General features: G+C 67.2%; 51 protein-coding genes and 1 riboswitch (2 of these 52 only partly in view). Of the genes, 27 read left to right on the top strand and 24 right to left on the bottom strand.

Annotation, left to right across the window (positions count from 1 at the left end; all coding sequences use genetic code 11):
• Positions 1-163: the beginning of a LuxR C-terminal-related transcriptional regulator gene (locus EAX62_RS03385; RefSeq protein ID WP_121900232.1), read on the bottom strand. 530 nt of this gene lie to the left of the window's left edge; the window shows 163 of its 693 coding nt (coding positions 1-163); the start codon lies at positions 161-163; its stop codon lies off the left edge, out of view.
• Entirely contained in the window at positions 160-1,068 is a 909-nt protein-coding gene (locus EAX62_RS03380; protein WP_121900983.1) for a sensor histidine kinase, read from the bottom strand. Before EAX62_RS03380 ends, EAX62_RS03385 begins: the two co-directional genes overlap by 4 nt.
• Before the next feature lie 134 nt (positions 1,069-1,202).
• Here EAX62_RS03380 and EAX62_RS03375 point away from each other — a divergent pair, with 134 nt between their 5' ends.
• Both EAX62_RS03375 and EAX62_RS03370 read left to right on the top strand, forming a co-directional pair.
• Positions 1,203-1,907, top strand: a complete 705-nt coding sequence (locus EAX62_RS03375) for an ABC transporter ATP-binding protein (RefSeq protein ID WP_121900231.1) — start codon at positions 1,203-1,205, stop codon at positions 1,905-1,907.
• Positions 1,904-3,274 carry an FtsX-like permease family protein gene (locus tag EAX62_RS03370; RefSeq protein ID WP_121900230.1) on the top strand — a complete coding sequence of 457 codons (1,371 nt, stop codon included), beginning with the start codon at positions 1,904-1,906 and terminating at the stop codon, positions 3,272-3,274. The genes EAX62_RS03375 and EAX62_RS03370 overlap by 4 nt, the downstream gene beginning before the upstream one ends.
• 45 nt (positions 3,275-3,319) lie before the next feature.
• Here EAX62_RS03370 and EAX62_RS03365 read toward each other — a convergent pair whose 3' ends face one another.
• Genes EAX62_RS03365 through EAX62_RS03340 form a run of 6 tightly spaced genes read right to left on the bottom strand, consistent with a single transcriptional unit; the run spans position 3,320 to position 10,123 of the window.
• Complete coding sequence (locus EAX62_RS03365) at positions 3,320-4,222, bottom strand: phosphodiesterase (protein ID WP_121900229.1); 903 nt, start codon at positions 4,220-4,222, stop codon at positions 3,320-3,322.
• Positions 4,222-5,280 (bottom strand): LacI family DNA-binding transcriptional regulator, encoded by a 1,059-nt coding sequence (locus tag EAX62_RS03360; protein WP_121900228.1) that lies wholly within the window; start codon positions 5,278-5,280, stop codon positions 4,222-4,224. The genes EAX62_RS03365 and EAX62_RS03360 overlap by 1 nt, the downstream gene beginning before the upstream one ends.
• Complete coding sequence (locus EAX62_RS03355) at positions 5,277-6,149, bottom strand: glycerophosphodiester phosphodiesterase family protein (RefSeq protein WP_121900227.1); 873 nt, start codon at positions 6,147-6,149, stop codon at positions 5,277-5,279. The genes EAX62_RS03360 and EAX62_RS03355 overlap by 4 nt, the downstream gene beginning before the upstream one ends.
• The gene (locus EAX62_RS03350) at positions 6,149-7,894 is read right to left on the bottom strand and encodes an ABC transporter permease (RefSeq protein ID WP_199711092.1); all 1,746 of its coding nucleotides are present in this window, start codon (positions 7,892-7,894) and stop codon (positions 6,149-6,151) included. Before EAX62_RS03350 ends, EAX62_RS03355 begins: the two co-directional genes overlap by 1 nt.
• Positions 7,895-7,914: 20 nt before the next feature.
• Positions 7,915-8,985: an ABC transporter ATP-binding protein gene (locus EAX62_RS03345; RefSeq protein ID WP_121900225.1), complete on the bottom strand. Its 1,071-nt coding sequence runs from the start codon at positions 8,983-8,985 to the stop codon at positions 7,915-7,917.
• A gap of 58 nt (positions 8,986-9,043) precedes the next feature.
• Positions 9,044-10,123, bottom strand: coding sequence for an extracellular solute-binding protein (locus EAX62_RS03340; protein WP_121900224.1), 1,080 nt, complete (start codon positions 10,121-10,123; stop codon positions 9,044-9,046).
• A 412-nt stretch (positions 10,124-10,535) separates the two neighbouring features.
• Here EAX62_RS03340 and EAX62_RS03335 point away from each other — a divergent pair, with 412 nt between their 5' ends.
• Positions 10,536-11,624 carry a PPK2 family polyphosphate kinase gene (locus EAX62_RS03335; protein ID WP_121900223.1) on the top strand — a complete coding sequence of 363 codons (1,089 nt, stop codon included), beginning with the start codon at positions 10,536-10,538 and terminating at the stop codon, positions 11,622-11,624.
• A gap of 110 nt (positions 11,625-11,734) precedes the next feature.
• Here the strand turns inward: EAX62_RS03335 and EAX62_RS03330 are convergent, their stop codons facing one another.
• The gene (locus EAX62_RS03330; protein WP_158600490.1) at positions 11,735-12,097 is read right to left on the bottom strand and encodes a BlaI/MecI/CopY family transcriptional regulator; all 363 of its coding nucleotides are present in this window, start codon (positions 12,095-12,097) and stop codon (positions 11,735-11,737) included.
• Positions 12,098-12,176: 79 nt separating this feature from the next.
• On the opposite strand from EAX62_RS03330, the gene EAX62_RS03325 reads away from it, so the two are divergent.
• The 6 genes from EAX62_RS03325 to EAX62_RS03300 all read left to right on the top strand — a co-directional run bounded on the left by EAX62_RS03325 (position 12,177) and on the right by EAX62_RS03300 (position 20,435).
• Positions 12,177-13,682: a cytochrome ubiquinol oxidase subunit I gene (locus EAX62_RS03325; RefSeq protein ID WP_121900222.1), complete on the top strand. Its 1,506-nt coding sequence runs from the start codon at positions 12,177-12,179 to the stop codon at positions 13,680-13,682.
• A gap of 17 nt (positions 13,683-13,699) precedes the next feature.
• Complete coding sequence (cydB, locus tag EAX62_RS03320) at positions 13,700-14,764, top strand: cytochrome d ubiquinol oxidase subunit II (RefSeq protein ID WP_121900221.1); 1,065 nt, start codon at positions 13,700-13,702, stop codon at positions 14,762-14,764.
• 5 nt (positions 14,765-14,769) lie between these two features.
• Positions 14,770-16,389: a thiol reductant ABC exporter subunit CydD gene (gene cydD / locus EAX62_RS03315; RefSeq protein ID WP_121900220.1), complete on the top strand. Its 1,620-nt coding sequence runs from the start codon at positions 14,770-14,772 to the stop codon at positions 16,387-16,389.
• Complete coding sequence (cydC, locus tag EAX62_RS03310; RefSeq protein ID WP_121900981.1) at positions 16,389-17,981, top strand: thiol reductant ABC exporter subunit CydC; 1,593 nt, start codon at positions 16,389-16,391, stop codon at positions 17,979-17,981. Before cydD ends, cydC begins: the two co-directional genes overlap by 1 nt.
• Before the next feature lie 106 nt (positions 17,982-18,087).
• On the top strand, positions 18,088-19,377 hold the full coding sequence (locus tag EAX62_RS03305; RefSeq protein ID WP_147453992.1) for a glycosyltransferase: 1,290 nt from the start codon (positions 18,088-18,090) through the stop codon (positions 19,375-19,377).
• Between the two features lie 41 nt (positions 19,378-19,418).
• Positions 19,419-20,435 (top strand): Gfo/Idh/MocA family protein, encoded by a 1,017-nt coding sequence (locus tag EAX62_RS03300; protein WP_199711091.1) that lies wholly within the window; start codon positions 19,419-19,421, stop codon positions 20,433-20,435.
• 80 nt (positions 20,436-20,515) lie between these two features.
• Here EAX62_RS03300 and EAX62_RS17365 read toward each other — a convergent pair whose 3' ends face one another.
• The 4 genes from EAX62_RS17365 to EAX62_RS03280 form a co-directional block, all read right to left on the bottom strand.
• Complete coding sequence (locus EAX62_RS17365) at positions 20,516-21,673, bottom strand: transglycosylase family protein (RefSeq protein ID WP_158600488.1); 1,158 nt, start codon at positions 21,671-21,673, stop codon at positions 20,516-20,518.
• Between the two features lie 104 nt (positions 21,674-21,777).
• Positions 21,778-24,027 carry a heavy metal translocating P-type ATPase gene (locus tag EAX62_RS03290; RefSeq protein WP_121900217.1) on the bottom strand — a complete coding sequence of 750 codons (2,250 nt, stop codon included), beginning with the start codon at positions 24,025-24,027 and terminating at the stop codon, positions 21,778-21,780.
• A 60-nt stretch (positions 24,028-24,087) separates the two neighbouring features.
• A complete protein-coding gene (locus EAX62_RS03285; protein ID WP_121900216.1) occupies positions 24,088-24,297 on the bottom strand; it encodes a heavy-metal-associated domain-containing protein in 210 nt (69 codons plus the stop codon).
• Positions 24,298-24,334: 37 nt separating this feature from the next.
• A complete protein-coding gene (locus EAX62_RS03280) occupies positions 24,335-24,661 on the bottom strand; it encodes a metal-sensitive transcriptional regulator (RefSeq protein ID WP_121900215.1) in 327 nt (108 codons plus the stop codon).
• Positions 24,662-25,228: 567 nt separating this feature from the next.
• Here EAX62_RS03280 and dnaB point away from each other — a divergent pair.
• Positions 25,229-26,587 carry a replicative DNA helicase gene (gene dnaB, locus EAX62_RS03275; protein WP_121900214.1) on the top strand — a complete coding sequence of 453 codons (1,359 nt, stop codon included), beginning with the start codon at positions 25,229-25,231 and terminating at the stop codon, positions 26,585-26,587.
• A gap of 65 nt (positions 26,588-26,652) precedes the next feature.
• The gene (locus tag EAX62_RS03270) at positions 26,653-27,387 is read left to right on the top strand and encodes an ankyrin repeat domain-containing protein (RefSeq protein ID WP_121900213.1); all 735 of its coding nucleotides are present in this window, start codon (positions 26,653-26,655) and stop codon (positions 27,385-27,387) included.
• A 113-nt stretch (positions 27,388-27,500) separates the two neighbouring features.
• Here EAX62_RS03270 and EAX62_RS03265 read toward each other — a convergent pair whose 3' ends face one another.
• Genes EAX62_RS03265 through EAX62_RS03255 form a run of 3 tightly spaced genes read right to left on the bottom strand, consistent with a single transcriptional unit; the run spans position 27,501 to position 29,709 of the window.
• Entirely contained in the window at positions 27,501-28,184 is a 684-nt protein-coding gene (locus EAX62_RS03265) for a DUF3618 domain-containing protein (protein WP_121900212.1), read from the bottom strand.
• Positions 28,181-28,666 carry a phage holin family protein gene (locus EAX62_RS03260; protein ID WP_199711090.1) on the bottom strand — a complete coding sequence of 162 codons (486 nt, stop codon included), beginning with the start codon at positions 28,664-28,666 and terminating at the stop codon, positions 28,181-28,183. The genes EAX62_RS03265 and EAX62_RS03260 overlap by 4 nt, the downstream gene beginning before the upstream one ends.
• Complete coding sequence (locus tag EAX62_RS03255) at positions 28,666-29,709, bottom strand: hypothetical protein (protein WP_121900211.1); 1,044 nt, start codon at positions 29,707-29,709, stop codon at positions 28,666-28,668. Before EAX62_RS03255 ends, EAX62_RS03260 begins: the two co-directional genes overlap by 1 nt.
• A gap of 190 nt (positions 29,710-29,899) precedes the next feature.
• On the opposite strand from EAX62_RS03255, the gene EAX62_RS03250 reads away from it, so the two are divergent.
• From EAX62_RS03250 to EAX62_RS03240, 3 genes are read left to right on the top strand one after another with little or no spacing between them, the layout of a single operon-like run.
• Positions 29,900-30,691 (top strand): TspO/MBR family protein, encoded by a 792-nt coding sequence (locus EAX62_RS03250; protein ID WP_199711089.1) that lies wholly within the window; start codon positions 29,900-29,902, stop codon positions 30,689-30,691.
• Positions 30,688-31,368, top strand: coding sequence for a CPBP family intramembrane glutamic endopeptidase (locus EAX62_RS03245; protein WP_121900209.1), 681 nt, complete (start codon positions 30,688-30,690; stop codon positions 31,366-31,368). Before EAX62_RS03250 ends, EAX62_RS03245 begins: the two co-directional genes overlap by 4 nt.
• Positions 31,365-32,366: an NAD(P)H-binding protein gene (locus EAX62_RS03240; protein WP_121900208.1), complete on the top strand. Its 1,002-nt coding sequence runs from the start codon at positions 31,365-31,367 to the stop codon at positions 32,364-32,366. The genes EAX62_RS03245 and EAX62_RS03240 overlap by 4 nt, the downstream gene beginning before the upstream one ends.
• 66 nt (positions 32,367-32,432) lie before the next feature.
• Here the strand turns inward: EAX62_RS03240 and mshB are convergent, their stop codons facing one another.
• Entirely contained in the window at positions 32,433-33,332 is a 900-nt protein-coding gene (mshB, locus tag EAX62_RS03235) for an N-acetyl-1-D-myo-inositol-2-amino-2-deoxy-alpha-D-glucopyranoside deacetylase (protein ID WP_199711088.1), read from the bottom strand.
• An 83-nt stretch (positions 33,333-33,415) separates the two neighbouring features.
• Here mshB and EAX62_RS03230 point away from each other — a divergent pair, with 83 nt between their 5' ends.
• The 7 genes from EAX62_RS03230 (at position 33,416) to EAX62_RS03205 (ending at position 42,763) form a co-directional block, all read left to right on the top strand.
• On the top strand, positions 33,416-35,782 hold the full coding sequence (locus EAX62_RS03230; protein ID WP_121900206.1) for an alpha-amylase family glycosyl hydrolase: 2,367 nt from the start codon (positions 33,416-33,418) through the stop codon (positions 35,780-35,782).
• Between the two features lie 173 nt (positions 35,783-35,955).
• A complete protein-coding gene (locus tag EAX62_RS03225) occupies positions 35,956-37,536 on the top strand; it encodes a MutS-related protein (protein ID WP_233557847.1) in 1,581 nt (526 codons plus the stop codon).
• The gene (locus EAX62_RS03220; protein WP_121900204.1) at positions 37,533-39,131 is read left to right on the top strand and encodes a MutS-related protein; all 1,599 of its coding nucleotides are present in this window, start codon (positions 37,533-37,535) and stop codon (positions 39,129-39,131) included. The genes EAX62_RS03225 and EAX62_RS03220 overlap by 4 nt, the downstream gene beginning before the upstream one ends.
• 219 nt (positions 39,132-39,350) lie before the next feature.
• Complete coding sequence (locus EAX62_RS16525) at positions 39,351-39,536, top strand: hypothetical protein (RefSeq protein WP_147453991.1); 186 nt, start codon at positions 39,351-39,353, stop codon at positions 39,534-39,536.
• A gap of 32 nt (positions 39,537-39,568) precedes the next feature.
• On the top strand, positions 39,569-40,264 hold the full coding sequence (locus EAX62_RS17290; protein WP_147453990.1) for a TetR/AcrR family transcriptional regulator: 696 nt from the start codon (positions 39,569-39,571) through the stop codon (positions 40,262-40,264).
• On the top strand, positions 40,261-41,148 hold the full coding sequence (locus tag EAX62_RS03210; protein ID WP_121900202.1) for an ABC transporter ATP-binding protein: 888 nt from the start codon (positions 40,261-40,263) through the stop codon (positions 41,146-41,148). The genes EAX62_RS17290 and EAX62_RS03210 overlap by 4 nt, the downstream gene beginning before the upstream one ends.
• Before the next feature lies 1 nt (position 41,149).
• Positions 41,150-42,763, top strand: coding sequence for an ABC transporter permease (locus EAX62_RS03205; RefSeq protein ID WP_121900201.1), 1,614 nt, complete (start codon positions 41,150-41,152; stop codon positions 42,761-42,763).
• 57 nt (positions 42,764-42,820) lie between these two features.
• On the opposite strand, the gene EAX62_RS03200 is transcribed toward EAX62_RS03205, so the two are convergent.
• Positions 42,821-43,393, bottom strand: a complete 573-nt coding sequence (locus EAX62_RS03200) for a hypothetical protein (protein ID WP_147453989.1) — start codon at positions 43,391-43,393, stop codon at positions 42,821-42,823.
• A 105-nt stretch (positions 43,394-43,498) separates the two neighbouring features.
• Positions 43,499-44,014: an NUDIX hydrolase gene (locus tag EAX62_RS03195; protein WP_121900199.1), complete on the bottom strand. Its 516-nt coding sequence runs from the start codon at positions 44,012-44,014 to the stop codon at positions 43,499-43,501.
• An 11-nt stretch (positions 44,015-44,025) separates the two neighbouring features.
• Between EAX62_RS03195 and EAX62_RS03190 the strand changes: the two genes are divergently transcribed.
• Together EAX62_RS03190 and EAX62_RS03185 are read left to right on the top strand one after the other, a co-directional pair.
• Positions 44,026-44,538: a hypothetical protein gene (locus tag EAX62_RS03190; RefSeq protein WP_121900198.1), complete on the top strand. Its 513-nt coding sequence runs from the start codon at positions 44,026-44,028 to the stop codon at positions 44,536-44,538.
• Positions 44,539-44,623: 85 nt separating this feature from the next.
• The gene (locus EAX62_RS03185; RefSeq protein ID WP_121900197.1) at positions 44,624-45,292 is read left to right on the top strand and encodes a dienelactone hydrolase family protein; all 669 of its coding nucleotides are present in this window, start codon (positions 44,624-44,626) and stop codon (positions 45,290-45,292) included.
• 60 nt (positions 45,293-45,352) lie between these two features.
• Here EAX62_RS03185 and EAX62_RS03180 read toward each other — a convergent pair whose 3' ends face one another.
• Positions 45,353-46,429 carry a branched-chain amino acid aminotransferase gene (locus EAX62_RS03180; RefSeq protein ID WP_121900196.1) on the bottom strand — a complete coding sequence of 359 codons (1,077 nt, stop codon included), beginning with the start codon at positions 46,427-46,429 and terminating at the stop codon, positions 45,353-45,355.
• Between the two features lie 466 nt (positions 46,430-46,895).
• On the bottom strand, positions 46,896-48,395 hold the full coding sequence (locus tag EAX62_RS03175) for a CoA-acylating methylmalonate-semialdehyde dehydrogenase (protein WP_121900195.1): 1,500 nt from the start codon (positions 48,393-48,395) through the stop codon (positions 46,896-46,898).
• 243 nt (positions 48,396-48,638) lie between these two features.
• Here EAX62_RS03175 and EAX62_RS03170 point away from each other — a divergent pair, with 243 nt between their 5' ends.
• Positions 48,639-49,667: a Gfo/Idh/MocA family protein gene (locus EAX62_RS03170; RefSeq protein WP_121900194.1), complete on the top strand. Its 1,029-nt coding sequence runs from the start codon at positions 48,639-48,641 to the stop codon at positions 49,665-49,667.
• Between the two features lie 124 nt (positions 49,668-49,791).
• Here EAX62_RS03170 and EAX62_RS03165 read toward each other — a convergent pair whose 3' ends face one another.
• From EAX62_RS03165 to EAX62_RS03155, 3 genes are all read right to left on the bottom strand, one after another.
• Positions 49,792-50,760, bottom strand: a complete 969-nt coding sequence (locus EAX62_RS03165; protein WP_233557845.1) for a substrate-binding domain-containing protein — start codon at positions 50,758-50,760, stop codon at positions 49,792-49,794.
• Between the two features lie 81 nt (positions 50,761-50,841).
• Positions 50,842-51,861, bottom strand: coding sequence for an ABC transporter permease (locus EAX62_RS03160; protein WP_121900192.1), 1,020 nt, complete (start codon positions 51,859-51,861; stop codon positions 50,842-50,844).
• Positions 51,845-53,419, bottom strand: coding sequence for a sugar ABC transporter ATP-binding protein (locus EAX62_RS03155; protein ID WP_121900191.1), 1,575 nt, complete (start codon positions 53,417-53,419; stop codon positions 51,845-51,847). Before EAX62_RS03155 ends, EAX62_RS03160 begins: the two co-directional genes overlap by 17 nt.
• 378 nt (positions 53,420-53,797) lie before the next feature.
• Here EAX62_RS03155 and EAX62_RS03150 point away from each other — a divergent pair, with 378 nt between their 5' ends.
• The 3 genes from EAX62_RS03150 to cobI all read left to right on the top strand — a co-directional run.
• The gene (locus tag EAX62_RS03150) at positions 53,798-54,757 is read left to right on the top strand and encodes a cobalamin biosynthesis protein (RefSeq protein WP_199711086.1); all 960 of its coding nucleotides are present in this window, start codon (positions 53,798-53,800) and stop codon (positions 54,755-54,757) included.
• A complete protein-coding gene (locus tag EAX62_RS03145; RefSeq protein WP_121900189.1) occupies positions 54,754-56,214 on the top strand; it encodes a cobyric acid synthase in 1,461 nt (486 codons plus the stop codon). Before EAX62_RS03150 ends, EAX62_RS03145 begins: the two co-directional genes overlap by 4 nt.
• Positions 56,215-56,306: 92 nt before the next feature.
• Positions 56,307-56,423, top strand: a riboswitch (cobalamin riboswitch).
• Positions 56,420-56,658: the 5' end (the start) of a precorrin-2 C(20)-methyltransferase gene (cobI, locus tag EAX62_RS03140; protein ID WP_121900188.1), read on the top strand. The gene runs 574 nt beyond the window's last position; only the first 239 of its 813 coding nucleotides appear in the window; its start codon is at positions 56,420-56,422; its stop codon lies off the right edge, out of view. Its footprint overlaps the riboswitch before it by 4 nt.

The following is a 56,658-nucleotide window of genomic DNA, read 5'->3' as shown; positions in this document are numbered from 1 at the left end:
TGACGACGTCGGGCTCGCGGTCATCGCGCTGGGCCCCCGCGAGGGCGGTGAGAAGTTCGGGGGCGCTGGCAGCCTGGGCCACCACGTCGTGGCCCTGACGCTCCAGCAGCCCGATGAGTCCCTCACGCAGCAGCGCCGAGTCGTCGGCGACGATCAGTTTCATGCGGTCCCCGTGTTCTCGTGGGCGGGTGTGAGGAGCAGCGGGATGCGCGCGGACAGCGTCGTGGGGCCACCGACGGGCGAGGCCAGTTGCATGGCGCCACCGAAAGCCGCCAACCGCTCGCGCATCCCCACGAGACCACCGCCGTCACGCAGCCAGGCGCCACCGGGGCCGTTGTCCATGACCGACACGTGCAGGTCACGGTCGGCACCCAGCAGCAGCGTCACACTGGCGCCGGGCGCGTGTTTGACGACGTTGGTGAGCGCCTCGGAGCAGAAGAACCACGCGACGGCAGCCACCTCCTCGGGCATGTCCGGCAGCAGGTGGGGACAGCGAACGGTCACGTCGACGCCGCTCCGCTCGGCCATGTCGGACACTGCCGCCGCCAGTCCCAGGTCGCTGAGCACCTGCGGATGGATGCCGGACACGGTGGCGCGCAGGGTGCGCAACGCCTCCTCGGCGTCACGGTGCGCACCCTCCAGGATGGGAACCAACTGCCCCGCCGATGGTGCGTTGGGGCCCTGCTCCACCAGGAGCGCGGCCTCCCCGAGCTTCATGGTGGCCGACACCAGGTACTGCTGGGCGCCGTCGTGCAGGTCGCGTTCGATACGTCGCCGCTCGATCTCGAAGGCGCCGACGATGACCCGCCGGGAGTCGCGCACCTCACGCAGTTCGCGGGCGTAGTCAACATCGGCAGGGACGTCTGCGGCCACCCACTTGCGTCGTTCGAGTCGCACCAGAAGCCACCCGAGGAGGGCGACGGCGCCCGCCGCGACGACGGCCGAAGCGGCCGGGCCGAAGGGCGAACCCAGCGCCAGAAGTACCCAGATGACCAGCGCGCCGAGCCCACCCACGACACACTGCACCCGCAACAGGGTGCGCCGGCGCCGATCGGGGTCCTGGGACATGTGATCACTGTAGGAGGGCGTCGGACCCAGTGGAGCGTCGCCGGTCCCCATGGAGGAAAAGGTGGAGCTGGCTCCACCCCCTCTGGGAAGCTGGGGCCATGGCCCCGCCCGCATCACCATGGTCGACTGGAGGCATGACCACCACTGATGCCCCCACCACCCTTGCTGCCCGAGGGATCTCGAAGTCCTACGGCGACGTCCGGGCGCTCGCCGACGTCAGCATCGACATTCCCCGCGGCCAGTCCGTCGCCATCATGGGGCCCTCCGGCTCCGGAAAGTCGACGCTGCTGCACTGCCTGTCGGGGATCCTTGTTCCCGACGCCGGTGTGGTGTCGCTCGGCGAGGATGCCGTGTCGGCTCTTCGCGACAAACAGCGTTCGCTGCTCCGCCGACGCCGCTTCGGCTTCGTGTTCCAGGACGGCCAACTTCTGCCGGAACTGCCAGCCAGGGAGAACGTGGCGCTTCCCCTCCTGCTCGGCGGGAAGTCACGCATGGAGGCGCTGGCGGCCGCCGACCAGTGGCTTGCACGCCTGGGGCTCGCAGGTATGGAGGCGCGGCGGCCGGGTGAACTGTCCGGTGGGCAGGCCCAGCGTGTGGCCATCGCCCGCGCCCTGGTGCATGGCCCCGACGTGGTGTTTGCCGACGAACCAACGGGCGCGCTCGACCAGGCCACCGGACATGAGGTGATGCAGGTGCTGACCACCACCACCGCGATGGCCGGCTCCACGCTCGTCCTCGTCACCCACGACGACGAGGTCGCCGGCTGGTGCCAGCGACTCGTCGAGATCCGCGACGCCATGATCCACGCCGACCAGCCGATCACCGGGGGAACCCGATGAGCGTCGCCGTGAACCTCGCCCCCCGGCTCGCCATCGCACGCATCCGCGCCACACGCGGCGCCGGAGTCCTGGACGCCATGGCCGTCCTCGCCTTCACCATCTCCTCCTGGCTCGCGTTGACCGTGGCCGGCGGCACGTGGATGTTCTACCGGCGGTGGAGCGTCGACGGCGCCCTGTCCGACGCCCAGTGGGCCGACGTGGCGCCCGCCTACGTCGGCCTGGCCGGGTTCGCCTGCGCACTGCTCGTGGTCCCGATCCTCGGCCTCGGCGGAGGTGCGGCCCGGCTCGGAGCCCGTGGACGTGCCCGTCGACTCGCCTCACTCCGCCTCATCGGCATGACCAGTGGGGAGGTGGTGCGGATGTCGGTCATCGAGACCATCGTCCAGGCGGTTGCCGGTGTGGTCCTCGGCTCGGTGGTGTTCGCCGCCAGCCTTCCCGCCTGGCAACTCGTGGCCTTCCAGCAGCAGCACATCAGGGCAGGCGAGATGCTGCTCCCGTGGTGGCTGTGGCTGGCCGTGGTCGGCGCCCTCCTTCTTCTGTCGGTGGCGTCCACCGTGGTCGGGCTGCAGCGCGTCTCCATTTCGCCGCTGGGTGTGGCACGCGACCAGTCCCCCAGCAAGCTCAAGGCGTGGCGGCTCGCAGCGGTCGTGGTGCTGGTGGCCGGCTTCCTGATCTACTCCCGCTTCTCCAGCGTGGCCTCGCTGGTGGGTCTCGTCACCACCGTCGGATTCCTTGCCGTTGTCATAGGTTCCATCAACCTGGTGGGCCCGTGGCTGCTGCAACTCGTGTCACGGCCCCGCACACGTACCGCCAGCGTGCCGCGCCTCCTGGCCGCACGTCGCATCCTCGATGACCCCCGCGGAGCCTGGCGCAACGTCTCGTCCCTTGCGCTGCTCGGCTTCGTGGCCGGCTTCGTCGTCACGATGCCCGTCACCACCACGGGCGCACCCTCCGACGTGTACTCGGTCTCCTTCGTCCGTGACGTCCAGACCGGCGTGGCCATCACCCTGGGGGTGGGCCTGGTGCTGGCCGCCATGGCAACCCTCATGGCGCAGGCGTCACAGGTGTTCGACCGGGCGCAGGAGTCCGTGGCGCTGGAGCGCATGGGTGTGCCGTCCGCGGTTCACGCCCGCGTCCGGCGCAGCCTCGTGCTGGTCCCCCTCGCAGTGGCGCTCGGCACGTCGGTTCCGCTCGGCTTACTGCTGTCCACCGTGGTTGCCACGGAGATGGACAGCTTCCCCGTGGTCGGTGTGGTCATGCTGGCCGTCACCATCGCGCTCGGTTTCCTCCTCTCGCTGGGTGCCGCGGAGGCCTGTCGCCCGCTCCAGGCGGGCGTGCTGAGTCAGCAGCAGCGCCGCAACGACTGAGGGTGGGGGCGGACCGGATCCGGTCCAGAAGAAGCCGGGCCGACGTCAGCTTCCGCCCCGCTCACCCGGCTCGGGGATGTAGTGGCCCGCCTGGGCCAGGAGTACGGCCGTCTCCTCTGCGTCCACGTGGCGCCCCACCGTTGGGTATGTCCCGATCGGTACCACCGAGTGCATCACCGTGTCCTCGTAGACGTGCACAAGGTTGAACCCCTGTGCTCCGTCGCGGCCACGGGTTCCACGCTCGGGTGTCAGGAGGTCCTGGGTGTAACAGGTGGAGGCGGCCACGGACACCGGAATGCCCGCGAACGTTGCGGCCGTGGAGTAGTGCAGGTGACCACCGATGATCGCTCGGACATCGGAACCGCGCAGGACATCCGCCAGCGCAGCCTGATCGCGCAACTCCACAGTGACGGCAAGGTCCTGCACACACGGCACGGGCGGATGGTGCAGGGCCAGGATGCTTCCCTCCGGCGCCGGCACCGCCAGCACACCGCGGAGCCACTCCAACTGGGCGGGCTCGATCTCGCCGTGGTGCCAGCCCGGAACGCTGGTGTCGAGGACGACGATGCGCAGCCCGTCGAGCAGGACCACGTGGTCGTAGGGCTCCATGGAGCTTGGCACCCCCAGCAGTGCAGTGCGCATCCGCGTGCGGTCATCGTGGTTCCCGACCGCCCAGATGACCTGCGCACCCAAGCGCGCAGCCACCGGTTCGACGACGTCGCGCAGGCTTCTGTAGGCATCAGCATCACCGCGGTCAGCAAGGTCGCCGGTGAAAATGATGGCCGACGGATGGACGCTGGCGGCCTCCAACCCGTCCAGCAGCTCGGCGAGATGCCCGCGGGCGTCCACGACGTCACCCAGGAGCCGCCCGGGTGCGACGAAATGGGTGTCCGAGATGTGCACGAGGAAGTGGCGCGGACGTGGATGCTCGGAAGCACGAAGTACCATCACGATGCCTTTCGGGGGGACGGCGGGCCGACGGTGCGCCCTCGAACGAGGGCCCCGCGCAGCCGTTCAGCGACGACGCCGGGGGTGGGTTCCTGGCTGAGCAGATCCGACATCCTGGCCACCGTCCGCACTGCCAACTCCTCGACGGGGATGCGGTAGGTGGTCAGTCCGAGCAGGTCCGCGCCCGGCAGCACCCCGTCGCAGCCGGACACCGAGACGTCGGCGGGTGCCGTGAGACCCACCGCTGCGAGCGCGCGCAGCACCTGGAGTTGGCGCAGGTCACTGGGACACATGATGGCCCCGACGCGGCCGTCACGTGCCAGCGCCACCGCTGCCCCGACACCGTCATGCGCATCGTCGCCCAGGGGCACGGAGATGACTTCCACCCCGCGGCCCACCAGCGTGGCCGCCATGGTGGTGCTGCGCACGTACTCCGGAAAGGACACGTCCTCGGCAGTGGCAAGAACCGCCACCTCGCGGTGTCCCGCGTCGGCCACGCAATGCGCCAGCGAGCGGCCGGCATGGACCTCGTCGTAGGAGACGGCGTGGATGAGACTCGTCGTCTCCGGACGCCCCGCCCGGATGATGGGGATCTGGGAGTGGAACGGCTCGAGTTGATGGCTGGTCACGCCACCGGTGGCGACGATGAGCCCCGCCACCCGCAGACCCATGAGCCGGTGCAGCCCGGCCACCTGGCGGCGGCCCTGGTCGTCGGCATTGATGGTCATCGTGACCAGGGTGAGATCGGCGGCGTGTGCGGCCTCCTGCAGCCGGGTGAAGAGCAGCCCGTAGGCCGGATTGGAGGCGTCCCTCAGGAGCAGCCCGACCGTGGAGGTGCCGCGTGAGGCGAGTTCCGAGGCGAGGACGTTCGGCACGTACCCGAGATGCTCGGCCGCAGCAAAGACTCGACGTCGGGTTTCCTCGGAGACCTTCTTCTGCCCGAGCATGACCCGGGAAACGGACGTGCGCGAGACGCCGGCCGCCGCTGCGACGTCCTCCATGGTGGAGCTGACGTGCACATGGGGCGTCCTCGGCTCACGGACGCCGTCGTCACTCATGCGGGCACGCCCACATCTCGCAGGGAATTGCGGTAGTCACGCAGAAGCCAGGGCCAGTCCGTCTGGATTGCATCGACCCCCAGATCGAACAGCGGCCCCCAGCCCTCCGCCGGTGAGTGCAGCACGGCGCGCTCGTCGTCATGTCCGGCGAACAGGTCTGTGGCGGTCGCGAGGACCTCCGCGTTGACCATGATGAGGGCATCGCGAGCCCGCAGGCGGGAAAGCACCGCCGGATCGAGGAATGGGCTTTCCGGGGTGGCAGCGAGCAATTCGACCCCCACCGTGTTCAGTTCCGGATCCTCGAGGTGGCGGTGGGCCTGCTCCTCCGTTGAGCAGATGGCAATGAACGGGTACTTCACAGGGTGGGCACGCAGAACATTGATGCGCTCCACGTGGGAGGCGGAACATTTGAGGAGCAACTGGTTGCTCATCCGAAGCGTGTCGAGTGCCGGCAGAAGACGTTCCCACCAGCGCCAGGAGCGGTCCACATTGACGAGTGTGCCGGCCGGGACACCGTCGAGGAGTTCCACCAGGCCGACGATGTGCGCGGGACGCCCGGGCCTGTCGTTGTGGATGTAGCGACGTTCCCGGATTTCCGCAGCCGTACAGAGACGAAGATTGGTGGCCTCGCCCAACAACCGGGCCTCCTCGCCGTCATGAAAGGCGAAGAATTCGCCGTCGCGTGAGGCCACGGCGTCGATCTCGATGACATCCCCACCCGAGGCCAGGGCCGCACGCACGGCCTCCGGTGTGTTCTCCACGACGGAGCCCGCGGAGGTACCGCGGTGCACGACGATGAGCGTGCCGACCTTGTGCGCGCGTTCGCTGAGCAGCGCGTTGGTGTCAGCGAACCGTGCCTGTCCGAACATCAGCTTGTTGCTTCGTCTGCCGGGAGGGAGACGGGCACCGGGACCCGAAGCCGTGCCCGGCGCTTCCCCGTAGCGGTGGCACGGCCATAGACGAGGTACATCGTCAGCCCGGTGATCACCATGAGGAGCACTGTGTAGACGAACGTGTTCGCCCGCGCGTCCAGGCTCGCTGCGCCATCAGTGTTGGCCTTGATCACCAGCCCCAGTGGCTGGAAGAGCGGATGCGCAAGAAATACGGCGGTGTCGTAGTCGTCGAGCAGGGAGTTGAAGTTCAGGGCGAGTACAGCGGCCGCAACCGGCAGCACCGCCGGGAACAGGATGCGGCGAAACGTGTAGAGCGAACTGGCCCCCATCAGTGTTGCTGCCTCTTCGAGCGAGGCGTTGACCGACGCAAAGGACGCCTTCAGAAGCCGCAGCGTGAATGGAATTTTCACCACGACGAACGCGATGAGCAGGATCACCGTTGTGCCGGTGAGGACGAACGTCCCGACGAGAGGGTTGGGATGGTCGTAGCTCATGATGAGCCCCAGTGCGATCATCGCGGCGGGAAGAATCCAGGGGATGTGCAGGAGGTACTCGAAGACGGTCGTGAGCCAGTTTCGATATTTGCTGAGGATGCGCGTGACGAAGAGCAGCCCGCCCACCACGATGACCGCCGCAGCGGCGGAGTAGACGACGGAGACCAGGAACGGCCGCAAGGATGCGCCATGTCCCAGCACCCTGCCGTAGTTGGCCAATGACATCTTGTCGATGCTGAACGTTCCGGACTGGATGGTCCTGGAGTCCACGAACGAATAGAGAATGATCAGAACCACCGGCACCAGGTAGATCACGAACAACACATAGGCCACACCGTGCACAACGGCGTTGGCCAGCGGATTGGTGATCTTCTGCCGTGCCAGGGAGGTCGACACGCGGGAGAGCGAAAAGTATGTTCCCCCCTTCTCGAGCTTCCCCATGATTGCCAGCATGAGGATGGTTGCCACTCCCAGAACAACGGCCAGCAGCGCCGCGAGATCGCGAGAGGTTGGCGACCCGGCAAACGTGAGGATCATGGGAGTGATGGTCTGGAAATCGCGACCGCCGAGCACCTGGGGAGCCGACAGCGCTCCGAGCCCTGTGAGGAAGGACAGGATCGTGGTGGCGAACAGCATGGGGCGCAGCATCGGAAGGACCACGCGGAACAGGATCGTGAAGGTACCGGCACCCATGTTCTGGGCCGCCTCGATCGTCTGATGGTCGACCTTCGCAAGGGATGAGGACAAGAACAACATGTGGTTGGTCGTTGTTGCGAACGTCATGACCGTCAGCACAGCGAAGTACCCGGTGAACCAGTTGGGGTCCAGGCCCGGAAATACTCCCAGGAGTGCGCCGGTGACGATGCCGCTTTCGCCGTACACAAACTTGTAACCGGCCGCCAGCACGATACCGCCGTAGATGAAGGTGGTCGCATATCCGAACCAGAGGATGCGAGCACCCCGGATGTCAAAGTACTTCGTCACCAACACGATGAAGACGCCCACGATGTTGGTGGTGATCGCGAGGGTGACGGCCAACAGAAAGCTGTTGAACAGCGACTTCATGGCCCTGTCGGACGACGTCAGCTTCTCCACGGCTCGTCCGGAGAACTTCCCGCCGGGGAAGAACGTCTCGATGAGCAGGTTGGCGTTGGGCCACACGAGGAAGGCCGCGACGAACCATGTGAGGATCACACCGACGACGAGGACGAATGGGGATCGCACCATTGTGCGCACCGGGGTGCGGCTCATCGCTGTGCCGCCACTGGATGATGGCCCCCCGGGACGGGGGCGTCATCGCGTTCGTACTGGAGAACGTGGCGGGGGTCCAGCGCGAGGACGGCCCGCTCCCCCACCTCGGGGCGCTCCTGGCCATCCTCCTTGAAGAGCACCTGCACACGCGCGCCGTGCGCCGTGATCGTGAAGATCGTGTGCAGCCCGTGATAACTCGCCGATTCCACGATGCCCTCGACGGCACGGTACCCCGGCGCCATCTGCACTCCAGGTGTCAGGAGCGCCACCTTTTCAAGACGGAGGTAGGAGGAGCGACGCGTGTCCAACCCGCACGTGGCGGGATCCAGCGCGACGATGAATTCGGGCGTGAGTGGGGAGGCCTCCCCGATGAAGGTGCAGACGAACTCAGAGGCGGAGGAGTCATAGATTTCCTGCGGTGTTCCCACCTGCTCGATCCGGCCCTTGTTGAATACGGCGATACGGTCTGACATTGTCAGCGCTTCGTCCTGATCATGGGTCACATACACCGTCGTGATGCCAAACTCGCTCTGAAGTTCCTTGAGCTGCCCCCGCAACTGGTGCCGCAATTTCGCGTCGAGGTTGGACAGCGGCTCGTCCAGCAGCAAGATCTTGGGCTGCAGAACCAGCGCTCTCGCAATGGCCACCCGCTGTTGCTGACCGCCCGAGAGTTCGGCGAGGTTCTTCTCAAGTTGTTCTTCGCTCAGGTCCACCCGTCGTGCAATCTCCCGCACCAGACGTTCCCGTTCCGTCTTGTTCTCCTTGCGGACCTTCAGCCCAAAGGCGATGTTCTCCCACACGTTCATTGACGGAAACAGGGCGTAGTTCTGAAACACCATCCCCACTCGCCGCTGGTCGCTGCGCAACCGTGTGACGACCCGCCCATCGACGTGGATGTCTCCCCTGCTGGGCTCTATGAATCCCGCCAGTGTGCGAAGCGCAGTTGTCTTTCCGCACCCTGAAGGGCCCAGCAGGGTGAAGAACTCTCCTTCTGCCACCTCGAGGTTGAGTTGTGGAATGGCGACGAAGTCCCCGAACGTCACCTCGATGTTCTCGTAGCGGATCACGGCATTTCTCCTCGATCTGTCCAACGGGGTGGGTGTGGGCGACAGTCAGTCCGGGGTGTCACGGGACGTATTCGAGCTCAACCTTTTCGATCCAGGAGGCGATGTGCTCGGCGGCGAAGCTCCAGTCGATCTCCTGCTGTTTGAGCTCCTCGTGGAACTTCACGATGGCCGGGTCGGCATTGGCGATCGCACCCTTGTTGACGGGCATGGAGTCGAACTCTGCAGACCATGCCGTCTGGGTCTCAGCACTGCCGAACCAGTCAATGAACTCATGCGCACGCTCGGCCTGATCCGTTCCCTTCACCACGGCGATCTGCTCGACGGCGAACGGGATGCCGTGCTCGGGGCGCATGATTTCTGAGTCCACGCCAAACTCGGTTTCGCGTGAAGGGATACCCGAGGTGAACATCTGCCCCATGTCCACTTCGCCCTCGGCGATACGGAGATAGAGGTCCTTCTCGGGCACAACGGTGCTGCCGTGTTCGAAGTAGCCCTCGATCTGCGCCCAGCCCTCATCAGAGATTCCCAGGTCGCCTTCCGGGTCCTTGTAGTCGTCAAGGATTCCAGCAAAGATCAGCTGGGTGGTGGCACCGCCGAGGCCCTCGACGCTCTCGTAGCGTCCGTCGAAGCGCTCGTCGTTCCACAGGTCTGTCCAGTTCTGCGGAGCCTCCTCGGGGGAGAACACCTCTGCGTTGTAGGCCAGCACGATGCCTTGCTGGACCAGTGGCCAGAAATTGCCGTCGCCTGAGGGATCAGCCAGATCGGCATCCACGTCCCCTGACCATGAGGGCTCGTACGGCTCCAGTGCGTCACCGGCCACCAGCGTTGAGAAGTACATGTGGTTGAGGCCGAAGACGACATCTGCCACCGGGTTGCCGCGCTCGGCCATGATCTTGTTGGTGGTGTCGCCACCTCCCTGCCCCACAACCTCGATGGCGAACCCCGCCTTGGCGGCTTCGTCGTGGAGCCACTCGGCGCGGCCGTCCGCGTTGGAGTTGGTGTAGACGATGAGCGTGTCACCCGACGCGCCCTTGCTCGGGGGGGACGTGCTGGGATCCTCGGCGCCTCCAGCGGCACCGCAGGCAGACATGAGGACGGAGGACACGGCAACAGCCACGATGGTGGACAGCTTGTGCATGGGGATCCTTCTCTAGATATCAGCGATGAATATCGGCGCAACCGCTCCCGCGGGTGCCCAGCATGTTTGGTGCGGGCCGAGGGGGGAGCGCTCCCCCTTTGCCTGACTCTAGCTTTCACGGAGGTCGCGGGGGCGGAAAATCGTCAACTATTTGGCGCGGGCGCCGAGATCTTGCTGCACTGCCCTGGTTTCCCCGTGGGCTCGCAGTCCGCCTCCATGACCATGCCCGGCGTCCGTGCTCACACACCGCCGGGGGCCCCAGCAGTGGTGCCCACCCACAGGACCCGATCGTCGCTTCTTTCTGCGTCGTCGACCAGGGCGTGGCACGATGACTTCGTCCGGCCCGACGGCCCGACATCCGGGCTTTGCCTTCCGACTGGAAGGACCTGCATCCATCGAGGGGACCTGTTTCATGGGCAAGAAGACCAAGGACCTGTGGACCGCCGACCCCCGCGATGTGTTGCGCGCCGGCGAGGGATTCGACCTCGCGGCCCTCGACCGGAGCGACTCCCCCGGCTGGGAGGGCGGCAAGAAGAAGGCCAAGAAACTCATGGCCACCCGCGCGTCGTTGCTGTCAGAGTTGCAGGAGCGACTGTTCGCGGAGGGTCGCACGGGCGGTGAGCGTGCGGTGCTCTGCATCATCCAGGGTCTCGATACCGCCGGCAAGGGCGGCATCGTCCGCCACGTGATGGGCCTCGTCGATCCCCAGGGCGTCGCCCTGCGCTCGTTCGGGGTGCCCACGGAGGAGGAGCGGAAGCACCACTACCTGTGGCGGATCCGCAAGGCACTGCCACCTGCCGGCCGCATCGGGGTGTTCGACCGCTCGCACTACGAGGACGTCCTGGTGGTCCGCGTGGACCGTCTCGTCCCCGAGGAGGAGTGGCAGAAGCGCTACGAGGAGATCAACAAGTTCGAGGCTGATCTGGTGAACAACGGCATCATCGTGTTGAAGTTTGCCCTCATGGTGTCGCACGCAGAGCAGGGGCTTCGCCTCATGGAGCGCCTGGACAGGTCCGACAAGCACTGGAAGTACACCACCTCCGATCTCGAAACCCGCAGCAAGTGGCCCGAGTTCCAGACGGCCTACCAGGCGGTGTTCGAGAAAACGAGCACCGAGCACGCCCCCTGGTACGTGCTGCCCGCCGACCACAAATGGTACGCACGCCTTGCCGTCACGGAGATCCTGACCCGCACCCTCAGCGAGATGAAGCTCGCCTTCCCCAAGGCGGAGTGGGACGTCACCGAGCAGCGGCGGATGCTGGCAGAGACCATGTCCACCGAGACACTGGCGAAGTCGCTGGAGGAGACCCGCGACAACGTCGAATCCGCCATGGCCGAGAGCATTGAGGTCCGGCATGAGGTGGCTGCCATGCCGGGGGTGGATCCGCAGACCGCACAGCGCATGGCGATCGCCAGCAAGGCAGCCTGGACGGCCGAACTCGACTCTGCCATCGCGCAGAAGCGGCAGCTCCTCGCGGATCGACCCGACTACACGGGCTGATGGCGCCCGTCTGCGGGAACGCAGACGCGAATCGCGCAACGGTGTTGAGCCTGCGCACTGTCGGCAGTGGGCACGTTGCGGGAACGAGCGTCAGATACTGACCCGGCCGGTCAGGGTCGGACGCGGTCGGTCATGGTGCCCAGCGCGTCGCGTTCCTCTGCCGGCAGGGCTGCGAAGAAGCGACGCAGTGCCTCGATCCGGACGTTCCCCGGCACCCCGTCGAGGGCCTCGGCAAGGTCCCGGGCCGCGACCACGTCCTGCGGGTCGGCAGGCAGGTACTGCCACGCCCGGTCCACACGGTCACGGGTCACCATGTTCTTCTTGGCCAGCCTGTCGAGCACGGTCATGACGGTGGTGTAGGCAAGGTCGCGGTCCTTGTTCATTTCCTCCAGCACCTCGGCCACGGTGCGGGGGACGTCACGTGCCCACAGCAGTTCCATCACTGCCTGCTCAAGAGCTCCCCGAATTGCCATGAGCGACATCATAGGACCCCGGGTGCGACAGGGTGTTGCCAAGTTGGTGTCAACGACCTCCGGTAGTAGAATCCGGTTCATGGACCCAGTCGCTCTCGGTAGGTGGCAGTTCGGCATCACCACCGTCTACCACTTCCTCTTCGTGCCCATCACGATCGCCATGGCAATGATGGTGGCCGTCCTTCAGACAATCTGGTACAAAACGGGCCACGCGCGCTACCTGCAACTCACCAAGTTCTTCGGCAAGCTGCTGCTCATCAACTTTGCCCTCGGCGTGGTCACGGGCATCGTGCAGGAGTTCCAGTTCGGCATGAACTGGTCCGAGTACTCGCGCTTCGTGGGAGACGTCTTCGGTGCGCCGCTGGCGCTCGAGGCACTCCTGGCGTTCTTCCTGGAGTCCACGTTCCTGGGGCTGTGGATCTTCGGCTGGCACAGGCTGCCCAAGCTGCTGCACCTCATGACCATCTACGCGGTGGCCGTCGGCACCATGCTCTCGGCGGTGTTCATCCTCGCCGCGAACTCGTGGATGCAGAACCCCGTGGGCACCACCTTCAACAACGGTCGCGCCGAACTCGCGGGCATCCAGGGATTCCTCGACGTCCTCACCAACCCGGTGTTCCTCGTGACGTTCCCCCACGTCCTCACCGCCGCCTACATGGTGGCCGGCGGGCTGATGGCGGGCATCTGCGGCTGGTGGCTCATGAAGCTCCGCCGCGACGGCGAGGATCGCGACCCCGAAGCCGTGGCCGCGCACCGGTTCGGCGCCAAAATGGGTGCGTGGGTGCTCATCGTCGCCTCGGTCCTGACCATCGTGTCCGGTGACCTGCAGGGCAAGATCATGACGCAGGTGCAGCCCATGAAGATGGCCGCCGCCGAGGCGCTCTACAACACCGAGGACAACGCCCCGCTGGCCCTGTTTACCATCGGCAACCTTGACGGCACCGAGGAGATCTTCTCCATCAAGATCCCCGGTGTGCTGTCGTTCATGGCCGGCAACAAGACAGTCCAGGGAGTCAACGACCTGCGCGAGCAGTACGCCGCCGACGGCTTCCACAAGAACGACGGCACGAGGACGCAGATCCAGCAGGAGTACGCCGCCGAGTTGGCAGCTAACTACCCCGGCGTGGACCCGGTGCCCAACATCTTCATGTCCTTCTGGACGTTCCGGCTCATGATCGGACTTGGCATGGCCGGCGCCGCCATGGGTGCGGTGATGCTGTGGCTGCTCCGCAAGGACAAGCTGCCGCCGCAGGGCAAGTTCTGGGACACCGTCTGGACGCCCGCCATGTTCGCACTGCCGCTGCTGCCGCTGTTCGCCATCTCCTTCGGCTGGATCTTCACCGAGATGGGCCGCCAGCCCTGGCTCGTCGCGGGCGTCATGCCCACGGCCGCCGGCGTCTCCACGAGCGTCTCCGCCATGTCCGTCCTGATCTCCATGATCGTCTACACACTCCTGTACGGGGTGCTCGCCGTCATCGAGGTGGGGCTGTTCCTGCGCTACGTCAAGAAGGGCCTCCCCGATGACACCGAGGTGGAACTCGACGACCACACGGACGCGGACGCTCCCATGTCCTTCGCGTACTGACAGGGAAGTGAACATTCATGATGCTGCTTGAAACCGTGCCCACGCTGGCCATCGTCTGGTACATGCTGATCGTCGTCCTGTGGTTGGGGTTCTTCTTCTTGGAGGGCTTCGACTTCGGCGTCGGCATGCTCATGCCCATCCTCGGCCGCACCGAGAAGAAGCGCCGCGTGCTCATCAACACCATCGGCCCCGTCTGGGACGGCAACGAGGTGTGGCTCCTGACCGCTGGCGGCGCCATGTTCGCCGCCTTCCCCGGCTGGTACGCGTCCCTCTTCTCCGCCCTCTACCTGCCGCTGCTCCTGATGCTGGTGGGCCTCATCCTGCGTGGCGTCGCCTTCGAGTACCGGGCGAAGCGACCCGACGCCGCGTGGCGCACCATGCTCGACCGGTTCGCCATCGTCGGCTCCTTCCTGCCCACGCTCGTGCTGGGCGTCGGATTCGCGAACTTCGTCATCGGCCTGCCGAATGACGGACTCCTTTTCAACGGCACCCTGCTCGGACTCTTCAACCCCTTCGCCCTGCTGGGCGGCGTCATGCTGCTGGCCCTGTTCCTGAACCACGGCGCCACGTTCATCACCCTGAAGACTGCTGGACCCATCCACGACAACGCCCGCAAACTCGTCGGCACGATCGGGTGGGCCGCCGTCGCACTGGTCGCAGGCTTCGTCGTGATCCAGAACATCGTCTGGCCGGCAGCCTCCAACTTCGGCGACTTCACGGTCTTCGGGTGGGTGGCAGCCATCCTGGCCGTGGCCACCCTCGCGGGGTCCGTGATGATGACGAGCCGCGGCCGCGAGGGGTGGGGCTTCGTCCTGAACGGTGTCGCCATCCTGGCGCTGTTCGGCGGCATCTTCCTGCGGATGTATGGCAACCTCGGCTTCGCCCAGAACGCCGGGGTGGCGGTCGCCGACCACCTCAACATCATCACAGCTGCCTCCTCCCCCACCACCCTCACGATCATGACGTGGGCAGCCGTCATCTTCGTGCCCATCGTCATCGCCTACCAGGCCTGGAGTTACTGGGTGTTCCGCAAGCGGATCAGCACCAAGAACATCCCCGACGAGGTCGAGGCGGTGGCCTGAGCTCAATGGCGGGACCCATTGATCCCAGACTGTTGAAGCGTGCGGGGGCGACCGGTCAATACCTGGTCGCCTCTGTCGTCGTGGGCCTACTGACCGCCGTCCTGCTGATCGTGCAGGCCGGCCTCCTGGCGCGGGGCATCAGCCACGTGTTCCTCGAGCACTCTCTCCCCGACAACTGGGCGGTGCTGCTCGGCGGCCTGGCCGCGGTGTTCGCGGGGCGCGCACTGCTGTCGTGGCTGAATGAGACCATCGCCCACCGATCCGCCGCCAGCGTGAAATCGACCCTGCGTCGAGACATCCTGACGGCCCGGCTCTCCCGACCCCGGGACTCAGCCACCTCATCGGCCTCCATGGTGACCATGGTCACGTCCGGACTCGACGCGCTCGACGGCTACTTCTCCAAATACCTTCCACAGCTCGGCCTCGCGGCCACGGTGCCGTTCCTCGTGGGTGGGGCAATCCTCCTGACCGACTGGCAGTCGGCCATCATCGTGGCGTTCACGCTCCCGCTGATCCCGGTGTTCATGGCGCTGATCGGATGGACGACGCAGACCGCGACGGCGAAAAGCTTCACCGTGGCGGACCGGCTCGCCAACCACTTCGCCGACCTCATCGAAGGCCTGCCCACCCTCCAGGCGTTCGCCCGCGCGCGCGCCCAGCGCCGGGGCGTCGCACTGGGCGAGGAGCAGTACCGCGACGCCACCATGCGCGTGCTGTACGTGTCGTTCCTGTCCGCCCTCGCGCTGGAGTTGCTGGCCAGCCTCTCGGTGGCCGTGGTGGCCGTCACCGTCGGTTTCCGGCTCGTCTACGGCGACGTTGGCCTGGAAGCCGCCCTGTTCGTGCTGGTTCTGGCACCGGAGGCGTTCCTTCCGGTCCGGCAGGTGGGCGTCCACTTCCACGACTCCGCCGACGGCGTCGCCGCCGCCGACGCGGCGTTCCGGTTCATCGACGGCGCACGCGCCACGTCCGGCACCTCCCCCGTCCCCTCCGACCTGCGGATCCGCTTCGAGGACGTCACCTACACCTACCCCGGCACCGACTCACCCGCTCTGGATGGTGTGGACCTCACCATCGAACCCGGCGAGGTCCTGGCGATCCGCGGCACCTCCGGCGGCGGCAAGTCCACAGCCCTGGCGATGCTCATGGGTTTCCTGCAGCCCGATACCGGCCGCGTGTCCGTGGGCGGGCAGGATCTGGCTGCACTCGACGAACGGGAGTGGCGGGAGCACCTGGCCTGGGTGGCCCAGGAGCCGGGCATGATCAACGGCACAGTGGCCCACAACGTGCTCCTCGGTCACCCGGGCGCCTCCTCAGTCGACGTCGCCGCGGCCCTGCGTGATGCCGGCGCAGACTTCGACGGCGAGAAGTTCGTCGGCGATGACGGCGAGGGACTGTCCTCCGGAGAGCGACGCCGCGTGGCGCTGGCCCGCGCCCTGCTGAGGATCCGGTTCGGCGGCGCACGCCTCCTGGTCCTCGACGAGCCGACGGCGGGACTGGACTCCAGCACCGAGGCGGCCGCGGTCCACGCCGTTCGCGCCTCCGGCGTGGGCGCCGTCATCGTGACCCACCGTTCCGCTGTGATGGCCGCGGCGGACCGCGTCGTCGAGTTGGGGGCGACGGCATGATGAGCCGACGCACTGACCCCAGGGACCCGACCCTGCGGTTGGTCACCGAACTCCTCTCAGCGGTCCCCCACGGCAAGCGGCGGTTCAGCCTCGCGGTGCTCCTGGCCTCCATGGCCTCCGGCGCCTCCGTGGCGCTCCTGGGTCTGGCTGCCTGGCTCATCAGCCGCGCCGCCGAGATGCCGCCGGTGTTGTTCCTGCAGTCCGCCGCGGTCGGCGTCCGGTTCTTCGGCATCTCGCGCGGTGTCTTCCGCTATGTCGAGCGTCTCGTGGGGCATGACGTGGCCCTGCGGATGCAATCGGCCCTACGGATCCGCGTCTACGACAAACTGGCCGCCACGACGCTGATCGGGCGCCGCCGCGGTGATCTGCTGACCCGTGTGGTGGCCGACGTCTCAGCCATCCAGGACCTCGTGGTCCGCGTCATCATCCCGGCGCTGGCCGCCTCACTGGTCATCGTTGGCACCACCGCAATGCTGGCCCGGTTCGCTCCGGCCGCCGCCCTGGTGCTGCTGGTCACGGCCGTGCTCGCCGGCGTGGTGCTTCCCCTCCTCGCGCAGCGCGCCTCCCGCGCCGCCGACCTGGCTGCCCTCCCCACCCGCGGCGCCCTGGCCGACGGGGTCCGTGAACTGTCACGCACCACGGGCGACCTGGTGGCCTACGGCGCACAGGACAGGGTTCTGGTGGACCTGCTGGCCATCGATGACACCCTGCGCCGCCAGGAGGCCCGCGCCGCGTGGGTGCGCGGCATCGCCACCGCCGCTCAGGTGGTGGCTGCCGGTGTCGCCGTGGTGGCGGCCCTGGCGATCGGCGGACCCGCCGTCGTCTCAGGGGACCTGCATCCACGGCTGCTGGCTGTCATCGTCCTCACGCCGCTGGCCCTGCATGAGGTGTTCGGCGCCTTCGCCGCGGCCGCGCAGACATGGACTCGTTCACGCGCAGCGCTGGCGCGGATCGCCGACGTGCTGGATGCCGACCCCGTCGGCACGGGCGACGTCACCTCGTCCGAGGACCCCGCCCCGGGGCTGGAGTTCGACGGCGTCAGCGTCGGGTGGCCCGGCAGTGTCGTGATCCAGCAGGGCCTGGACTTCCGGGTGGACCCCGGGGAGCGGGTCGCCCTCGTCGGCCCCTCCGGCGTCGGGAAGACGACCGTGGCGGCAACGGCCATGGGCCTCATTCCTCCGCTGGCCGGGACCCTGCGTCGCGCCAACCGCGTCGGCTACCTGGCGCAGGACGCCCACATCTTCACCACGACCGTGGCCGAGAACGTGCGCATCGGCAACAGGGACGCCACCGACGAGCAGGTGGCAGCGGCCCTCCATGGCGCTGGACTGCATCTGTCCCCTGATCGGTGCATCGGTGAGGCCGGCACCACCCTCTCCGGCGGTGAGAGGCGACGACTGGCGCTGGCGCGCGTGCTGGCTGACGAGCGGGAACTGCTGATCCTCGATGAGCCCACGGAACATCTGGACACGGCAACCGCCCGCGCCCTCATGCACGACGTGTGGCGCGCTGGTGAGGGCCGGGCGGTGCTGGTGATCACGCACGATCCGGAGCTCGTCGCACAATGCGACCGGGTGGTCCGTCTCAGCTGAGCACGGACCACGCGGCGGCGCCCAGCCGCAGCGGAGGCGATGTTGTTTGGACAACCCGTCGGCCGAGTCACGTCCACTCCGATGCAGGGCCGATAGAGTGACCACCGTGACCGAGCAACCGATCCGGAGCGCCGCCACGCGGCCGTTGACGGTTGCGCAGTTCACCGACAACTACGGGCCGGGCAGCAACGGCCTCATGTTCGCGGTCCAGCAACTGGAGGGCAACCTCCTGGACGCCGGCCACAAGGTGGTCGTCGTGGCACCCCGGGCCAAGGGCCCCAACCCACATTTCGGGCGAGAGTGCCGCCGGGAGATCCGACTGCCGTCGGTGAAGGTGCCGAACATGCCCACCCGCGTGGCCAATGGCCGTCACTTTGACAGGACCATTGACGAGATCGGCAGAATCAACCCGGATGTCATCCACGTGCACGGGTTCGGCACGGTCGGGGCGCTGGGCGTCTGGGCGGCACGTCGGCTGCACATCCCGCTGATGCTCACGTGGCACACCGACTTCGATGCCTACGCCGACCACTACTCCGCGGTCCTGCCTCTCCTCACCGGTGTGTTGCACGCCTTCACGCGCATCTCCAAGGGGCAGCTCGTGGACTCCCATGACCTCAAGGAGGCGGTGATCCGCTACGAGGATCGTGGCCGCTCCACGGCGTCCCTCCTGGGGGTGTGCCAGAAGATGCTGGAGACCGCGACGCTGGTGACGACGCCGTCGCCGAAGACTGCCGTGCGGTGCCGGGAGATCGCACCCACGGCCAACGTCGTCGTGGTGCCCAATGGGGTCAACGCGCTGCCACCGGGGCCTCCCCCGGTGGAGCGCGGCCCCGGCCCGTTGATTCTCTACGCCGGCCGCATCGCCCCCGAGAAGGGGATCCCGCTGCTGGTCGACGCCTTTGAGCTCGTGGCCGCGCAACGCCCCGATGCCCGGCTCATGGTGGTGGGTGACTGGGAGCGCTACCCGCGCATCAAGCGTGTGTTGGCCCATGGCGCCGCGCGCGGCAACGTCATCCTGCCCGGCGAGCAGAAGCGCGAAGCACTCGGAGCGTTCTACGGCATGGCCGACATCTTCGCGTTCCCCAGCCAGACAGACACCCAGGCGCTGGTGCTGCACGAGGCCGCCCTGGCCGGCCTGCCGATCGTGTCGGTCGACCCCGGCCTGCAGTTGGTGCTGGAGCCTGGCGTCAACGCCGAACTGACCCGCCCGACGGCCGCGTCGATGGCCGCGGGACTGATGAGGATCATCAACAAGCTCGACGACCCGCTGTGGCGTGCCCGCGCAGCCGAGACGTCCAAACGACTGGCCGGCCAGTGGACCATCGAGTCCCAGGCCATCGAGATGCTGGGCCTGTACGAGAAGGTGGCGCGCGAGGCGAAGGTCTTGGTCTGATCACCGCCGCAGCCGGGGACGGCGGCCACTAGGGTTGGGCCATGAACCTGCCGATCTCCCGCATCCCAGAGCCCCACGAAGCACCCACCCTGCGCTGGGGAATCCTGGCCCCCGGCGGAATCGCCCACACCTTCGCCGACGCCGTCCGCAAGCACACGCGCCAGCAGGTGGTGGCGGTGGGCTCACGCTCCGCCGAACGCGCCGCAGCGTTCGCCGACGAGTTCAGTGTTGAACGCCGCCACGACAGCTACGAGGCGCTCGTGGCCGACGAGGACGTGGACGCCATCTACGTTGCCTCCCCGCACAGCCATCACGCCGAGCACGCCCTGCTGGCCATCAACGCCGGAAAGCACGTCCTCATCGAGAAGGCGTTCACGCAGACCGCCGACCAGGCCCGCCAGGTGGTGGCAGCAGCCCGCGCCGCCGGCGTCACCTGCATGGAGGCCATGTGGACGCGGTTCCTCCCGAACATCGACGTGGTCCGCCAAATGCTCGAGGGTGGCGCACTCGGCGACCTGGAGATGATGCAGGCGGATCACGGCCAGTACTTCGATTTCGACCCGCAGTTCCGCCTCTTCAACCCCGACCTTGCAGGCGGGGCGATGCTGGACCTGGGTGTCTACCCCGTGTCGTTCGCCTCGTTCGTGATGGGCACCCCCGGCCGCGTGAACGCCGTCGGCACACGGGCCGCAACGGGTGTGGACCGGCAGGTGAGCATGGTGCTCGACGGGTTCGCCCGCCATCCCAACGCGCACGCCGTCCTGAACACCACCCTGGCCGCCAAGACCGCAACGACGGCCACCATCGCCGGCTCACGCGGGCGAATCGACATCCCGGGCGACTTCTACGGTCCCCAGCGGGTGACGTTCACGCCACTGGAGGGCGATGCCGTGCAATCACCCCAGCCGGTCATCCCCGGGCACGAGGGATTGGCCTACGAGGCTGCCCACTTCGCGCAACTGGTGGCCGACGGCGAGCAGGAGTCCCCGCTCATCACGCTGGACGAGACGATCGCCATCGTGGAAACCATGGAGAAGGCGCTGCAGCAGATGGCCTGACCGCGCGTCACGTTCCTCCAGAAATAGGTCACCCCCAGCACGGGGGGTTGCTGGGGGCGACGTTCTGGGGGGCCTGCAGGTCAGGCGCAGCTCCAGGGCTGCGTGCCACGCTCTGCGTAGAGCCGGTTTGCCACGGTGATCTGCTCGGCGCGGCTGGCCTGGTGCGGGTAGGCCGCGAAGTCGGTGCCACCGACGGAGCGCCACGTCTGCAGGTTGAACTGCAGGCCGCCGTAGTAGCCGTTGCCGGTGTTGATGCTCCAGTTGTTGGTGGACTCGCAGCGGGCGATGCGGTCCCACATGGAGGCGCGGGCCAGGTTGAGGGCCTTGCCTGACGACGAGGTGGTGCTGGAGGTGTCCGCGGGGACGGCCTCCTCAACAGGGGAAGGCGCCGGGGTCGGCGTGGGCGCGACGAAGGTGCCGACGGTGGTCACCTGGTGGACCGGCTGCCGCGAGATGACGGACTCGGCCAGCGTGGAACTGATGAGGGCGCCGTCGTGGTAGACGTCGGTGTAGGTCTCACGTGTGAGCCCCTCGGCACCTTTGGTGGTGACCTTCGTTGTGCCCTTGGCGAGCTCATCAGAGGTGGTTTCCGTCTTCTTGTACGGCATCGCCACCTCCTTGACGCTCTCCTTGACTTCGACGGCCACGAAGGAGATGGCCAGTCCGTCGGTGAGGACGGTGTCGGGGGCCGGCGTGACGATGTCGTCGGCGTCGGGTGTCGCGCCGACCGAGGTGAGCGCATCGGCGACGGTGCCGGCGACGGTGAGCGCCGACGGAGTGCCCGCGACGGTGAGAGTGACGTCCTTGGCCGTGGCAATTTCCATGGCCAGACCAATGCGTCCGATCGAGGTGGAGCGCGACGCGGACAGCTTGGAGTCAGCCTCGTCCAGGTTCAGGAAGGCCAGGGCCTCCCCGACGCTCTGGGCGGTGGTCCAGACCTGACGCGGCTTCCCGTCGACCGAGATCTCCAGTGGACGGCCGTAGGCGACGGTGATCTCCATGCCGGCGGTGATGCGCGTGTCCACGGCGGGCAGGACCACGTCGTGTTCGTCCAGGGAAATGCCCTGAAGCTCCAGGACCTCACCGACGGTGTTCTCACGCACGGCAATGGACGAGGCTGCGCCGTCGACGACGATTTCAATGTCGTTCTTGTGCATCGCCGTCGCAATCCCCGTCGTGGCGACGAGCGCGAGGGCTGCGCCACCTGCGGCTGCGGGGATCCAGAGCTTTTTGCCCATGTGTGTGACGTCTCCAAGGAGTCGGGGACCCGGGAGGTCCGCACCGGGTCCCACAAGGATACCTCTTTTCTGAGGAAATCCCCAGAAAACCTGTGAGACCCCCATTACTGACGCTTTTCCTCGCGGAATCCCTTGAGTCGCAGGCTGTTGAGCATCACGAACACGCTGGAGAAGGCCATGGCCGCACCGGCGATCATGGGGGTCAACATCCCGAGTGCGGCGATGGGGATGGCCAGCACGTTGTACCCGAACGCCCATGCGAGGTTGGACTTGATGGTGGAGTCCGTGGCACGGGACAGGCGCACCGCGTCCACCACGGAGAGCAGGTCGTCGCGCATCAGCGTGATGTCGCTGGCCGCGATGGCCGCGTCGGTGCCCGCCCCCATGGCGATGCCGAGGTCGGCACTCGCCAGTGCGGCGGCGTCGTTGACACCGTCGCCCACCATGGCCACGCGGTGGCCGCCGGAGCGCAGTTCCTCAATGGCGTCGGCCTTGCCCTGCGGCAGGACTCCTGCGCGCACCTGCTCGATGCCCACCTCTGCGGCCACACGCTGCGCGGCCGCCAGGTTGTCCCCCGTCAGAAGCACCGGCTCCAGGCCGAGTTCGCGGAGCCGTACGACGGCGTGCAGTGCCGACGGCTTGAGCTGGTCACCCACCACGATGCGGCCCAGGAACTGCCCGGAACGGGCCACGTAGACCTCGCTGCCGATGACGTCGGACTCCACGCCAGCCGTGGCGTCCACTGGGACTCCCATGTCGTCCAGAAGCACGCGGGACCCCACTGCCACCTCCGTGGACGCCCTTCCGTGGAGGACGACGTCGGCCGTCACTCCCTTACCCGGCACCGCGACGAAGCCAGCCGCCGTGGCGTCGGCGCCGTAGCCCGACTCACCTGCCTGCGTGACCACCGCCTGCGCGATGGGATGCTCCGACCCGGCCTCCACTGCGGCAGCGACAGCCAGCAGTTCGCGCTCGTCGACCCCCATGGCTGGTTCCACACTGAGCACCGACATCGAGCCGGTGGTCAGGGTGCCCGTCTTGTCGAGCACGATGGTGGTGATGCTGCGAGCCTTCTCCAGCGCCTGCGGCCCGCGGATGATGATGCCGAGCTGGGCACCGCGGCCGGTACCGACCAGCAGCGCCGAGGGCGTGGCCAGCCCCAGTGCGCACGGGCAGGCGATGATCAACACGGCGATGCCGGCCGTGAGTGCGAAGGTGAGCCCTGAGCCGAACGCCCAGTGCAGCAGGAAGGTGACTGCGGCAATGCCGATGACGGCGGGCACGAAGAATGTGGTGACACGGTCGGCCAGGCGCTGCGCGTTGGCCTTGCCGGTCTGCGCCTCCTCCACAAGTCGCGCGATCTGCGCAACCTGCGTGGCGGAGCCGACGGCGGTCGCACGCACCACAAGACGCCCCGTGGCGTTGACGGAACCACCCACCAGCGTGCTGCCGGGTGAGACCTCGACGGGCAGGGACTCCCCCGTGATGATGGAGGCATCCACTGCAGAGGTGCCCTCGACGACCTCGCCGTCAGCCGCCACTTTCTCCCCGGGCCGGACGACAATGTTGTCGTTCAGCGACAACTCACCGGCGGGTATCCGGACCTCGACACCGTCGCGCAGGACGACGGCCTCCTTGGCCCCCACCTCCATGAGGGCGCGAACTGCGGCGCCGGCCTCCTTCTTGGAGCGGGCCTCGATCCACCGCCCCAGCAGGAGGAACGCGATGATGGCGGCGGCGGCCTCGAAGTAGACGTTGCCCATGGGGTCCGATCGCCCCAGGGCGAAGGTGAACTCGTGGCGCATGCCGATCATGCCGGCGTGACCGAAGAAGAGTGCCACCACGGACCAGCCGAAGGCGGCGACGGTACCCATCGTGACGAGGGTGTCCATGGTGGTGGTGCCGTGCCGGAGGTTGGCCCACGTGGCGGCGTGGAACGACCGCCCGCACCAGAAGACGATGACCGCCGTCAGGACGAGCGCCGCCCACTGCCACCCCGGAAACTGCAACGCCGGGGCCATCGAAACGGCGACCACAGGGACGGCAAGGGCGAACGCCAGCAACATGCGCGGCTTGAGCACATCGGCCCTGTCCGCCCTCGGGGTCTCCGGGGCAGTGCGTCGCGCGCCGTACCCGGCCTGCTCCACGACGGCGATGAGGGCCTCGGCACTCATCCCGCGCGGCGCCTGGACGGCTGCTTTCTCCGTGGCGTAGTTCACCGTCGCGACGACGCCGTCCACCTTGTTGAGTTTCTTCTGGATCCGGTTGGCGCAGGACGCGCAGGTCATCCCCTCAATGTCGAGAGAGATGTCGACACCGGCCGTCTTCCGGAGGTCCTGCTGGGTGCTGGTCATGCGTTGTTCCCTGATTTCACTGTGGGTGGGTGGGTGGCCGACCGATCGGTCGGAGATGACCTAGGCCTCGACGACGGAGTACTCGCCTGCCTCTGCAACGGCCTCGATGATGGCGTCGAACGGGAGCCGTTCCTCGGACTCCACAAGCATGCTGGCGCTGTCGTAGCTGACATTGACGCCGGTCACGCCGTCGAGTTCGGAGACCTCCTCGGTGATGTGCGCGGCGCAGCGGCCGCAGGTCATACCCGTGATGATGTACCTGGAAATCATTGCTCTTCCTCTTTCGTCGGGCCCCTGGTGGGACTGTTCACTTGGCAAGCCGTCTGATGGCCTGCATGGCTTCGTGCATCTTCTCCTCGGCCACGTCCCCGCCCTCGCGGGCAGCGTTGACCACGCAGTGTTCGAGGTGGTCCTCCAGGAGTCCCAGGGACACCGCCTTCAGGGCACTGGTGACAGCGGAAATCTGGGTGAGGACGTCGATGCAGTACTCGTCGTTCTCCACCATGCGGGCAATGCCGCGGGCCTGGCCCTCGATGAGCCGCAGCCTCCTCAGGTAGGCCTGCTTCTGGGGTGTGTAGCCGTGCTGCGCCGGGGTGGCCACCGCCGGGGCGACAGCTGCCAGTTCGTTGTCCATGCGTCCCTCACTTCCACTGTGCACTATACCCCTGGGGGGTACTTTCGACAAGCATCGGGAGTCACTTGTCCACAGATGAGGGCATTTTTCTGTGGACAGATCGGTGGACGAGGGCTGGCGTGCGCGCCCCTCACGCCCACCGCACGGGCCCTTCGATACACCACGGACGGCACGCCCCCCAGCGGGGGCCCACAAAGGCCGGGCCAACGGGCATTGCCACTAGTCATGCCCTATTCGCGGAGCAATCTGCACGAGATTTCCACCCCGGTGCCTTCTCCGCGATCCGCTTGTTGCCTGGCTGTCCAACGTGTTCCGGCTCCTGTGGAGAACGCCATCCACAGGGGGTCAGCAAGGAGAAAAACGAGTTGTGATCGTCATGCCGGACAGCTCATGGGACTTCTTCCACAGGCCGTGAGGCAGGCTGCTGAATCTGTCCACAGGTCGTCCACAGTGTTGTCCACACATCGTCACGAGCGACCGGCCGGGGAGGTCAAAATGTCAGTGCGTCTGGGCTAACCTTGCCTTCGATCGCCCGTCAGGTGCGGTCGTGGAGAAGGGGGGCGTTTCGTGGCTGCGGAGACGTACAGCGAGGCGAGTATCAGCGAACTGGACCGCACACCCCCCCAGGACCTTGCTGCCGAGCAGAGCGTGCTCGGCGCCATGATGATGAGCAAGGACGCCATCTCCGACGTCGTCGAAACCTTGCGTGGCCACGACTTCTACCGCCCCAACCACGAGACCATTTTCGACGCCATTGTCACGCTCTACGGTCGCGGTGAGCCCGCCGACCCCATCACGGTCTCGGGCGAGCTCGGGAAGACGGGTGACCTGGGCAAGATCGGTGGCCCTGTCTACCTGCACGACCTGCTGGCCAGTGTCTCCATCGCCGCCAACGCCATCTACTACGCCGAACTCGTCCGCGAGAAGGCAGTGCTGCGACGCCTCGTCAACGCTTCCATCCGCATCGCACAGCTCGGCTACATGGGCCAGGGCGAGGTGGACAAGATCGTCGACGAGGCCCAGCAGACCCTCTACGAGGTGACGGAGAACAAGTCGTCGGAGGACTACAAGTCACTGGCCGAGCTCATCCAGCCCACGTGGGACGAGATGGAGGCCATCAGCAACTCCGGCGACGCCCTCTCCGGTGTCCCCACGGGCTTCACGGAACTGGACCGGATCACCAACGGCCTGCACGCCGGTCAGATGATCATCGTGGCCGCTCGCCCCGGCGTGGGCAAGTCCACGTTCGCGCTCGACATCTGCCGCGCCGCAGCCCTTCACCATGACCTGTGCTCCGCCTTCTTCTCGCTGGAGATGAGCCGGACGGAGATCGTCATGAAGGTCCTGAGCGCCGAAGCTTCCATCCCGCTCAACAAGATCCGCGGCGGCAAGATGGACGAGTCCGACTGGCAGCGCATCACGGACAAGTCCGTGATGATGGAGAAGAAGCCGCTGTTCATCGACGACTCCCCCAACCTCACCATGATGGAGATCCGGGCCAAGGCCCGCCGGCTGAAGCAGCGCCACGACCTGCAGCTCATCGCCATCGACTACATCCAGCTGATGAGCTCCGGCAAGAAGGTCGAATCCCGCCAACTCGAGGTCTCCGAGTTCTCGCGACAGATCAAGCTGTTGGCCAAGGAGCTCGAGATTCCCGTGCTCGCACTCAGCCAGCTCAGCCGAAACACCGAGCAGCGCAAGGACGGAATCCCGCAGCTCTCCGACCTGCGCGAGTCCGGCTCCCTGGAACAGGACGCCGACATCGTCCTCATGATCCACCGACCGGAGATGTACACGCAGAGCCCCACCGACGAAGAACGCGGCCAGGCGGCCTTCCACATCGCCAAGCACCGCAACGGCGAGACCGGAAAGATCGACTCCCTCTTCCAGGGTCACTACAGCCGCTTCACCAACCCGCCTTTCTGAGCAGTCCCTCGAAGGGTTCTCGCCGTTTCGACAGACGAGGTCGTGTCCGTGCTTGACTACGCGGCATGCCCCGAATGGTGATCGCGCTGTTGACCGTCGTCCTGACCCTGACCGCATGCGGTTCGGTGACAGGGTCCGCCGGTGGAGCGAAGTGGTTCAGCGAGCCACATGCCCGCAAGCTCGCCACCGCTGTTGCCCGTGGGGACAAGACCACGATCGCCACCCTGGTGGCGGACGGCGCCGACCCGGATGCGCGTGGCACCGAGGACCTCACCATGCTGCAGTGGTCGATCATGTCCAGCAGTGCCGACGGCATGGCCGGCCTCCTCGAAGCGGGGGCAGATCCGGACCTGGTGGGCCGGGACGGGGCGGCGCCACTGAGCAACGCAGCCTTCAACCGCGGTGTGCGCTTCGTGGAACTGCTGTTGTCCGCGGGGGCGGATCCGGACGTGCGGGAGACGATGACGGGCGACACGCCGCTGAAGATCGCCTGCCTTCAGCGGGACGCGCCCGTCTTCATGATGCTGCTCGAGGCAGGCGCTGACCCCGATGGGGCAGACGAGAACTCCGACGCGGTCATCCACACCTGTGCCCGGGTCAATGCCGGAGACCTGGTACTCCTCCTTCTCCAGTCCGGGGCCGATCCCGAGGCGACGACCAGCTCCGGCGCCTCCTTCCAGGACTACTACTTCTCGTATCCGAAGAACGTGCTGAACGAGGCGTCACTGGCTCAACGCGCGACGCTCATCCAGTGGCTCGAGGATCACGCCATTCCCGTGGTCCCGCAGGCCTTCAGCTGAGCGGACACCACGACGAGGCCCCAGCATCGTCCTGAGGAAGCGGTGACGGGGGCCGCGACGCGACGAGAGGGCCGACCCCACTCTGCGGGGACGGCCCTCTCGGCAACGCTGCGTCAGCTCGTGACACCCTGTGCGGCCTGGCGGGCATCATCCTTTGTCTGCTCAACGGCGACGCCCGCGTCACCCCTGACGGTGTCGGCCGAGGACTGCGCCTGGCCAACAACCTGGTCGGTGGCGGCTGCGGCATCCTGCTTGACCTGGCCACCCGCCTCCCTGGCCACGTCGCCGAGCGCCCCGGCGGCCTCCTGCGCCAACGGCTGGAGGTTGTCCTTCGCCTCCATGGCCATCGCTCGAGCCTCTTCGATCAGGGGTTCGGCGGCCTCTTTCAGCTGGTGGGCGGCGTCCCTCTCGCGCTGGGTGGTGGGGATGAGGCCACCGATCAGGGCGCCGACGCCCAACGCGATCAGCCCTGCAGCCAGCGGATTGCCACGAGTCCGGGACTTCACCATCTGCGGGGCGTCGCCGACCGCACCTCGGGCGTCGGCCACCACACCCGCGGCGCTTTCGCGCGCCTGGTCCACGGCGGCGCGGGCTTCCCCGGTCAGGCCGTCGTCGTACGGGTCCTCCGGTTCCCCGAACACACGTGCCGCCAGACTGGCAGCACCCTCCTTCACCTTGTCCACCTGCCCACGGGCGATGTTGCCGGGGCTGGTGCTGTCACCCAGCGCGTTGACGTTGTCGCTCAGTTCGGCGCGGGTGCGCTCGATGCTGCGGCGGATCTCCTCGGGATTGCTCATCGGTTCTTCTCCTCGTGGCCTGTTGCGGCATTCGGGATTTTCTTGACGGTGTCCTGGGTCTTCGGGAGACCCTTGATCTTGTCCAACTCGCTCTTGCCGAGTGCGGCCAGTACACCGGCCACCACCAGCCACAGCACGGTGACGATGAGGCCGCTCCACCCCAGCGCAGGGTCCTCTCCGCCGATCAGTACGGCGAAGGCCCACCACAGCATGAGCGTGAGGGCGATGAGCGCGAGAAGGCCGGCGATGGCGGCGCCCACGAACATGCCGACGCCCTTGCCCGCCTTGCCTGCAGCGTCCTTGGCCTCGGCCTTGGCGAGCTCCACCTCCTGGCGGATCAGCGTGCTCGCGTTCTCCAGCACCTCGGAGGCAATCTCACCCAAGGAGCGGTCCTCGGCCCGGTAGCGCTGGTAGCTCTCGTCGGTCTCACTCACGCCCATCTCCGCGGCGTGCGTGGGGCGTTCCTGGTACTCAGAGGACATCACAGGCCCCTCTGACCACCGTAGGGCGTCGGTGCGGGCGCCGTGAACGGCTGACTCTCGAACCCGGTGCCCCCCTCCGGCTCCATGGACACACCGGGCGTGGCACTGGGCTGGACCCTGTCCTGGCCGCCGTAGCGGGGGCCGCCGGCATAGGCCGGGTCCTCCACTGGAGAGATGGCCGCGGTCTGCGACCCGTAGTACTGCGACGGCACGTCGCGGGCGGGCTGCGGGGCACGTTCCTTGGTCTGCAGGCCGCGCACGATCCGCGCACCCACGAAGCCCACACCGGCGGAGATGGCCAGGAAGGTCAAGGGGTTCCGCGAGGCGTAGCGCCGCACGGAATCAAGCACGTCGGCCGGCTCATTGCGTTCCAACCAGTTGGCGGCATCGTCGAAGAGCACCTGGGCGTTGTTCGCCAGATCCGTGATGGGGCCGGAGTTCTCCGTGGCGCTCGTCATGGCCTGCAGTTCACTGCCAAATGAGCGGGAGAGCTCAGCCAGTCGTTGCTGCCCTGCGCCAGCCTGAGTCTGCAGCTCGGCGACGCCCTCATCCATCAGTCGGCGGCTCTGGTGGCCCACCTCGTGGGCCACGTTGCCAGCCTGCTGCGTCACGGAGTCGGCCACATCTGCCCCGGCCGCAAGAGCCGCGTCCTTCACGGCGCCTGCCTCCCGCTGCGCCGTACCGGCGACATCCCGTGCGCGATCCCCAGCATCGGAGGCGGCCTGTGTGGCCTCGTTCTTCAGATCCTCGGTCCTGTCCCTGTCAGTGGTGGAGCCGGACGTCGTGTCCCGCTGCTCCACGGTTTCCCATCCACTGGCTGCCACGACGTCGATCCGGTCACCGGCAACCCCGGCTGCTTGTCCGAAGTCCACGTCGGTGCCAGCCGTCGGGTCACCGAGGATGTCCGTCTCGGATTCCAGGTCGTCAGGACCCGGGCCGAACCTCTCCTCCCACGTCTCGTTGGCGTCGCCCAACTGCGATCCCGCTCCGTCGCCGGAGACCTCGAATTCGCCACTGGTGTGCTCTTGGTCTGAGTAGGCCACGATTTCCCTCCAAAGAGTTGACATGCCCGTGGGACCTGCCCTGGTCCACCCCAAAAACTGTAGGCAATGGGCGGCCCACTACGTATCACCCTTGCGGGTGGCACAACGGGAGAGCGATTGGCCCCGGCCACATGTGGGGGACCTCGCCCGGAAGGGCAGTAGTGTTTCCATGACGGAAAGAGGAGGAAGCATGGGTTCATCCAACGATCTGGCCCGCCAGATCACAGTCACGGCGAGCGAGATCTTTTGCGTCGTCGGGACACTCTTCGGTATCGGGGTCATCGGCACACGTGTCCAGGAGTCCTCCGGTGGAGCACTGGCGTCGGATGCAACACTGCTGGCACCCGACGGTCCCGCATTCTCCATCTGGTCCATCATCTACGCCGGCCTGCTGGCCTACACCATCTGGCAGTGGCTGCCCCGCAACAAGACGTCGACGAGGCACCGCGCCATCGGCTGGTTGGCGGCGGCGTCCATGATCCTGAATGCCGTGTGGCTCCTGGTGACGCAGGTGGGAGCGATCTGGGTGAGCGTCATCGTGATTCTGGCTCTCGCCGTCGTCCTGGGATCGCTGCTGGGGATCCTCCAGCGCCACCCCGCTGAGGGCACCGCCGACAAGGTGATCACCGACGGCACCTTCGGTCTGTACCTCGGGTGGGTGACTGCTGCCACCTGCGCCAACGTCACGGCGGCGGGAGTGTCCTCCGGGTGGGACCTCGGCACGGTCGGAAACCAGGTGTTGGCCGTCGTCATCCTCATCGTGGCCATCGGGTTGGGCGTCGCGTTCACGTTGCGCCTCGGCCCCCGCTTCACCGTCACCGCCGCCCTCGCCTGGGGGCTGGCATGGATCGGCATCGGCCGCAGCACCAGCGACCCCCAGTCCACTGCAGTGTCGGTGGCGGCCTTCGCCGCCGCCGCGGTCCTGCTGGTGTTCTGGTTCATTCGTTGGCAGCAACAGCGCAGGTCCACCAGCGTCGCATGAGCGTTTCGGCCGAGGGCGCGGCCACCAAGTCCGGCGCCAGGAGGAATCGGGGCATTGCAGCGGTCACGGGAGTGACGGGGGCGGTACTCCTGTTCCTCGGGGTCCAGGTGAAACCCGGCGACGCGAGTTTCTACGTCTTCACTTTCGCGCTGGCGGTCGTGTGGGTCATCGGATCCCTGCTGACCGCACGGAGCCGGACATTCGGGAGCATCCGCGAAGGCAAGTGGCTGCGGGATGTGGGCTGGGGCGTCGCGGGGGGTCTGGTACTGCTCGTGGTCTTCCTTCTGGGGGCGGGCGTCGTGGCACGCATCGACTTCCTTGCCTCACCCGTCGAGGCGCTCCTGGCGCATGCCCGCTTCGGGGCGCTGCCGGTGGTGACGGCCATCACCATCGTGAATGGAGTCACGGAGGAGATCTTCTTCCGCGGAGCCCTGCACGAGTCCATAGGCGGCTCGACCAACCGTCGCCTCATCGGCACGACAATTGTCTACACCCTCGTGACGGGCGCCTCCGGCATCCCGTTGCTGGCGCTCGCCGCCATGTCCATGGGACTGCTGGCCGGGTGGCTGCGGCAACGCACCGGCGCACTCCTGGCCCCGATCGTCGCCCACCTGACATGGTCGCTGGGCATGCTGTACCTATTGCAACCAACACTCGACATCTGGAGGGCACTATGACCACCCGCACCGCACTCGTCACCGGGGCAACAGGCTATGTGGGAGGCCTCGTCGTCGAGCAGCTCCTGAAGGACGGATGGAGCGTCCGCACGCTCACCAGGAGCCCCGAGAAACTCAAGGACCACCCGTGGCACGACAAGGTCGTGGCCATCGAGGGCGACGCCACCGAGCCGCGCGACGTGGCACAGGCCATGGAGGGCGCCAACGTGGCCTGGTACCTGCTCCACTCCATGGGTTCGGGGGAGGACTTTGCGGAGCGGGATGCCCACATGGCGCAGATCTTCGCCGACGCCGCCTCCGCGGCCGGCCTCGAGCGCCTGGTGTATCTGAGCGGACTGCACCCCGACGAAGAACTCTCCGAACACCTCGCCAGCCGTGTCGAGGTGGGCAACAAGCTGCTGGCGTCCGGTGTCCCCACCGCAGTGCTGCAGGCGGCCGTGGTGCTCGGCAACGGATCCATCTCCTTCACGATGCTGAAGCAGCTCGCGGAGCGGTTGCCCGCCGGCGTCGCACCGAAGTGGATCAACAACCGCATCCAGCCCATCGCCGCCCGCGACGTCCTGTACTACCTGGTGGCTGCCGCCGACCTGCCCGCCGACGTGAATCGCACCTTTGACATCGGGGGCCCCGACGTCATGACGTATGCCGGCATGATGCAGCGCTACGCCCGGGCGCTGGGTTTTCAGCCCGGACCCATGCTCACCGCACCCGTCACCACACCCGGCCTTGCGGCCCACTGGATAGGACTCGTGACCGACATCAAGACGGACATGGCCAAGCCACTCATTGGCAGTCTGCTCCACGACACGGTGGTGCGCGAGCACGACATCGACGACTACATCCCTCTTCCGCCCGGCGGCCTCATGGGCTTCGACGACGCCGTCCGCGAGGCGGCCAGGGGTCAGACGTCCAGCACGTGGGTCCGCACGGCCCTCTACACCGCCGGCGTCGTGGGGGTGCTGGCAGCCACCGCTTTCCTCAAGGGTCTTCGCCGCTGAGTCCGCCGTTGGTTGTGGAGACACTCAGGACACGGGCAGGGGCGGGGGGCTCTCGCCCCCGCCCGGTCAGGGGGAGACGTCCAGGCCCGCGAAGATGTCGTCTGCCGGTGCATCGCTGTGCGGGAACGGCTGGCCCCCGGCGAGGATGTAGGCCTCCCCCGCAGTGGGAAGGGCGCGCATGATGGAGAAGAACTTCCAGAAATCCTGTTCCGGATCCACCTGACTGCGGTGGGAGAGCAGGGCATCGGTGCTGCGCTGCAGATACTCCCCGTAGGGCACCACAGCAGCCACCTCGGAGGCCCCGGGGCGACGGGGGCCCGCGTTCTCATCGCGGTCTCCGAAGAGGTCGATTCCCTGCTCCTTGGCGAGCCGGTCAGCCTCCTCCCACATGGCCGGGTTGACGGTGTTCCACAGGATCCTGGAAACCTCCCACGGCTCCCCCAGATCCGGGCGGTGTGCGCGGACGGCGGCGAGCTGCGCCGCGTACATGGTGACGCGGTGTGCCTGAATGTGGTCCGGATGCCCGTAGTTGCCGTGGGGGTCGTAGCTGCTCAGGACCTGCGGCCGGCGCGACCGGATGACCTCGACGAGGTGGTTGCTGGCCTCGAGCAGGTCGGCGTTCCAGAACGCGTTCTCGGGGCTGTCGTCGGGCGGTATCACCTGCCCCCGCTCATCGGTGGCCATGCCCGTGTCGTGGAAGGTCCCGGGACCGCCCAGCCAGATGTGGTCGGTCACCCCCATGACACCGAGGGCGGTGGCGAGTTCCTCGATGCGGTGCTCGCCGAGCTCGGCCGGGGAAAAGTGCTCCCAGTCCGGGACCAGGATTTCGCCGCGTTCGCCGAGCGTGCAGGTGACGAGCGTCACCGCTGCACCCTCCGCAACATAACGGGACAGAGTTGCAGACGACTGGCTGGACTCGTCGTCGGGGTGGGCATGGACCATGAGGAGTCGTCGATCGGCGTTCACGCACCCCAGCGTAACCAATGCAACGCAGCGGGTGTATGGATGCTGATTTGGCACATCGCCCGTGGGACGTTCACTATCATCCTATGACTTTCACCTTGATGGAGCCGGCCGCACAGGACACCTGGTCCGACGCTGACTGGCCTCTGGGCGCGCACGTTGGATCCGACGGCGTCACTTTCGCCGTCCACGCACCAGCCGCCACCCGCATCCAACTCGAGTTGTTCGACGAGGCTGTGGGCGCCGAACCGGGCGCCACCTTCCTGCCCGCCAAAGGCGCCGACGGCGTCTGGCGCGCCAAGATCTCCGGCGTCCTGCTCGGTACCATGTACGCCTACCGGGCGTGGGGCGCCAACTGGCCCCACGACACGTCCTGGACGCCGGGTTCCGGCGCGGGATACATCTCCGACCGGGACGAGTTCGGCAACCGGTTCAACCCCAACAAGGCGTTGTTCGACCCGTACGCCCCCGAGATCTCCCACAACATGTACTCCGACTGCATCCGTGACCTCGGCGCCGACAACGGCGTCTTCGGCACCGGTGAGGACGACTACCACGGCCAGCTCCGCCGGGAGGTGGACTCGGCGCCATACGTCCCCAAGGGCGTGATCATCTCCGACACCACACCCCTGCTCCCGAAGCCCCGCATCCCCAGTGAGAAGTCGACGATCTACGAGGCGCAGGTGAAGCAACTCTGCGGCCACCCGTCGGTGATGCGCCTCGGCGATCTGTTGTCCAAGGAACCCGGATTCGAGGATGTGGCAAACATCCCCGAGGAGTTCGTGGGTACGTACAGGGGTGTCGGCATGATGGCGCCCTACCTGAAGGCACTCGGGTTCACAGCCCTGGAGCTGCTCCCCGTCCACGAGACGAACGCGTCCGAGTCCGACGAAGAAGGATTTACGAACGCGTGGGGGTACATGACGCTGTCGTTCTTCGCCCCGAACCGGCAGTACTCCAGCGACAAGACACTCGGCGGCCCCACCCGCGAGTTCAAGGAGATGGTCAACGCCTTCCACGAGGTGGGCCTGGAGATCTATCTCGACGTGGTCTACAACCACACGGCGGAGGGCGGGAACTGGAACGCTGACGTCGCCACCACTGGATTCACCAACCTCGGCGGCTTCGGGACTGCCGAGTACTACGCCATGACCGGCGAACACGAAATGGTCGACGGCGCCACCGGCACCTCCAACCAGATGAACTACTCCTCCACGGCGGCCAGGAACCTCGTCATGGACTCCCTCACGTACTGGACACGGGTGATGGGCGTCGACGGATTCCGCTTCGACCTGGCCACAGTCCTGGGCCGCAAGCCCGCCGAGGCCGACCCGGACGACTGGGACGCCCAGAAGCGCTTCTTCCCGGACCACCCACTGCTGGTGGACATCGCCGCCTTCGCTGAACACGAACACATTGAGGTCATCGCCGAGGCCTGGGACATGTGGGGCTATGAGGTGGGGAACTTCCCCGCGGGCTGGGCGGAATGGAACGGCCGCTACCGCGACACCGTCCGTGGCTTCCTCAAGGGCGACGGCAACACCGGCGCCTTCCTCGACATGATCAACGGGGACCACCGCCACTTCGCCGACCAGGGCGGCCCCCAGTGCACCATCAACTTCGTGGACGCCCACGATGGTTTCAACATTGCCGACCTCGTCAGCTACCAGGAGAAGAACAACGGGCAGGACTACCCCTTCGGCCCCTCCGACGGTGGCAGCGACGACAACCACTCCTGGGATTCTCGCGGCGATCAGGTCCTGCGACGCCAGCGCGCCCGCAACTTCTGGGTGACGCTGTTCTTCTCCCGAGGCGTCCCGATGGTGGTGGCCGGCGACGAGTTCGGTCGCACCCAGAACGGCAACAACAACCCGTGGGCGCTGAACAGCGTGGCCATGCGCAACAACTACGACATGGTGCCCACCAACAATCCGCAGGCTGTCCCGGTCGCGGACGGGGTGGATGCCTTCTACCACGACAACTTCGGCAGCTTCGACACCGACAGCGACGTCAACGGGCTGTTCCGGTTCGCCACATTCATCGCCAACCTGCGACTCGCCCATGAGTCTCTGCAGACGCGCCAGTACGGGGACCTCGTCGCCGACAACAAGGATGTGTCGTACCTCTACCATTCACCGTCGCTGACCGCTCACCCGGCGCAGGGCGACCGTTCGCTGTCGATCTACATCAACAGCGAGGGCGACAACTTCTGGCTCATGATCAACATGTCGGATGCCCCCGTGGATTTCCGTGTGCCGATGTCCGAGCGCGGCAGGGTGTGGCGTCGACTGATAGACACCCACAGCTGGGCCGAGCCTTCCCACAACTACTGGCCGGAGGGCGAGGGGGAGATCGTGGAGAACGGCGCCCACGTCGACGCCTGGTCCATCGTCGTGTGGCAGGACCAGGACGCACCCGAGCCCGGAACAGCGACGCCTGCATCGCAGGAGTGAGACTCCGCCGGACATCCTGAACAAGGACATGCGCCCTCTCGGGGGCGCATGTCCTTTTCCGTCGGCACAGCGGCCCCACGCATCGCCGCACGGCGTGCGGTGCTAGCGTCGAGGGCGATTGGCCGGGAACGGGGCGAGCTCTCCACCGGGACGAAAAGGAAGTGGTGACCAGCATGGTGTCCGTTGGTCCGCACGCCGTTGAGGCATCGGCTCCTGCGAGTCCCCGATTCCACAGCATCCTGTTCCGGGACCCCACGGATGAGCCGACGGGCGCGATCTCCCCTGTGGGACACTTCGCCGACCTTCGCCTCGACGACATCCTGGCCGCCCTCGCCGGAGTGGCACACTCCGACGCGCTCACGCGGCACTTCACCACACCGCTGCGGGACGCCACCGCAGTGGCCTACCGGCATGAGGTGTTCACGGACCTCGCCCACGCTGACGTGCTCGCTGCCATCAAGAAGTTCTCGGACGCCATGGACGCACGCCACCAGGTCCTGGAGCAGGTGCAGCGTGCCCGCCACCGCCTCCAGCAGCAATCACTGTCCCTGGAACTCCTCGCGACCTACGCCGACGCGGCGCGGACGCTGGCCAGTGACCTGCAGGCACTCCACCTGGGCTCCACCGCGCTCCGTTCACTGCGCGCAGCGCTGGAGGACCTGGTGCATTCCCCCACGTTCATCGCTTCCGCCGCGACACTCGCCACCCTGCAGAACGCAGGATCGGCCGTGCGCTACACGGTGCGCATTCAGGGCTCCCGCGTGATCGTGAGCCGCTACGACGGGCAGGGTGACCACGGGGCCGAGGTGCGCTCGATCTTCGCCCGGTTCCGGCACGACACCCCGGGGGCGACCCCCGGGGTGTCATCCGACTCGCTTCGAGTCGACGCCGTGGAGTCACGGATACTCGACGGCGTCGCGGTACTCCACCCCGAGCTCTTCGCGGCCCGGGACGCCTTTCTGGCCGGGCCGGACGGCCGCATGGACCCCCTCATCACGCGCCTGCACCACGAGCTCCCGTTCTACCTGTCGTGGCTGGGCCTGATCCGTCCGCTGCAGCACGCCGGCCTGACGTTCTGCCTCCCACAGGTGACCGAGAACACCTCGGAAATCTCCGTCGAGGACGGCTTCGACCTGGCACTGGCCCTGGCCACCGTCCCCACAGGTGCAGCGGTGGTCTGCAACAGCTTCCGGTTGTCGGGTCCTGAGCAGATCGTGGTGGTCACGGGTCCGAACAACGGGGGCAAGACCACGTTCGCACGCATGGTGGGCCAACTCTTCCACCTCGTGGGCCTCGGAGTCCCTGTGCCGGGCCGCTCGGCACGGCTGACCCTGCCGGACGTCGTCTTCACCCACTTCGAGCAGGAGGAGGGCGCCCCGACGCTGACGGGCCGGTTCCTCGACGAGCTCCAGCGGGTCCACACCATCCTTCGGGAAGCCACGCGCGACAGCGTGGTGATCCTGAACGAGAGCTTCAGCTCCACGAACCTCCGCGACGCTGTGACAGTCGCCACCGAGGTGATGGAGACGCTCCTGGAACGCGGCTGCGTTGGCGTGTACGTCACGTTCATGGACGAGTTGGCCGCGCTGGATGACCGGAGTGTCAGCATGGTCCCCCGTGTGGTGCCCCAGGACCCGGCCACGCGAACATTCATCCTGGACCGCGCCCCCGCCGACGGCCGGGCCCACGCCTGGGCCATCGCGCAAAAGTACGGGCTCACCCGGGAAAGCCTCCTCGCACGGATGCGTCCATGAAGGCGTTCCTCATGCACGTGGACCGGGACTTCGTCGTCGCCCCCGCCCTGCGGGATGCCACCTTCGACGCCATGCTCTCAGGCAATCCGTTCGCGCTCGCGAAGGCAACCAGCGACACCCCCTCCCCGCCATCGCAGGGGCGGGCCGTGCACGAACTGCTCACGGAGGACCTGGGACTCGAGGCCCTCTGCAGTGCCATGGCCGAGGGCGACCCGTTCATCCACGAAACTGCGCGGCGGGCGCTGCTCTCAGGGTTGACGGCCCCGGAGGCCATCGACTACCGGCAGGCCGTGGTGGCTGATGCCCTCAGGAATCCGGGCGCGGTCAGGGACCTTCACGCGCTGGCCGTCCGGGCCATCGAGCACGAGCGCAACCCCGGTACCATCTTCCGGCCCACCGAGGATCCCGAGTCCCTCCTCGCGTGGTCGGTCAAGGTGTTGGAACTGGAGGTGGGCGTACTGGAGGAATTGCGGGCCGTCGCCGATGCCGAAGCCCAGCGTTTCCACTCCGAAGGGTTCCGCCGGTTCTTCGCCATGATCGCCTCCGACCTTGACGACGGGTACCTGGAACTGCTCCGGCTGCAGCTCCGCGAGCTGAGGTTCGACGGCGGGATCCTGGCGAGCGCACGGCTCGGGCGCGGCGACGCCAGCTGCGACTGGGTCATTCACCGCACGCCCGGATCATCGTGGCGGCAGCGCTTCGGTCTGGGCTCCCGGACCCCCGCGCATGCCTTCGACGTCTCACCGGCGGACGCCCCCGGTCAGCGGGCGCTCTCCGCCCTCCGCGCCAGAGCGCTGGGCGACGTCGCCGCTGCAGCCGCCCAAGCAGTGGGAGGAGTCAAGGACTTCTTCACGATGCTGCGGCTCGAGCTGTCCTTCCTCGTGGGGTGCCTCAACCTGCACTCGCGTCTCACCAGCGGCGGCCACCCCCTCTGCATGCCGGAAGCCGTGGCCCCCGGCGGCCACCACCTGGCAGCGCACGACCTGCGCGACGTCGCTCTGGCACTCGCCTCTGGGTCCTGCGTGGTGGGCAACGACCTGGAGGCCGACGGTGCCGCCCTCGTGGTCATCACGGGCGCCAACCAGGGCGGCAAGTCCAGCCTCCTGCGCGCCATCGGGATGGCCCAGCTGATGATGGGGGCAGGCATGTTCGTGTGCGCCCGGTCGTTCCGCGCAAGCGTGGCCGCCGGGGTCCTCACACACTTCACGCGCGGGGAGGACACCTCCCTGCGCGGCGGGAAGCTCGATGAGGAACTGCAGCGGATGAGTCACCTCGTTGACCACGCAACATCGGACACGCTCCTGCTGTGCAACGAGTCGTTCGCCTCCACCAATGAGAGGGAGGGCTCCGAGATCGGCCGCCACGTCATCTCGGCCATGCTCGACAGCGACATCACCGTCGTCCTCGTCACCCACCTGTACGAGCTCGCCGAACACCTGCGGGCCGACCAGCACCACCGGTCGCGCTTCCTGCGCACCGAGCCCCACCCCGACGGAACCCCCTCCTTCCGGATGGTCCCGGGCCTGCCGCAGCCCGACCACCAGGAGGCGCTCGCCTGGAGGGGAATACTGTCGACGGGGTCCCCACCCTCCTGACATCCATCGGGATTCTGCGTTCACCGCCGCCCGCGACGGGTGACCCACTGAGTGTGAGCCCATGCAACAGCAGGATCCGGAGCAACCACGTCACTCGGTGCGCATGGAGTCCGACGCACTGTACGGCGCCCTCGCCGCCGGTGCCTCGGGCGCCGTCCTCGAGCTGATCATCGCTCTGGTGTTCCCCACGGTGCATGGGCAGGCCTCAACTCGTTTGGCATGGCCGCCAGCACCTCTGTGGGTGCGGCGGCGGCGGCGGCAGTGGTCGCGTACCGGCGGATGCGGGGTATGAGGGGCCAGGAATGGCGTTCGTCCCTGTCCGCGTGGACGTTCACGCTCAACACGATCTCGGTGGCGCTGGTCCACGCGGTCATCGCTGCGCTCGCCACCGCGATGACACCTTGACATGGATTGAACAAGCGTTCAGTATATTGAACATGAGTTCAACGCCCGAGGATCTGAGCACGGCCGCCCGCATCCGGACCGCTGCGTTCGGGCTGTTCGCCGAACACGGCATCCGCGCGACCACCGTGCGCATGGTCGCCGACGCGGCCGGTGTCTCCGCGGGCCTGGTCCTGCATCACTTCGGCAGCAAGCACGGCCTGCGGACCGCGTGCGACGAGTGGCTGCTGGAGCGGCTGGGACGCGACAAGACCGCCACCGTGCAGGGCGACAGCGCCGCCGTGGGGGAGATGACGTCCCAACTGGCGGAGCTCAGCCCGTTCATGGACTACATCGTGGCCGGCCTGTCAGAGGGAGGCGAGGGTGCCGACAGGCTGTTCGACAGGGTCTGCGACATGACCGACGACATCATCACCGAGGGCACCCGGGCGGGCACCATCCGGGAACCCGCGGATCGTGTGGCCTGGGTGACAACGCTGACCGCGCTGTCCTGCGGCGCCAGCATCCTGGGAGGGCAGGTGGCCCGGCGACTCGGCGGGCAGAAGCTCCTCGACCCCGTCGTGTACACACGTTACGCGCTCGCCAGCGTCGAACTGTTCACGTACGGAATGTTCACCGACGACCGCTTCATGACAACGGTGATCAACGCCCTGGGCGACGCGTACCCGCCGCCCGGAAGCACCACAGACCCCGAAGCGCCCCGCGACACACCGCAGGAGGACCCATCATGAGCAACGCCATCGAGATCACCGGTCTGACCAAGACGTTCGGGCACACCGTGGCGCTCGACGAGCTGGACCTGAGCGTTCCCACCGGTCAGATCCACGGCTTCCTCGGCCCCAACGGCGCCGGGAAGTCCACCACCCTTCGTGTCCTGCTGGGCCTCCTGCGCGCGGACTCCGGCACGGCCCGGCTTCTGGGCGGCGACCCCTGGCAGGACGCACCGAGCCTCCACCGTCGACTCGCGTACGTCCCGGGCGACGTGAGTCTGTGGCCCAACCTGTCGGGTGGCGAGGCCATCGACCTGCTGGGGCGCGCCCGCGGCGGCCTCGACAAGGCCAGGCGGGAGGACCTCATCGCACGCTTCGACCTGGACCCCCGCAAGAAGGGTCGAAGCTACTCCAAGGGCAACCGCCAGAAGGTGGCGCTCATCGCGGCCCTGGCGAGCGACGTGGAACTACTGCTGCTGGACGAGCCCACCTCAGGGCTTGACCCACTCATGGAGCGGGTGTTCGCCGACATCATCCGCGCCGAGCAGACGGAGGGCCGAAGCGTCCTGCTCAGCTCCCACATCCTGTCGGAGGTGGAGGCGCTGTGCGACCACGTCACCATCATCAAGAGCGGCAAAGTCGTGGAGTCCGGTTCGTTGGAGGAACTGCGTCACCTGCAACGCATGCACGTGACGGCCACGCTGCGCCACACCCACATCGACATCGACTCCATCCCCGGGGTCCATGACGCCGTCATCGACGGCACGCGTGTGAGCATGCAGGTGGATGCCCAGCAGATGGGGGCTCTCATGTCAGCCCTCAGCGCTGCCGGGATTGAGACCCTGACCTCCACGCCCCCCACTCTCGACGAGTTGTTCGTGCGGCACTACGAGGCGGCGGTGTGACATGACCGGATTCACCACGGTGCTGCGGTTGCTGTTCCGGCGCAACTGGGTTTTCTGGCTGATCTGGGTGGTGGTGCTGGCCATGCTGATGCCCGCGACCCTCTCCCAGTACGCCACGCTCGTTCCCGCCGGGAGTGCGGGCGAGCTGATGCTCGAGGGCCTGGCCGGCGACCCCACCATGCGCGCGATCCTCGGCCCACCCTTCGACCTGACGCTGGCGGGGGGTTTCGCCTTCTGGCGCGTGGGCGCCTTCACCGCCATCGCCGCCGCCATGATGAGTGGGCTCGGCATCATCCGCGCCACCCGGGCCGAGGAGGAGGAGGGCCGGATCGAGCTGATCCGGTCCGGCGCGGTGGGCCGGCACGTGCCGCTCGCAGCCGCCGTCGCTCTGGCCCTGGTCTGGAACCTGGTCCTGGGCGTTGCGGTGACGGCCTCGATGGCAGCACTGACAACGCCGTGGGCGGGGGCCCTCGCCTCAGGACTGGCCATCGCGTTGTGCGGTGCGACCTTCACCGGCGTTGGCGCGGTCATGGCGCAGCTGTTCACGAGCGCCCGCACAGCCCGCTACTGGACGCTCGGCATTGCACTGGGCGGTCTGTACCTCCTGCGGGCAATTGTTGACGGTTCCCAGCAGGCCGGGGTGACCAACCGGCTGCTGGACGCCCTGCAGTGGGCCAATCCCCTCTCCTGGCCGGCCCTCGTGCGGCCCTACGCCGACGAACGGTTCTGGGTACTGCTGCTGCCCGTCGCACTGACCGCGCTGCTGCTGGCTCTGGCGTTGGTGCTCGAGTCCCGACGCGACCACGGCTCCGGTATCCGGGCCAGTTCTCCCGGCCGCGCGGAGGCGGCGCCGTACCTGTCGAACGTCTGGGGACTGGCCTGGCGGCTGCATCGTGGCGGCGTGATCGGATGGAGCGCGGGCATGGTCATCGCCGCCGCCGGCATCGGGCCGCTCGCTCACCAGGTCACGGGGCTCATCGCGAGCAACAGCGCCTATTCGGAGATGCTGCGCAGGATGGGCGGCGGGGCAGAAGGAATCGTCGACGCCTTCTACATCGCCATGCTGGGGATCCTGGTCACCTTCATCGGCCTGATGGGTGTCTCGATGCTTGGACGGCTGAACAGCGAGGAGACGGCAGGCCATGCGGAGGTCATGCTCGCCACTGCCACCCCTCGCACCGCGTTGGCGGGGAGCCACCTGGCCATCGGCGGCGGTTTGGCCGTCCTGCTCTCGCTGATGACCGGCGCCCTGCTCGCCGTGACCGCATCCAGCAGCGGGACCTGGGAGGCCCTGGGCACGGGAGCCGCCGCAGCAGCAGCCCTGCTGCCGGGGACCGTGGTCGTGGTGGGGCTCGCCATGCTGCTCATCGGCTGGGCGCCGCGCGCGTTCTCCATCGTGTGGGCCGTCATCGGCTGGTCGATCTTCGCCTCGTGGGTCGGTGCGTTGCTGCAGTTCCCGGACTGGCTTTTGCGACTGCAGCCCTGGGGTCACCTCCCCAAGCTCCCCACGGACGACCTCACCTGGAGTGCCATCGTCGTGGAGTCCATCATCGGCCTCGCACTGCTCGGGTTGGGCCTCGCCGGCTACCGCCGACGTGACATCCGGGGCCGCTGAGACGCAGCACGCGCCGGACCCGTCGGGGCCCGGCGCGTGACGTCGATGAGGATGGCCTCAGAGAATGCCGTCGTGCTTCCCCGCATCGCCCAGAACCTGGTCGGTCTCGGGCTCCTTCTCGGTGACGTCCTCGGACAGGTCACTGGAGAAGGTGGCTGCCTCCGCGGGGATGGAGGTCTCACCGTCGTTCACGGCCGACTCGGTGGTCCCGTCCTGCTTGGGTGACGTGCTGCGGTTCACCACCTCGCGGCCCTTTTCCGCCAGATCGCGGTAACCGCGCGACAGGTCCTCGGCGAAACGGCTCAGCTGGTCAGAGAGTTGGTCCAGGAACGAGTTGGCCTTAGCGCCGTCCTCCTCCGGATGTGCGTCAACGTACTGCTTCCTCTGCTCGTCGTAGAACGCCTTGGCCTTCTCCCCCACGAGTCCGGCGAATCCAGCTGCCGCGTACGCCGTCTCCGTGGCGAACTTGATGGCCGCATCCCCCACCTTCTCCGGGGTGATCCTGTCGTCATCCTTGGTGCTCTCGAGACCCTCGGCTGGCTCGTGCGCCTCCGCCGCGGCCTGGTCGGAGGCCTGCTTGTCCTCCGGGTTCTCGTTGATGGTGCTCTCGTTGATGTTGTATTCAGTCATGGGTGGTCCCTTCTTCACTGTGTCGTTGCTCTCCAGTGTGGTGGCCAAGGGGTGCACCGACAAGGGGCAAGGGTTCGAGGGACCCGGATTCATCCCTCAGCGGGGTCAGAGCCGGGTGGAGGCAACGCCGTCGGCGACGAGCCGACCGTCCTTGTACGGCAGGACGGCATGGAACTGCCGGGGATCGTCGTCGAAGACCCACGGAAGGAAGTGACGGTCGCCCTCCCACATCGGCAAACTCCCCAGTTCGCTGATGGGAACCCATTGCAGGGGGCCGTCATCATTGCGGGCGGGGGGTTCGCCGTCGAAGCCGTCGATGATGAAGACCAGCCCGAACCAATCGGAGCCGTCGGACCCGAAACCGGGCCAGGCGATGGTGCCGCGCAACGTCAGCGACGTGGCGGCAATGCCTGCCTCCTCCATCAGTTCCCGCTTCATGCAGGCGACGGCGTCCTCGCCGGGCTCCAGCTTCCCGCCGAGCCCGTTGTACTTGCCCTGGTGGTCGTCGCCGTCGCGCTGCCGGTGCACCAGCAGTACGTCGTCGCCCCGCCGGACGTATCCCAGGGTCCCGATGATCGCTCGCCTCACGTCCCCCAACGTAGCCTTCGGCGTTCCCCGCATACGATGGGGTCATGTCGAAAGCCCTGAATCGCATCACCCCTTGGATCGCCGGCGCCGCCCTGGTCGTCACACTGTCCGCCTGCACGGGCGAGAACAGCCAGGAACTCGCTGCGACGCCGAACACGGCCAGCGTGCAGCCCACCGACCCCTCGGCGCCCATGGAGCCGGAGACCAGCCCCGGCGTGGAGGAAACCAGCCAGCAGTTCGAGGGAACCACGTCGGAGGAGACCATCACCGCCAACCAGATGGAGATCGTGATCCCCACAGGGCTGCGCATCCCGGAGGACACGCTGGTCACCAAAGCCGAACCCAACTCCATCATGATGGCCGATGAGGACCCCACGGCCGTCACGGAAATGGTGATGGCCAGCGCAGCCGAGGCCGGCTACGAGGTGTACGGGGAGATTCCGGGCGGCTCGGTGCTCGTGGGCCACGGCAACGCCGTGATGTTCACGGCGTTCCCGCAGGTCCAGCAGATCACGTGGGGCCCCGAGGTCATGAAAGACGTTCTGGCCACGAACTGATCGCCCTCCCCGCTCCCCCCTGACTGTTCATATCTGTCACATCACCAAAGCCACGTCGCAGCCCCCGGAAACGTAGTCTGGGGCGATGAGGCTGGAAACTGTGGGGAGTTCGTATCTGGCGATGCCGGAGGGCACCGGCCCGTTTCCCGGCGTGGTGGTGGTCCACGAGGCGTTCGGCCTCAACGACAACATCCGTGACATCTGCCGCCGGTTCGCCGACCAGGGGTACGCGGCGCTGGGCGTCGACCTGTTCGAGGGTCGGAACCGGGCCGTTTGCATGGCACGCATGATGGCGGGGGCCCTTGCCGGCAACCTCGACCACAAGGGCGTGCCCGAACTGAAAGCGGCCCTCACGCAGCTGGGCGCGCTGCCGGAGGTGGATGCGGAGCGTATCGGCGCCGTGGGGTTCTGCCTGGGCGGCACGATCATCATGACCTGGGCGTGCACGGATGACCGGCTCAACGCGGTGGCACCGTTCTACGGTGTGGCGCCCCGCTCCGAGGAGGCCATCCGTCGCATGTGCCCGGTGGTCGGTTCCTGGCCCGGAAAGGACTTCACCACGAAGGCCGCCCACAAGGTCGACGTCGAGCTGCTCGCCGTGGGGACGCCGCGCGACATCAAGGTCTACCCGCAGGCCAAGCACTCGTTCTTCAACGACCAGGGCCGCAGTCACGACCCGGAAGCAGCCGCCGACTCGTGGCACAGGGTGCTGGCCTTCTTCGACGAGCACGTCAAGGCCGGCGAGGCGTCCTGAGGGACACCACCACCCACCGCCTGAGTGGGCCTGCCCACCACCGTGTCGGACGGGCGTGGCTCAGCCGACGCGCCGCAACCAGCCATGCCTGTCGGCCGCGCGGCCGTACTGGATGTCCAGCAGGTGCTGGCGGAGCTGCTGGGTGCGGGCGCCGGGGGTGCCGTCGCCGACAGCCTCCTCGCCGTGCTCGGGCGAGTTGAAGCCGACGATGGGCGTGATGACCGCGGCGGTGCCACAGGCGAAAGCCTCGGTGATGTGGCCGCTGGCCAGACCCTCGCGCAGCTCGTCAACCGAGATCGGGCGCTGCACAGGGGTGAGCCCGTGCTCGGGGGCGAGCGTGAGGATGGAGTCGCGGGTGACGCCCTCCAGGATGGTGCCCAGCGCCGGGGTCAGCAGTTCGTCGTCGGCGGTGATCATCATGAAGTTCATGGTTCCGCACTCCTCCAACCACTTGTGCTCGGCGCCGTCGGTGTAGAGCACCTGACCGCACCCGTGCTGCTGCGCCTCGACGGCGGCTGCCAGGCTGGCGGCGTAGTTGCCACCGCACTTGGCAGTGCCGGTGCCGCCCGCTGCGGCACGCGTGTAGTTCGGAGTGATCCAGAGCTTCACCGGGTCCGGGTAGTACGCGCCGGCCGGCGTCGCCAGGACGGAGTACAGGTACTGCTTGGCCTCGCGCACCCCCAGGTAGGGCTCGTCGGCGATCTGGAACGGTCGGATGTAGAGGCTCTGCTCGTTGCTGTTCTCGGGGACCCACACGCGTTCCAGATCCACCAGCTCCATGACGGAGGCCAGGAACAGTTCCTCGGGCAGCGGCGCCATCTGCAGTCGCTGCGCGGAGCCCACGAAGCGTCTGGCATTGCGCTCGGGCCTGAACAGCCAGACGGAGTCATCGTCGTGGCGGTACGCCTTGAGGCCCTCGAAAATCTCCTGCCCGTAGTGCAGCACGGCCGCGGCGGGGTGGAGGGTGAAGTTGGCCGTGGGCACGATCCGCGGGTTCTCCCAGCCACGACCCTCGGTGAAGTTCACGACGGCCATGTGGTCGGTGTAGAACCTTCCGAATCCGGGGTCGGCGAGCGCGGCCTCGCGCTCCGAGTCCGGTGTCGGGGTGGAAGATCGTTGCAGGTCAAGGAGCGCCATGGGCGAAACCCTATCCGACACGCCTGTCCGCACTTCCCCCGCGTTCACGTCCGGCGGCCCAGCTCATCACCGCAGGCGGGCGAAGACCGCACCGCCCGACTGGGTCACCGATCTGGCCGGTGGGCAGCATCGGCACCGAGATGCCGTACCAAGGTCAAAGGTTGAACGCCTCGAGCCGCCGCCAGCAACTGCGCAACGGTGCGGAGCAACCCTCTGGCGCCGTCGCGATCGATGAGTTGACCCCGGATGCAGCCCGTCATGGACGCGATGCTCACGCCCGTTGCTGCAAGGCTGTCCGGGCCCTTGGTCGTCCAGTCCCGGATCTCCGCGTCAGGGCCAAGGGCGTGCATTGATGCCAGCCGTGTGGTCCAAGGCAGCTCTGCGTGAAGAGCATCTCAGCGCTGGCGGCACGCGTGAACGGCGAGCTCAGTCCGAGCTCGCCGTTCAGCTTGCGCAGAAGTGCCCCTCACTCCTCGCGCTTGAACGACATCGTCGCGGCGTGAGCGCCGGATTCGGAGGGCCAGCGTGACGTGATGGCCTTCAACCGGGTGTAGAACTTCACGCCCTCGGGGCCGTGGATGTGGGTGTCGCCCATGAGCGAGCCCTTCCAGCCACCGAAGGAGTAGTAGGCCACGGGCGTCGGGATGGGAACGTTGATGCCCACCATGCCGGCTTCCACGTCGAGCTGGAAGGCGCGGGCCATGCCGCCGTCGTTGGTGAAGATCGCGGCGCCGTTGCCGAATTCGGAGGCATTCACGATCTCGATGGCCTCGGCGTAGGTGTCGGCGTGCACGATGGTCAGGACCGGTCCGAACACCTCCTGGGTGTAGACGGGGGCGTCGAGGGCGACGTCGTCGAGGATGGTGGGGCCGAGCCAGAAACCACCGGCATGGCCGTCGACGGTGAGACCGCGGCCGTCCATGACCACGGAGGCGCCGCGCTGCTCGGCATCATCGATGAGGCCGACGATGCGCTCCTTGGCGGCGCTCGAGATGACTGGGCCCATCTGGACACCCTCGTCGAGCCCGTTGCCCACCCTGATGTTCACGGCGTGCTCCTTGACGAGCTCGGCCAGCTTCGGGCCGACCCCACCCACTGCCACCACCACGGGCAGCGCCATGCAGCGCTCCCCCGCTGCACCGAACGCGGCAGCGGAGATGTGCTGGGCGGCGAACGCCAGGTCGCAGTCCGGCATCACAATGGCGTGGTTGTTGGCGCCACCGAGGGCCTGGACACGCTTGCCGTGGGCGATGCCCTTCTGCTGCACGATGCGGGCCACGGGGGTGGATCCGACGAAGGAGATGGCGTCGACGCCGGGGTGCTCGATGAGGGCGGTGACCACGTCGACATCACCGGCCACCACGTTGAACACGCCGTCGGGGAGGCCTGCCTCCTTGTAGAGCCGCGCGATGATCAGCGACGCCGTGGGCGTCGGTGTGGCGGGCTTCAGGATGAAGGCGTTGCCGGTGGCAACGGCCACCGGATGCATCCACATGGGCACCATGACGGGGAAGTTGAACGGGCAGACGCCGGCCACCACACCCACGGGCTGGCGGATGGAGTGGATGTCGACGCCACTGGAGACGTCGAAGGAGTACTCACCCTTGAGTGCGGCGTTGATGCCGCAGGCGAAGTCCAGGGTCTCGCGGCCGCGCTGGATCTCACCGAGGGCGTCGTTGTAGTCCTTGCCGTGTTCGGCGACGATCGCCTTGGCGATCTCGTCGGAGTGTGCCAGCACGAGCTCGCGCATCCTGAACATGATGGCGGTCCTCTTGGCCAGCGACGTCTTCGCCCAGCCCTTCTGCGCCCGGCGGGCCACCTCCACGGCATGCTCGACATCAGCCTTGCTGGCCGCGAGCAGTTCGCCCTCGACCTGGCCGGTCGCCGGGTTCTCCACGTCGATCCTGTGCGTGGGGGTGCCCTCGTAGGGGGCTCCGTCGATCCAGTGGGTGATGGTGGTCGTCATGCTGTCCAGCCTTTCAGTCGCGGTTCTTGCAGGCGTTCTCGGTCACGCATTGCGCACATCGCAGAGGCCGGCGCCGTCATGGCGCAGCCACACAGACCAATGTTTGTTCATACATTAGCCCGAGAACCGCGTACTGGCAAGTGGTGGGACACGCGAGGATGGTGCCAACACCCCGTCATCCTTGACAGTACAAATGGCCCTCAGTAGCGTTCACAGGAGCTCAAGACTTGCAGAGAGGCAACGATGAACGACTCCGTACAACCCCACTCCCTGGCCCTGCTGGGCATCGGCCGCATCGGGATCATGCATGCCCGTATCCTCGCCGCCCACCCCCTGGTCGAGCGCCTCGTGCTCGCCGACGTGGACCCGCAGCGGGCCGCCCAGACCGCCGCGGAACTGGGCTGCGAAAGTGCGCTCGTCGAGGTGGTGCTGGACCCCGACAATCCCCTTTCCCTGGATGGTCTCGTCATCGCCACCGGCACCGACACGCATGCGGACCTTCTCATCACCGCCGCCACGATCGGCCTGCCCACCTACTGCGAGAAGCCCATCGCACTGGACCTCGAGCAGGCACTGGCCGCCCAGCGGGCACTGGAGGAGGCACGGCTGCCCCACCACATTGGCTTCCAGCGACGATTCGACGCGGGCTACACCCGTGCACGGCAACTCCTCGAGGCCGGCGAGCTCGGGGAACTGCGCCGATTCCACGCCCTCACCTGCGACCCCCAGCCCCCCGCCGACCGGTTCATCCCCGGCTCCGGCGGCGTCTTCCTGGACTGCAACGTCCACGACTTCGACATCCTGCGCTGGGTCACGGGGCGTGAAGTGGTGGAGGTGTATGCCACCGGATCCGCACGCGGCTCGAAGGCCTTCGCGGAGAACAACGACTTCTCCGACTCCGTGGCCATCCTCACCTGCGACGACGGCACCGTCGGCAGCGTGCACTCCTCCCGCTACAACGGGCAGGGATACGAGGTACGCCTCGACCTCATGGGGACGCAGGGCTCCGCCAACGTCGGGCTGGACAACAGGGTGCCGTTCCGGTCCGTGGAGGACGGCGTCGAGTTCCCGCCGGAGGCGCCCTGGGACGACTTCATCGCCCGGTTCCTGCCCTGCTACGAGCGGGAGCTGGACCACTTCCTGCGCAACACCATGGTGGGTCTGCCCAGCGCCTGCACCGCCGGGGACGCCGTCGAGGCCCTGAAGATTGCGCTGGCCTGCAACAAGTCCCGCGACGAGCACCGCCCCGTCAGGATCTCCGAGATCCTCTGAGTTTCCGATCCCGCGGCGGGCGGAACACACACGAACGCTCCCCGTGGTGGCCACTGGATCAACCAGCCGCCACCACGGGGAGCGTTCGTGTTGAGCGACGGGATCACCGTCGTTCACGTGAGCGTCAGAGAATTTCCTGGACGTCCGCGTCGTTCATGTTCTCGGGTGTGACCCACACGGACTCGGAGACAATGTTGGTTTCCGCCGGCATGGTGCCCTTCGAGGCGTCGACGAGCATCTCCACGGTCTTGTAGCCCATCCCAAACGGGTTCTGGACGACGACGCCGAAGATCTTCGACTCCTCCAGGAGCGTCAGAACGTCGGGCGAGGCGTCGATGCCGATGACGGTGGTCTTCATGGACTTGGCGGCCACTTCGTCGGCGATGGCGATGACGGAGTCGTCGTCGGTGCCGAAGAAGCCCACCAGGTCGGGGTGCGCCTGCAGGATGCCCTGGGCCTTGTCACGGGACTTGGCCGGGTCGGACTCGCCGTTCTGGACGTCGACCACCTCCATGTCTGGGGCATTCTCCGTGAGCCAGTCGCGGAAACCGTCGCGACGCTCACCGGCAGTACCCACCTCGCCGTGGGCGATGATGGCCACCTTGCCCTTGCCGCCGGCGGCCTCGGCCAGCTTCTCCGCGGCCTCCGCACCCATGCCCGCGTTGTCGGAGGCGATGGTGGTCAGCGGCACGTCGGAACCGCCGAGCGGGGTGTCGAAGATGATGACGGGGATCTCGGCAGCCTTGGCATTCTCCAGCAGGCGCGGGGCGCCGTCCTGTGCGCCGTCCTGCGGGGCGAAGCCGATGCCGATGGGCTTGTCGTTGATGGCGGACTCCAGCTGGTTGAGCTGCTTGTCACCCTCGGACTCTGTGTCGGGGCCGTTGAAGACCACCTCGACGCCCAGCTCCTTGCCGGCCGCCATGGCCCCTTCCTTGACCTTGCTCCAGTACTCGGACGCGTTGGCCTTCGCAACGAGGGTGACGCGACCGCCGCCCCCCGTGCTGGGGCTCTCGCCGTCGGAGGTGACGTCCTCGGGGCTGCAGGCTGCGAGGCCGCTGACGGCCAGGGCGGCGCCCAGTGCTGCGGCGATCATCTTCTTCACGGTGTTGTCTCCTTGGTGTGGGGGGTTCTGCGGTGGGTGACGATGGGGGGTTTGTGCGGTGGTGAGCCTGGCTCACTCCTCCTTGCCGCCGCGTCGCACGATGTCGACGAAGACGGCCAGGAGGACGACTGCTCCCAGGACGACCTTCTGCCACTGGTCCTGGACGCCCATGACGGTCAGGCCGTTGAAGATGGTCTGGATGGTGACGGCGCCGATGACCGCACCGAAGATGGAGGCGCGGCCGCCGCGGAGCGACGTCCCGCCGATGACGGCGGCGGCGATGGCATACATCTCGTAGCCCTGGCCCAGGGTGGGCTGCGCGGCCGAGAGTCGCGACGACATCAGGATGCCGGAGATGCCGGTGAAGGTACCGCCGATGACGTAGGCGAGCATCTTCCAACGGCGCGTGTTGACGCCGGAGATGCGGGTGGCCTCCTCGTTGGAGCCGATGGCCAGCGAGTAGCGGCCCACGGCGGTCTTGTTCATGAGGACACCGGCGACGATGGCCAACGCGATGAGGATCAGCACGGCGTTCGGGACCCCGGGGATGAGTTGCCCGATGGCGATCTGGTCATAGCCCTCGACGCTGCGCAATGAGATGGTCTTGCCATCGGCCAGCACCAGCGCGGTGCCCCAGGCGACCATCATCATGGCCAGCGTCGCGATCATGGGCTGCATTCGCACGTAGGACACGAGGAAACCGTTGATGGCGCCGAGTAGTGCGCCCGCGAACAGGGCTCCGAGGATCCCGATCCAGATGGGGAGTCCGAGGCCACCCGTCTGCGCGATGAGCAGGGCAGCGAAGACCGAGGTGGCCGCCATTCCGAACCCGGGCGTCAGGTCGATCCCGCCGGTGGCGATGACGAACGACAGGCCCAGGGCCTGGATGCCCGTCACCACGGAGGCGAGCAGCAGGGAGGAGATATTGCCCCAGTTGGCGAAGTTCGAGTTCATCACGGAGAAGAACACGACCAGCATGATGAGGACCAGCACCACCATGCCCTGCTGGATGAAGGCCTTGTAGCGATCCGGGATGGCGCCGAAGCGGGCGCGCTTGCCGGTGATCGTCGCGGTCTCAGTGGTCGTCGTCATTGTCGGCCTCGCTCGTGTTCTCGGTCTCGTGGAACTGGGTGGCCAGTTCCATGATCTTTTCCTGGGTTGCCTCCGCATTGGAGAGGAAGCCGGTGATCTGCCCGTTGCACATCACGGCAATACGGTCCGACATGCGCAGGATCTCCTCCATCTCGGAGGAGATCATGATGATGGACTTGCCCTGGTCGGTGAGCTCGTCGAGGAGGTCGTAGATCTCCTGCTTGGCACCGACGTCGATACCGCGGGTGGGCTCATCGAAGATGAGGATGTCGCAGTCGCGCTCCAGCCACTTGGCAAGGACCACTTTCTGCTGGTTCCCACCGGAGAGGTTGCGGATTTTCTGCCGCACCGATGGCGTCTTGGTGGACAGGGCCCTGGCCCATTTCCCGGCGGCTTCCCGCATCGCCTTGTCCTGCAGTATCCCCAGTTTGGTGTAGGAGCCGATGGAGGCCAGCACCGTGTTGGCCGTGACGTCCTGCCCGAGGATGAGTCCGTACTTCTTGCGATCCTCGGAGAGGTAGCCGATCCCGAGCTGCACGGCGTCCTTGGGATGGTTGATGTGGACCTCGGCGCCCTTGTAACGGATGACACCCGAGGATCGGGGGTCCGCACCGATCAGCGCGCGGGCCGTCTCCGTGCGCCCGGCCCCCATGAGGCCGGCGAAGCCGAGGATCTCCCCCTTCTCCAGCGTGAAGTTCACATTGGTGAGAAGGGAGGGAGTCGAGAGGTTCTTCACCTCGAGGATCGGCTCGGTCTCGGCCCGGGGTTCCGGGCGGACGTTGGAGACGATGTCGCGACCCACCATCATGTGGATGATCTCGGGGATGGTGACCTCGTCGCCGGGTCGGGTCGCGACGAGTTCGCCGTCGCGCAGGACGGTGACCTGGGTGGCCAGCCTGCGAATCTCCTCCATGCGGTGGGAGATGTAGACCACCGCGGTCTGGGGGGTGACGAAGTCATCGACGATCCGGAAGAGGGTGTCCACCTCGGAGTCGGTGAGGGCCGCGGTGGGCTCGTCCATGACGAGGATGGACGAGTTGAACGACAGCGCCTTGGCGATCTCCAGGAGCTGCTGTGCCGCGACGGTGAGCTGGGCGACACGGACCTTCGGGTCAATCTTCACCCCGAGCCGGTCCAGCAGTTCAGCGGCCTTGCGGTTCAGTGCGGCGTCGTCGTTGATGAGGCCACCAAAACGCTTGGGCTCCCGGCCTATGAAGATGTTCTGGGCGACGGTCAGGTGGTTCATCAGGAAGAACTCCTGGTGGATCACGCTGATCCCGGCGTGGTGGGCCGAAAGGGGCGTTGGCAGGACGAGCTTTTCACCGCGGAGGAGGAGCTCACCCTCGTCGGGCTGGTAGATGCCCGAAAGGATTTTCATGAGTGTGGACTTACCAGCACCGTTCTCGCCCACGAGAGCGTGGACCTCGCCGGCACGCAGAGTGAAGTCAACGTTGTGCAGCGCCCGCACCCCCGGGAAGAACTTGCTGATGCCGCGCCCCTCGAGCAGGACCTCGCCGACCCCGGCCACCGTGCCGGCAGTGGCACCAGGTTGCGTCATCCTCAGCCTCCTTGCTGTCAGTGATTCGTGCGTTGGATCCCATGGAGCGATGTCCCACGAGTACCGCTCCACCGAGCTTCCGTGATCGGTGGTGCTGTGCAATGTTCGCAAGCACCCGGACATTTGTCAAACATTTGTCTTCTCAAAGACCCTGGAGATGACCGCTGGCGTCACGCAGCGACAATTCAGCGGACCCATCAATCGTAGCCAGAGCACGTTACCTCCACACTTTTCGACGAAAGTGGCGGGGTCATGGTTGTTGTAACATACGAGACCCATGGGGGTCGCGACTGCGCCGACCGGCCGAAGGGGAACCGTGAGGCGCTCACCCGGGCCCTGCCCCCGGGCCCACCAGCACCCACTGCTAGCCTGCCCATCATGCTGACCAGTCGCGCGTGCGGACTCGCCGCTGGCCTGATGGCCGACGCCCTCCTCGGCGACCCGGAGCACCACCATCCGGTGGCATGGTTCGGCTCGTGGGCCCACTGGCTGGAGCAGCGGATGCATGCCGACGACACTGTCCGCGGCACCCTCTACCTCGCCGCCGTCCTGGCTCCCCTTGCTGGCGCCTCGATAGCCCTGGAACTGAACAGCAGACGCCACCCCCTCACGCACGCCGCCGTCACGGCGCTGTGCACCTGGGCCGTGGTGGGCGCACACAGCCTGTCGCGCGAAGGCACGCTCATGGCCGAGCGACTCGACCTCGATGACCTCGACGGCGCACGCGCCCGCCTCGGCAACCTGTGCGGCCGGGACCCCTCCGGTCTCGATCATGAGGAACTGGCCCGGGCCGCTGTGGAGTCGATGGCCGAGAACACCGCCGACGCCGTGGTCGCGTCCCTCTGGTGGGGGGCACTGGGTGGTATTCCCGGGCTGGTGCTGCACCGCGGCATCAACACGCTTGACGCCATGGTGGGGCATCGCACGCAACGTTTCGCACACTTCGGCACCGCATCCGCGCGCATGGACGACCTCGCCGCCCTGGCCCCCGCCCGCATCACGGGGCTCGCCGCGTGCCTCCTTGCACCGTACGTGGGAGGCAGCACCCGCGAGTCGTGGCGCATCATGCGACGCGACGCCCGTCGCCATCCCTCCCCCAATGGCGGCTGGTGCGAAGCAGCATGGGCCGGCGCCCTGGGAGTGCAGCTCGGGGGTCGCAACGTGTATGCACGGCGCACCGAGACCCGCCCGCTGCTGGGCGAGGGTCCCCGGCCACGCAGCCCAGAGCTGCGCCGGGCAGCCGCACTGGTGGGGGCGGTGACTGCCTCCGCGACCGCCGTCGCCGTGCTGGGGTTGCTGGCCACCGCCCGCCTCGGAACGGGAAGGGATCGTCCGTGACAGGCCTGCTGATCGCCGGTACGAGCTCGGATGCCGGCAAGTCACTGTTCGTCACCGGTCTGTGCCGGGTGGCCCGCCGCCGGGGCATCGACGTGGCCCCGTTCAAGGCCCAGAACATGAGCAACAACTCCATGGTCTGCTCCGATGGGTCCGAAATCGGCCGCGCACAGTACCTCCAGGCCATCGCCGCAGGACTGGAACCAACCTCGGTGATGAACCCCGTGCTGCTCAAGCCGGGCAGCGACCGCCGCTCCTTCATCGTCCTGCGCGGTCAGCCTGCCGGAACCCTGGAGGCCGGGGAGTACACCACCGGGCGTCGCCAGCTCGCCGACGCCGCCTGGGCGGCCTACGAGGAACTCTCCAGCGCCCACGATCTGGTGATCTGCGAGGGCGCAGGCTCCCCCGCCGAGATCAACCTGCGCACCGGTGACTACACCAACATGGGCCTGGCCCGCCGGTTCAACCTGCCGGTGGCGCTGGTCGGTGACATCGACCGCGGCGGGGTCCTGGCCTCGATCTTCGGCACCTGGGCGCTGCTGGAGAAGGAGGACCGGGCCCTCCTGAGCGGCTACGTCATCAACAAGTTCCGCGGGGACCAATCCATCCTCGACCCGGGACTGGTGGAGATCACACGACGCACGGGGCTGGCCAACCTCGGTGTCCTGCCGTGGCTGGAGGGGGTGTGGCTCGATGGTGAGGATTCGCTGTCGCTGGGCACCCTGACCCGCAGCGCCGGACGCTCCGGGGAGAGCCCCCACCTGAGCGTGGCCGTGGTGCGTCTGCCGCGGATCTCCAATGCCACGGACGTCGATGCGCTGGCGCAGGAACCGGGTGTGCGGGTGGTGGTCACCACATCTGTGGCCGACGTGGCGGCAGCGGACCTGGTGGTCCTCCCGGGCTCGCGATCCACCCTCAACGACCTTGACTGGTTGCACCGCAGCGGCATCGCGGCAGCTCTCCAGGCCCGGGCCCGGGCGGGGCTGCCGATCCTCGGTATCTGTGGTGGTTTCCAGATGCTCACCCGCCACATTGAGGACGGCGTCGAGTCCGAGGAGAGCCGTCCGGGACTGGGGCTGCTGCCCGCGCGCGTCGACTTCCATCCCGACAAGACGCTGCGGCGTCGGCGCGGCACCTGGCAGGGGCACGCCGTCGAGGGGTACGAGATCCACCACGGCCGATGGTCGGAGGCTACGGACGCACGCGCGCTGGGCGCACAGGACTTCCTCTCAGGGCTGCAACTGGGCACCACGTGGGGCACCATGTGGCACGGCTCGCTGGAGAGCGACGACTTCCGCCGCACCTGGCTGCGCCGGGTGGCAGCGCAGGCAGGACGCGACTGGCAGCCCAGCCCCGGAGCCCCCGGCTTCGCTCAGCGCCGTGAGGACATGATCAACACCACGGCGGATGCCATCGACAGCGCCATCGACGTAGAGAAGATCTTGATGCTCGCCCGCTGACCCGTTCGCGGTCCTCCAGTGCTAATCGGCCCCTCTGGAGGAGGGCCGCGGCGCCACTGCAAAGATGAATGACAACCAAGCATGGATCGCGAGGAACCCGGTGAGATTCCGGGACGGTCCCGCCACTGTGAACGTGTTCTCCACGTCAGTCAGATACTCGCAGCATGCACGCCACACCCTAGGGGCGAGAGACCCAGGAGGCAGGATGCGCGACGTGACCACCGGCAAGAAGAGCTCCACGAGGCCCTTTGTGGGGCCCACCACCCGATCCAGCACCCGTCCACGACTGATCGGCGTGGGGGTGGGACCGGGCGATCCTGAACTGGTCACCGTCAAGGCACTGCATGCCCTTGCTGGGGCCGACGTCGTGCTGGTTCCCGCCACCGAGGGCTCCGGAGACGGCGCCGGCAGGGCAGAGACGATCGTCACACAGGCCTGCCCCTC

The organism is Tessaracoccus antarcticus (genome assembly GCF_003688855.1).
Classification (GTDB): Bacteria; Actinomycetota; Actinomycetes; order Propionibacteriales; family Propionibacteriaceae; genus Arachnia; species Arachnia antarctica.
Note: the sequence above shows the minus strand (reverse complement) of the source record. Positions and strands in the feature narration are given on the sequence as shown.

What these genes read in the sequence shown, in the direction of transcription:
- cydB (WP_121900221.1), top strand. Translation starts at nt 13,700, where the DNA reads ATGATGCTGCTTGAAACCGTGCCCACGCTGGCCATCGTCTGGTACATG.
- EAX62_RS03375 (WP_121900231.1), top strand. Translation starts at nt 1,203, where the DNA reads ATGACCACCACTGATGCCCCCACCACCCTTGCTGCCCGAGGGATCTCG.
- EAX62_RS03335 (WP_121900223.1), top strand. Translation starts at nt 10,536, where the DNA reads ATGGGCAAGAAGACCAAGGACCTGTGGACCGCCGACCCCCGCGATGTG.
- EAX62_RS03190 (WP_121900198.1), top strand. Translation starts at nt 44,026, where the DNA reads ATGTCGAAAGCCCTGAATCGCATCACCCCTTGGATCGCCGGCGCCGCC.
- EAX62_RS03160 (WP_121900192.1), bottom strand. Translation starts at nt 51,861, where the DNA reads ATGACGACGACCACTGAGACCGCGACGATCACCGGCAAGCGCGCCCGC.
- EAX62_RS03340 (WP_121900224.1), bottom strand. Translation starts at nt 10,123, where the DNA reads ATGCACAAGCTGTCCACCATCGTGGCTGTTGCCGTGTCCTCCGTCCTC.
- EAX62_RS03165 (WP_233557845.1), bottom strand. Translation starts at nt 50,760, where the DNA reads ATGATCGCCGCAGCACTGGGCGCCGCCCTGGCCGTCAGCGGCCTCGCA.
- EAX62_RS17290 (WP_147453990.1), top strand. Translation starts at nt 39,569, where the DNA reads ATGAGTTCAACGCCCGAGGATCTGAGCACGGCCGCCCGCATCCGGACC.
- EAX62_RS03205 (WP_121900201.1), top strand. Translation starts at nt 41,150, where the DNA reads ATGACCGGATTCACCACGGTGCTGCGGTTGCTGTTCCGGCGCAACTGG.
- EAX62_RS03150 (WP_199711086.1), top strand. Translation starts at nt 53,798, where the DNA reads ATGCTGACCAGTCGCGCGTGCGGACTCGCCGCTGGCCTGATGGCCGAC.
- EAX62_RS03170 (WP_121900194.1), top strand. Translation starts at nt 48,639, where the DNA reads ATGAACGACTCCGTACAACCCCACTCCCTGGCCCTGCTGGGCATCGGC.
- EAX62_RS03185 (WP_121900197.1), top strand. Translation starts at nt 44,624, where the DNA reads ATGAGGCTGGAAACTGTGGGGAGTTCGTATCTGGCGATGCCGGAGGGC.
- EAX62_RS03350 (WP_199711092.1), bottom strand. Translation starts at nt 7,894, where the DNA reads ATGGTGCGATCCCCATTCGTCCTCGTCGTCGGTGTGATCCTCACATGG.
- EAX62_RS03360 (WP_121900228.1), bottom strand. Translation starts at nt 5,280, where the DNA reads ATGAGTGACGACGGCGTCCGTGAGCCGAGGACGCCCCATGTGCACGTC.
- EAX62_RS03380 (WP_121900983.1), bottom strand. Translation starts at nt 1,068, where the DNA reads ATGTCCCAGGACCCCGATCGGCGCCGGCGCACCCTGTTGCGGGTGCAG.
- cydC (WP_121900981.1), top strand. Translation starts at nt 16,389, where the DNA reads ATGAGCCGACGCACTGACCCCAGGGACCCGACCCTGCGGTTGGTCACC.
- EAX62_RS03175 (WP_121900195.1), bottom strand. Translation starts at nt 48,395, where the DNA reads ATGACGACCACCATCACCCACTGGATCGACGGAGCCCCCTACGAGGGC.
- EAX62_RS03250 (WP_199711089.1), top strand. Translation starts at nt 29,900, where the DNA reads ATGGGTTCATCCAACGATCTGGCCCGCCAGATCACAGTCACGGCGAGC.
- EAX62_RS03260 (WP_199711090.1), bottom strand. Translation starts at nt 28,666, where the DNA reads ATGTCCTCTGAGTACCAGGAACGCCCCACGCACGCCGCGGAGATGGGC.
- EAX62_RS03180 (WP_121900196.1), bottom strand. Translation starts at nt 46,429, where the DNA reads ATGGCGCTCCTTGACCTGCAACGATCTTCCACCCCGACACCGGACTCG.
- EAX62_RS03290 (WP_121900217.1), bottom strand. Translation starts at nt 24,027, where the DNA reads ATGACCAGCACCCAGCAGGACCTCCGGAAGACGGCCGGTGTCGACATC.
- EAX62_RS03365 (WP_121900229.1), bottom strand. Translation starts at nt 4,222, where the DNA reads ATGGTACTTCGTGCTTCCGAGCATCCACGTCCGCGCCACTTCCTCGTG.
- EAX62_RS03270 (WP_121900213.1), top strand. Translation starts at nt 26,653, where the DNA reads ATGCCCCGAATGGTGATCGCGCTGTTGACCGTCGTCCTGACCCTGACC.
- EAX62_RS03280 (WP_121900215.1), bottom strand. Translation starts at nt 24,661, where the DNA reads ATGGACAACGAACTGGCAGCTGTCGCCCCGGCGGTGGCCACCCCGGCG.
- EAX62_RS03195 (WP_121900199.1), bottom strand. Translation starts at nt 44,014, where the DNA reads ATGCGGGGAACGCCGAAGGCTACGTTGGGGGACGTGAGGCGAGCGATC.
- EAX62_RS03225 (WP_233557847.1), top strand. Translation starts at nt 35,956, where the DNA reads ATGGTGTCCGTTGGTCCGCACGCCGTTGAGGCATCGGCTCCTGCGAGT.
- EAX62_RS03325 (WP_121900222.1), top strand. Translation starts at nt 12,177, where the DNA reads ATGGACCCAGTCGCTCTCGGTAGGTGGCAGTTCGGCATCACCACCGTC.
- EAX62_RS16525 (WP_147453991.1), top strand. Translation starts at nt 39,351, where the DNA reads ATGGCCGCCAGCACCTCTGTGGGTGCGGCGGCGGCGGCGGCAGTGGTC.
- EAX62_RS17365 (WP_158600488.1), bottom strand. Translation starts at nt 21,673, where the DNA reads ATGGGCAAAAAGCTCTGGATCCCCGCAGCCGCAGGTGGCGCAGCCCTC.
- EAX62_RS03210 (WP_121900202.1), top strand. Translation starts at nt 40,261, where the DNA reads ATGAGCAACGCCATCGAGATCACCGGTCTGACCAAGACGTTCGGGCAC.
- EAX62_RS03230 (WP_121900206.1), top strand. Translation starts at nt 33,416, where the DNA reads ATGACTTTCACCTTGATGGAGCCGGCCGCACAGGACACCTGGTCCGAC.
- EAX62_RS03245 (WP_121900209.1), top strand. Translation starts at nt 30,688, where the DNA reads ATGAGCGTTTCGGCCGAGGGCGCGGCCACCAAGTCCGGCGCCAGGAGG.
- cydD (WP_121900220.1), top strand. Translation starts at nt 14,770, where the DNA reads ATGGCGGGACCCATTGATCCCAGACTGTTGAAGCGTGCGGGGGCGACC.
- EAX62_RS03200 (WP_147453989.1), bottom strand. Translation starts at nt 43,393, where the DNA reads ATGACTGAATACAACATCAACGAGAGCACCATCAACGAGAACCCGGAG.
- EAX62_RS03355 (WP_121900227.1), bottom strand. Translation starts at nt 6,149, where the DNA reads ATGTTCGGACAGGCACGGTTCGCTGACACCAACGCGCTGCTCAGCGAA.
- EAX62_RS03285 (WP_121900216.1), bottom strand. Translation starts at nt 24,297, where the DNA reads ATGATTTCCAGGTACATCATCACGGGTATGACCTGCGGCCGCTGCGCC.
- EAX62_RS03220 (WP_121900204.1), top strand. Translation starts at nt 37,533, where the DNA reads ATGAAGGCGTTCCTCATGCACGTGGACCGGGACTTCGTCGTCGCCCCC.
- EAX62_RS03240 (WP_121900208.1), top strand. Translation starts at nt 31,365, where the DNA reads ATGACCACCCGCACCGCACTCGTCACCGGGGCAACAGGCTATGTGGGA.
- EAX62_RS03370 (WP_121900230.1), top strand. Translation starts at nt 1,904, where the DNA reads ATGAGCGTCGCCGTGAACCTCGCCCCCCGGCTCGCCATCGCACGCATC.
- EAX62_RS03155 (WP_121900191.1), bottom strand. Translation starts at nt 53,419, where the DNA reads ATGACGCAACCTGGTGCCACTGCCGGCACGGTGGCCGGGGTCGGCGAG.
- EAX62_RS03330 (WP_158600490.1), bottom strand. Translation starts at nt 12,097, where the DNA reads ATGGCAATTCGGGGAGCTCTTGAGCAGGCAGTGATGGAACTGCTGTGG.
- EAX62_RS03265 (WP_121900212.1), bottom strand. Translation starts at nt 28,184, where the DNA reads ATGAGCAATCCCGAGGAGATCCGCCGCAGCATCGAGCGCACCCGCGCC.
- EAX62_RS03300 (WP_199711091.1), top strand. Translation starts at nt 19,419, where the DNA reads ATGAACCTGCCGATCTCCCGCATCCCAGAGCCCCACGAAGCACCCACC.